Below are 57,671 nucleotides of genomic sequence, written 5' to 3' on the forward strand. Positions count from 1 at the left end.
GCACCCACACGAATTGCTTGATTCAGTTGTTAAAGAGCGGTTGGTTAAGATCTTTCGTCTCAACCGAGGCGCGCATTTAACAGCGCCCCTAAGACAACACCCTTAAAAGCCACTGATTTTATTAATAAAATCAATTACTTAAGCTTCAAGCAACTTCAGGTTGCTCGTTAGCGGGAGGCAAATAGTACAGTATTAAAATATGCTGTCAACCCCCCCCCACCTATAATTCTCCCAGCGAGCTGGCCGTGCACACTGGCACCAGATGTGGGCTGACGGATTTGGCGAATACCCGATGGCCGTGGTGGTCGCCGACGATGCTGAGGCGATGTTGTGCAGGCCGGTTTCGTCTTACTGTCTTCTGCGACTGCAATGCACTCATTGCCGAACGCAGGGCACACAGACGCTGATGGGCGCTGACTGGGTCGCCGTCGCTGTCAGTACAGGCAATTTCATAGAGCGAAGCCCCGAGCAGTCCGGCACGAGCTAACCACGCCTCATTGGCCAGGTAGGGAAGAAGATCCTCTTGAGGGATGTCGATAAGTGTGGACAGTACCCTCAATGTTCGGTTGAAACCGAGCGCGCCGAGTTGGTCTGAGGCATCGTTGAGGCAGGGATCGGTTTGCAACAGTGCGCAGAAAGCCAGTTTGCGCTGCTCGACGGCATCCAACCCGATCAACTGGCCGAGCGCCTGTACATTCGCCTGCAGCCTGTCCGGGTAACCTACTAAGAGGAACGTCAGGTCGAAGGCCAGCGCCGGGCTGAAATCGTCTGCATCGACCAACTCCTGCAGGCCAAGCTCTGCAGCGATTTCATCGTCGTTGAAATGATGTCGTTGAATGAAGTTTCAGTGTCCGCCGAGATCGAGCATCAGCATGAACACCCATTTCAGTGACAGCGCACACGTATCGGAGGAGTGTGGCCATGATGCGCGGAGGGTGGTAGAACTGGCCGAACGACGACGTATGGACAGGAGGCATTTCCTGTACCGAATGTAGCGTCATTCTGGCGCAGGAGCGCGTCATCTTATGTCGCAACCATATGGAAGCAACCTCTAATCCCGTCTAGCGATAGCAGGAGATCCGATCGCTCGTTGCACAGGTAGGTGTTGAGCAGGGCTGTAAGGGCGGGCAAAGAATTCCATTTGAATAAGGTAGGCGCACCACGAGCGCCAAATCGCAGCAGTTTACCGACTCAAATAGAGGAGGGTTTTCTGTCCTAACTTGACGTCAGGGACTTTGGCCAAGTCGCTTAACTTCGACCGAAGCAATTAACTTTGACCACCTACAATGTAGGGTCACAAAATAGACGATTTGGGAGCCCCAGCAAACGCTGGCAGAAAATCATCTTTTTTGTGAAACCGTCGGTTGAGATTCACAAAATAAATGAGAAAAGCCTACTCGCCTCACAGAATAGATGCGTCCGAGTAGAAACGTTCTCACCTTCAGCCTCAACTGTCCAACCGTTCATGCCATTCTGCCTACAACAAAAAAGGTACGTCCGAATACTGCGAGCCCGATACAAGAGTTGAGAGAGGTCGCAGTTGCTGACTACTCGAAACCATACGCTTTCCAGTACGATCAGGCCTGGTTCGACGCCGCGAAGATCAGCGTCATTCTCTTGATAAGGGGATGCACGGGAAGGGAAGTGCAGATTGGCGAGGGCCACACCTTCCAGATTCCAGCACTAAGGTAATGGTGGTGCGCTGCATTTCTGGTCGAATTTGGACTCCAACACCTTTTGTTCTAAGGCATATCGACTGGGTACTTCACCCAGTACACGCTTGAATACCGTTGCGAATGCACTTGAACTGCTATACCCCAACTCTATTGCGACCTGCGTAACTGACTGGCCGTTTCCAAGTCTAACAACAGCCGCGAGCAAGCAGGCTTGTTGTCTCCATTCGATATAGCTGATGCCGGCTTGTAGTCGAAAGTGGCGGGTAAAGGTGCGGCGGCTCATTCCGGTGCGCTGCGCCATGTCGTCGATGCCGATCTCCAGTGAAGGGTGGGCCAAGAAATCGCGGCACACTCGAGCAAGACGAGGTTCAGTCGGTAAGGGCGCACTGAGCGATAGCGCAGGCATCCCGGCAATCTCGTGCAGCAACAAACCCATCAGATAGCCATCGCGTCCATTTTTGTCATAGCGCACGGGTATATCGATGGCCTTCTCCAATAATTGCCGCAGTAGCGGCGATACATCGAAAACCTGGCAATGAGCCGGTAGTCCCAGGCGCTGCGCAGCCTGTTTGCGGATATAGGTGTTGAGCATCGTGACAGGGCCACGCATTTGCATAGCGTGAGGTCGCTGGGACGGTACCCATATGCCGCGCAGGGGCGGAACGACCCAGCTGCCTTCGTCGGTGAATATAGTGATGACGCCGCGTGCGGCATAAGCGAATTGTCCACGCTGATGGATGTGCGACGGGAACAGCTCACCGTCTGCATAGTCGTTTGCGGTCACGACAGCATCGCGCGGTATGTTTTGGTAGGGATCTAGCGCTGTTGTTTGCATGGCCTAATTTTAATGATATTTGGCCCTCGCCAGAAAGCGGGCCATTCCGATTTCTTGCATATTCCCAGAGGTGCAGGGCATTTAAAACTCACTATTTAGGGAAAGACACGCGAACCATGCAGAAAAAACACTTGTTGCTTGCCGTCTTGGTGACGGCCGTTTGGGGATTGAACTTCCCCATTACAAAACTCGGTCTTACCGATATTGACCCCCTGCTGTTGACTGCGATTCGCTTCACGCTAGCCGCCTTACCCTGTGTGTTTTTCGTGAAGCGTCCGCAAGTTGCCTTCCGCTGGCTTGCGGCCTATGGATTGATCTTCGGCGTAGCGATGTGGGCCTTGATTAACCTGGGTATCGCATTGGGTGTGCCGCCCGGTAGTGCCTCGCTGCTGATCCAGTTCAGTGCATTCTTCACGCTCGGTTGGGGTGTGCTGTTGTTCCGTGAGAGCTTATCAATGCCTCAATTGTTCGGCATCGTGCTGGCTGCGATAGGGCTGGTTGGAATCCTGCAGGGCAGTCCCGGTGAGGCCACCATGATCGGTTTTGCATTAGTGATCGTTAGCGCTGTGGCATGGAGCGTTGGCAATGTCGTGATCAAAATATCAAAGGTGCATCAGATTTTCGCCTTCGTGGTGTGGGCCAGCTTGTTTCCACCAATTCCGCTATTTCTAATGACTTGGCTGTTGCATGGCTCGGCTCCATTTATAGCCTTGCCTTCGCATTTGAATGCGGTTACGACATTTTCACTAGCTTTCCAGGCCTACGGCGCGACGCTCTTCTGCTACTGGGGATGGAACCTGCTATTGCGTGAGTACCCTGCATCGCGGGTGGCGCCGCTGTCGCTGCTGATTCCCGTGTTTGGCATCATCAGCTCCATTCTCATACTCGACCAACGCCCCAGCGTCTCAGGCTGGGCCTCCATCGCATTGATTCTTTTTGCGCTTGCCGTTGGTTCAAGGCCAGGACGTCTCTTGCTGGTACGCCATCGTGGCCTCTGACACGCGATACATGCGACGAAGTTGATGTGGTACGACCGCCCATCTTCAAGATTAAAGCCATCCCACTTCCAATCCTCATTGCCACCCTGAGCGCCTTTCTCTGCCTGAACTGGCGCCAGATCGCCGTTGAATCGATGGGGTCGTAGATGTGAACACCAGTGAATGTCTGGCTTCACCCTGACACTACCTGTTCAGCGCAATAAACACCTTGGTGTTGGCGCTGATGAGATTTTGACCCAGGCTGCTGGAATTCATTGCCCCACCCGAATACTCAGCAAACGATGGCCTTGCTCGGTAAGCGTTCCGGGAACACACCTTCCGAAGTCCAGCGTAACAATGGTGTCCGCTTGTTTTTAAGCGGACGTGACTTGCTCGATATCGACATTGCAGCTACCCGAATCCATTTGTGGAAGAAGTTCACCCATCAGGTTCCCGCCAAACAAAATCCCGGCACAACGGCCCTGATATAGGCGCCTTCCTCGGACACTCCCTAAGCGTGTTGGTCCCAGCACCTTGCCTTGCAGAAGGCAAATACCGAATTTCGAGCGCATAAAAAAGGCCAATACAATGAATTGGCCTTTTTTGTCGCTTCCTTGTCAGAGGAGCGTCTGATCAACTATTTGTTAAAACGATCAACAAATTTGTGATCCTACACTGAATCAGAAGTCCAGGTTGGAAACCGCCAAGGCGTTGCTTTCGATGAAGTCACGGCGAGGTTCGACCGCATCACCCATCAGGGTGTTGAAGATCTGATCTGCACCAATGGCGTCTTCGATGGTGACCTTGAGCATACGGCGCGAACTTGGGTCCATAGTGGTTTCCCACAGCTGATCCGGGTTCATCTCGCCCAACCCTTTGTATCGCTGGATGGTGTGGCGCTTGGTACTTTCGGCCATCAGCCACTCAAGGGCTTCCTTGAACTCGGTGACCTGCTTCTTGCGCTCGCCACGCTGGATGTACGCGCCATCGTCCAGCAAGGTGCTTAGTTGGGCCCCCAGGGAAACGACGGTTTTGTAGTCATTGCTGCCGAAGAAGTCGCGGTTGAAGGTGACGTAGTTCGACAGGCCGTGGGAGATCAACTCGACCTCTGGCAGCCAGACGTTACGCTCACGGTCTTCACGCAGGCTGGCCTTGTAGACCAGGCCGGACTTCTCGACGGTGCGCAAACGCACCTCGTACTGAGCCAGCCAATCCTGCATCGCTGCGTGATCGGACAGCTGCTCCAGGCTGACGGCCGGCAGGTAGATGAAGTGCTCGGTCAGTTCCTGTGGGTACAGACGCGAAAGACGCTTGAGGGTCTTCATCACCAGGCGGAAGTCATTCACCAGACGCTCAAGGGCTTCGCCGGAGATACCCGGTGCTTCCTCGTTCAAGTGCAGGCTCGCATCCTCCAGGGCCGACTGCGTCATGTACTCTTCCATGGCGTCGTCGTCTTTGATGTATTGCTCCTGCTTGCCTTTCTTGACCTTGTACAGCGGCGGCTGAGCGATATAGATGTAGCCACGCTCAATCAGCTCCGGCAACTGACGGAAGAAGAAGGTCAGCAGCAAGGTACGGATGTGCGAACCGTCGACGTCAGCATCGGTCATGATGATGATGTTGTGATAGCGCAGCTTTTCGATGTTGTACTCGTCGCGACCGATGCCGCAACCCAGCGCAGTGATCAAGGTGCCCACTTCCTGGGAAGAGATCATCTTGTCGAAACGCGCCTTCTCGACGTTCAGGATCTTGCCCTTGAGGGGCAGAATGGCCTGAGTCTTGCGGTTACGACCTTGCTTGGCGGAGCCGCCAGCAGAGTCACCTTCCACGAGGTACAGCTCAGACAGGGCAGGGTCTTTTTCCTGGCAGTCAGCCAGTTTGCCCGGCAGCCCGGCGATATCCAGCGCACCTTTACGACGGGTCATCTCACGAGCCTTGCGCGCCGCTTCACGGGCACGGGCGGCGTCGATCATCTTGCCGACCACGAGCTTGGCTTCGTTCGGGTTTTCCAGCAGGAAGTCGGAGAAGTACTTGCCCATTTCCTGTTCAACCGCGGTCTTCACTTCGGAAGACACCAGCTTGTCTTTGGTCTGGGAGCTGAACTTCGGATCCGGCACCTTCACCGAAATGATCGCCGTCAGGCCTTCACGGGCATCGTCGCCAGTGGTGGCAACTTTATGCTTCTTCGCGAGGCCTTCGGCTTCAATGTAGGTGTTCAGGTTACGCGTCAGTGCGGAACGGAAACCCACCAGGTGAGTACCGCCATCGCGCTGTGGAATGTTATTGGTGAAGCACAACAGGTTCTCGTTGAAGCTGTCGTTCCACTGCAGGGCGATTTCCACGCCGATGCCGTCTTCACGCTGGATGTTGAAGTGGAACACCTGGTTGACCGGAGTCTTGTTGGTGTTCAGGTATTCAACGAACGCACGCAGACCGCCTTCGTACTTGAACAGTTCTTCCTTGCCGCTACGCTCATCCTTGAGGACGATGCCGACACCGGAGTTGAGGAAGGACAGTTCACGAATCCGCTTGGCCAGGATGTCCCAGCTGAAGTGAATGTTCTTGAAGGTTTCGCTAGAAGCCTTGAAGTGAATCTGGGTACCGGTGGTTTCACTGTCACCGACAATCTTCATCGGCTCCTGCGGAACACCATGAACGTAAGTCTGTTCCCAGATCTTGCCGCTGCGGCGTACGGTCAGGACCAACTGTTCGGACAACGCATTCACAACCGACACACCTACACCGTGCAGACCGCCGGATACCTTGTAGGAGTTGTCATCGAACTTACCGCCGGCGTGCAGAACGGTCATGATGACCTCGGCTGCCGAAACACCTTCTTCTTTGTGCACGTCTACCGGGATGCCACGGCCGTTGTCGCGAACGGTGATGGATTCATCCGGGTGGATGATGATACTGATGTCGTCGCAGTGGCCGGCCAGCGCTTCGTCGATCGAGTTATCGACCACCTCGAACACCATGTGGTGCAGACCGCTGCCATCGTCGGTGTCACCAATGTACATACCGGGACGTTTGCGTACGGCATCCAGGCCTTTCAGCACTTTAATGCTCGTTGAGTCGTACGTATTTTCTTCGCTCAATGCCTTCACTCCCGATGGTCGAGGGTCTGGGTGATACGGCCCTGTTCCACGTGGAACAGAGCGACTGGCGTTTCCGTCTGCCAGCCTTCCCTCAATAATTCGTGATCTACACAGGTGATAAACACCTGGCAGCGTAAGTCTTCCAGCAAGCGGCAAAGCGCGCGGCGGTGCTGCTCGTCCAGCTCGGACGGCAAGTCATCCACCAGATAAATACACTGACCGCGACGGGCCTGGCTGACCAGGTGCCCCTGGGCAATCCGCAATGCACAGACCACCAACTTCTGCTGGCCGCGGGACAATATATCCGCGGCATTATGAGCGCCCAATCTGAGGCGCAAATCAGCGCGTTGTGGTCCGGCCTGGGTATGCCCTATTTGCTGATCCCGCTGAAGGGACCCGGCGAGCACAGCGCTCAACTCACGGTCCTTGTCCCAACCCCGGTAATAGCTGAGCGTTAAGCCCTCGAGCTCAACCAGTTCGCTCAAGGTCTGTTCAAAGACTGGTTTCAAGGCTTTGATGTAAGCGCGGCGGTATTCATCAATTTCAGCGCTGGCCTGGCACAGCTCCCTGTCCCAAACCGCTTGCGAAACGGCGTCAAGTGTACCATGCCGCAGCCAAGAGTTTCTCTGGCGCAGGGCCTTCTGCAAGCGCTGCCAGGTGGACATGAAACGGGGTTCCACGTGGAACACGCCCCAGTCGAGAAACTGTCGACGAATCTTCGGCGCGCCTTCCAGCAAGCGAAAGCTGTCAGGGTTGATCAACTGCAATGGCAGGATTTCCGCGAGCTGAGCTGCGCTACGAGCGTTCTGCCCATCGATGCGGATCTGAAACTCCCCTTGGCGGTCGCGCGAAATGCCCAACGCACTATGCCCACCCTCGGCCAGCTCGACCTGCCCGAACACCGTGCACGCCAATTGCTCATACTGAATGACCGGTAAGAGGCGGGTGCTGCGAAACGAACGGGCAAGCCCCAGCAGGTGTATGGCTTCCAGAACACTGGTTTTGCCGCTGCCGTTGGCGCCGTAAAGAATATTGATTCGGGGGGAGGGGGAGAAGGTCACCGGGTGCAGATTGCGCACCGCGGTGACCGAGACGCGACTTAAGGACATCTAGCTTCTGCTGAGCATGATTACAGACGCATCGGCATGACAACGTAGGCCGAATCGTCGTTGTCGGACTCTTGCACCAGCGCACTGCTGTTGGAGTCGGACAAGATCAGACGAACCTGCTCGGTAGTCATTACGCCCAGCACATCGAGCAAGTAGCTGACGTTAAAGCCGATCTCGAGGGAGCCACCGTTATATTCAACGCCGACTTCTTCTTCCGCCTCTTCCTGTTCCGGGTTGTTAGCCTGGATCTTCAACTGACCATTCGCCAGTTGCAGGCGGATACCGCGGTACTTCTCATTGGACAGAATCGCGGTGCGGCTGAACGCTTCGCGGAGCGCCTGGCGGTCACCGAGTACCAGCTTGTCGCCGCCTTTGGGTAGAACGCGTTCGTAATCCGGGAATTTACCGTCGACCAGTTTCGAGGTGAAGGTGAACTCGCCGGTGGTGGCTCGAATGTGGTGCTGCCCCAAGACAATACTGACGATGCCGTCCGGTTCAGTCAGCAGTCGGGCAAGTTCAAGGATACCTTTACGCGGCACGATGACCTGATGGCGATCCGGCTGACCTATGTCGGCCTGCATCGAGCACATGGCCAGACGGTGACCGTCGGTGGCGACAGCGCGAATGACACCGGCAGAGACTTCCAGCAGCATACCGTTGAGGTAGTAACGAACGTCCTGCTGGGCCATGGCGAAACTGGTGCGCTCGATGAGGCGACGCAATTTGCTTTGCTCCAGGCTGCAGGTCAGCGAACCCGGACCTTCTTCGACCGTCGGGAAATCGTTGGCCGGCAGGGTCGACAGGGTGAAGCGGCTACGACCGGCCTTTACCACCAGCTTCTGCTCGTCGAGCTTGATGTCGATCAGCGCGTCGTTCGGCAGGCTTTTGCAGATATCCATCAGTTTGCGCGCAGGCACGGTGATGGAACCTGGTTCGGCAGGCTCTTCGAGTTGAACACGACCGACCAGCTCGACTTCCAGGTCGGTACCGGTCAGCGACAGTTGCTGGCCTTCGACAACCAGCAGCACGTTGGAGAGCACCGGCAAGGTCTGGCGGCGCTCGACGACGCCTGCGACCAGTTGCAGGGGTTTCAACAGGGCTTCGCGTTGAATGGTGAAATGCATGGTCTAGTCCCTTGCCTTAATAAGCTGCGCTGGTGTTCATCAAGTGGTCAGTGTACGCAGCAGGTTCTTGTAGTCCTCGCGGATGTCCGCGTCGGATTCCTTAAGTTCGTTGATCTTGCGGCAGGCGTGCAAAACCGTCGTGTGATCGCGACCGCCAAACACATCGCCAATTTCCGGCAGGCTGTGGTTGGTCAGTTCCTTGGACAACGCCATGGCGACCTGGCGTGGACGGGCGACCGAACGCGAACGGCGTTTGGACAGCAAGTCGGAGATCTTGATCTTGTAGTACTCGGCGACCGTGCGCTGAATGTTATCCACAGAGACCAGTTTATCTTGCAGCGCCAACAAGTCCTTGAGGGATTCGCGAATCAACTCGATGGTGATGTCGCGGCCCATGAAGTGAGAGTGGGCAATCACGCGTTTGAGTGCGCCTTCCAGTTCCCGGACGTTGGAGCGAATGCGCTGGGCAATGAAGAACGCCGCATCGTGGGGCAGTTCGACTTTGGCCTGGTCGGCCTTCTTCATCAGGATCGCCACACGGGTTTCCAGCTCCGGCGGCTCGACGGCTACCGTCAGGCCCCAGCCGAAGCGGGATTTGAGGCGCTCTTCAAGGCCTTCAATTTCTTTAGGGTAGCGGTCACTGGTGAGAATGACCTGCTGGCCACCTTCAAGCAGAGCGTTGAAGGTGTGGAAAAACTCTTCCTGGGAACGCTCCTTGCGGGCGAAGAACTGAATATCGTCAATCAGCAATGCATCCACCGACCGGTAGAAGCGCTTGAACTCGTTGATCGCGTTCAGTTGCAGGGCCTTGACCATGTCAGCCACGAAGCGCTCGGAATGCAGGTACACAACCTTGGCGTTCGGGTTCTTCTTTAATAGATGGTTACCCACAGCGTGCATCAAGTGGGTTTTACCCAAACCGACACCGCCATAAAGGAAGAGCGGGTTGTAACCATGCTTGGGGTTGTCCGCCACTTGCCAGGCCGCGGCCCGGGCCAGTTGGTTGGACTTGCCCTCAACGAAGTTCTCGAAGGTGAAGGTACGGTTCAGGTAGCTGGTGTGCTTGAGCGCGCCTTCGACCTGCACGGTGCGTTGTTCGGAACGAACCGGTGCCTGCTGGGAGCTGGCGCCCGCCATCGGATCGAAGCTGTCGCGCGAAGGCTCTTCTTCAGTAACTTCGGCGACTTTTTGCGTCGCACGCTTGGTCGGTGCCAATGCCGGCGGTGGTGTGCTGACCGGTGCAGCCGCAGCCTGAGCCTGGGATGCTGCAGCCGCCAGCGGAGCATTCGGCGCGGCACGCGGTGCCGAGCTGCGTTTGCTGCCTATTAATAAGGAAAGCGCTGGCGCCATGCCATTGCCATGCTCGTCCAGCAACTCCAGGACGCGGCCCAGGTATTTTTCGTTGACCCAGTCCAGCACGAAACGATTGGGCGCATAGACACGCAACTCGTCGCCTTCGGCTTCGACCTGTAGTGGACGGATCCAAGTGTTGAATTGTTGGGCAGGCAGCTCATCGCGCAATAGCTCCACGCACTGCTGCCAAAGTTCCACTGACACGGATATCCCCTAAGTTGAAAGCCGGTGAGGCAAAAACAAGCGGCCATTGTAGCGACCAGACGCTGACTTATCCACATGAAGCTTGATCACCGGCCAAGAAGAATCAACGCTTTATACGCAAAAAAGACGACCAATGGTCTGTGCATAAGGTCTGTGGATAACCGGGTCTGAGCTCATTGCACAACTGGGGCGGAAACTCGGTGGATAACCTGCCTGTGGATAAGACGCCCTTTCGCACACAGGTTATCCGACAGTGCAGCACAGGCTGAACACGGTTTTCCACTGTAGTTGTCATTCTCTGTACATCAGGTGTTAAAAGGGCTGAAGCCAGTTATCCACAGATGGCCGTGGCCCTAGCTTTTATAAGCTTTACAGAAAAGCTTTAAATACTTTCCTTCTTTAATTTTATGTTTGGCTAAGGGCGGTCGCTCCGCAAAACGTCCGGAGATCTATTTATAAGGAAACGTTGGTTGGAAATTGACCTAGAGGCTTGCTTTCTCTAGAATCCCCGGTCTCTTAAAACGGGGGCCATTCCGGCCCGTTGTGGACGAACCAGGTAACACGACAATGAAACGTACTTTCCAACCAAGCACTATCAAACGCGCTCGTACCCACGGTTTCCGTGCTCGCATGGCTACCAAGAACGGTCGTGCCGTCCTGTCGCGTCGTCGCGCCAAAGGTCGTGCGCGTCTGGCCGTTTGATAATCCGGCACTGGAGGTGAGTCAGGACTTCAGTCGGGAAAAGCGTCTGCTTACTCCCCGGCATTTCAAGGCAGTCTTTGACTCCCCTACCGGCAAGGTTCCGGGGAAAAATCTCCTGCTCCTTGCGCGCAACAACGATCTTGATCACCCCCGTCTTGGGCTGGTTATCGGGAAAAAGAGCGTAAAGCTCTCCGTCGAGCGCAATCGCCTCAAACGTCTGATGCGCGAATCGTTTCGCCTGCACCAGGATTCACTGGTCGGTTGGGACATTGTTATCGTCGCGCGCAAAGGTTTGGGTGACGTAGAAAACCCCGAATTGATTCAGCATTTCGGAAAGCTCTGGAAACGACTGGCACGCAGCACGCCGGTACCAGCAGTCAAAACCGAAACTGTAGGGGTAGACAGTCCAGATGCGTAAACTGGCACTCGTTCCGATCCAGTTTTATCGCTATGCCATTAGTCCCCTGATGGCCAATCACTGTCGTTTCTACCCCAGTTGTTCCTGCTACGCGTTAGAAGCCATTGAAAATCATGGCCTTCTGCGCGGTGGCTGGCTGACCTTTCGTCGTTTAGGTCGCTGTCATCCGTGGACTCCCGGTGGTTATGACCCGGTTCCACCTATCCCTACCTCCCGTTCTTCTTCGATGGCCGAGTAATCATGGATATCAAACGCACGATCCTGATCGTCGCCCTGGCAATCGTGTCCTACGTTATGGTTCTTAAATGGAACCAGGACTATGGCCAGGCTGCCCTGCCGACTCAGAATGTTGCTTCCAGTACTTCCGCACCGGGCCTCCCGGATACGGCAACTGGCAATAAAGCGTCCGTCAGTGACGACATTCCGCACGCCGCAAACGATACCAGCGCACCTGCCGAAACTCCGGTAGCGGCGAGCACCGACCTCATCCAGATCAAAACGGATGTGCTCGATCTGGCCATCGATCCACAAGGTGGTGATGTCGCCCAACTGAAGTTGCCGCTGTATCCACGTCGCCAGGACCATCCGGAAATTCCATTCCAGTTGTTCGATAACGGCAACGAGCGGACTTATCTGGCTCAGAGTGGCTTGATCGGCAGCAACGGCCCGGACGCAAGTCCTGCCGGTCGTCCGGTTTACTCCTCGGAGAAGAAGATCTATCAACTGGCTGACGGTCAGGACCAATTGGTCGTGGACCTGAAGTTCAGCAAGGATGGCGTCAACTACATCAAGCGTTTCACCCTGAAACGCGGCCTGTATGACGTAACCGTTTCCTACCTGATCGACAACGAGAGCACTCAGCCTTGGTCCGGTGCAATGTTCGCGCAACTGAAGCGTGATGCCAGCTCCGATCCGTCATCCAGCACCGCCACCGGCACTGCGACTTACCTGGGCGCCGCCCTGTGGACAAGTTCCGAGCCGTACAAGAAAGTGTCCATGAAGGACATGGACAAAGGGCAACTCAAAGAAAACGTGACCGGCGGTTGGGTAGCCTGGCTGCAACACTACTTTGTGACTGCCTGGATTCCGGCCAAGGGCGAAAACAACGTCGTCCAGACCCGTAAAGACAGCAAAGGCAACTACATCATTGGTTTCACCGGTCCGTCCTTGACCGTTGCGCCAGGTGCCAAGGCTGAAACCAGCGCTGTTCTGTACGCCGGTCCGAAAAGCCAGGCTGTGCTGAAGCAGTTGTCCCCAGGTCTGGAACTGACCGTTGACTACGGCATCCTGTGGTTCATCGCCCAACCGATCTTCTGGCTGCTGCAACATATCCACGCCATTGTGGGTAACTGGGGCTGGTCGATCATCTTCCTGACCATGCTGATCAAAGGGATTTTCTTCCCGTTGTCGGCCGCCAGCTACAAATCCATGGCGCGTATGCGTGCAGTGGCTCCGAAACTGGCCGCGCTGAAGGAACAACATGGCGACGACCGGCAGAAAATGTCGCAAGCCATGATGGAGCTGTACAAAAAAGAGAAGATCAATCCGCTGGGTGGTTGCTTGCCAATCCTCGTGCAGATGCCGGTTTTCCTTTCCCTGTACTGGGTTCTGCTGGAAAGCGTTGAAATGCGCCAAGCGCCGTTCATGCTGTGGATTACTGACCTGTCGATCAAGGACCCGTTCTTCATTCTGCCGATCATCATGGGTGCAACCATGTTCATCCAGCAGCAGTTGAACCCGACTCCTCCGGATCCGATGCAGGCCAAAGTGATGAAGCTGATGCCAATCATCTTCACCTTCTTCTTCCTGTGGTTCCCGGCTGGTCTGGTGCTGTACTGGGTAGTGAACAACTGCCTGTCCATCGCCCAACAGTGGTACATCACTCGTAAGATCGAAGCAGCTACCAAAGCGGCTGCCTGACTTACACTGTGGATAACCACTCAAGACGCCCCCTAGTGGGGCGTTTTGCTATCTGTCACTTTTGTCTGGATACCGGTTTATGAGCGCTCCTCGTGAAACCATCGCCGCCGTCGCCACCGCCCAAGGTCGCGGAGGCGTTGGCATTGTCCGCATTTCCGGGCCGTTGGCCAACGCTGCAGCCAAGGCCTTCAGTGGTCGTGAGCTCAAGCCAAGATTTGCTCATTACGGGCCGTTCCTCGGCGCCAATGACGAGGTGCTGGATCAAGGCATCGCGCTGTATTTCCCAGGACCCAACTCGTTCACTGGCGAAGATGTCCTGGAACTGCAGGGACATGGCGGTCCTATTGTTCTGGATATGCTGCTCAAGCGCTGCCTGGAGATGGGCTGTCGCCTCGCGCGGCCGGGTGAATTCAGTGAGCGCGCTTTCCTGAACGACAAACTCGACCTGGCCCAGGCCGAAGCCATTGCTGACTTGATCGAAGCCAGTTCGGCTCAGGCGGCGCGAAATGCTCTGCGTTCCCTGCAGGGTGCGTTTTCGGCACGTGTACATAACCTCACCGAACAACTGATCGGCTTGCGGATTTATGTCGAAGCCGCGATCGACTTCCCGGAAGAGGAAATCGACTTCCTAGCCGATGGCCACGTGCTAAGCATGCTCGACAAAGTTCGTGACGAGTTATCCACCGTGATGCGCGAAGCCGGGCAGGGCGCATTGTTGCGTGACGGCATGACGGTCGTGATTGCCGGTCGACCGAATGCCGGCAAATCCAGCCTGCTCAATGCCCTAGCGGGTCGTGAAGCGGCAATCGTCACCGAAATTGCCGGCACTACTCGTGATGTCCTGCGCGAACATATCCACATCGATGGCATGCCCCTGCATGTAGTCGATACCGCGGGACTGCGTGACACCGACGATCATGTGGAAAAGATTGGGGTAGAGCGGGCATTGAAAGCCATTGGCGAGGCTGATCGCGTGCTTCTGGTCGTCGATGCAACGGCCCCGGAGGCTATTGATCCCTTTGCATTGTGGCCGGAATTCCTCGAGACCCGCCCCGATCCGGCCAAGGTCACGCTGATCCGCAACAAGGCTGATCTCACGGGTGAAACGATCGCCCTGGATATCAGTGACGATGGCCATGTCACCATCAGTTTGAGCGCCAAGTCCGCCGGCGCAGGACTGGAGCTGCTGCGTGATCACCTCAAAGCCTGCATGGGTTACGAACAGACTTCGGAAAGCAGCTTCAGCGCACGCCGGCGACATCTCGAAGCATTGCGACATGCCAGTGCTTCCCTCGAGCACGGTCGCGCTCAACTGACATTGGCGGGCGCTGGGGAATTGCTCGCCGAAGATTTGCGCCTGGCTCAGCAATTTTTGGGCGAAATCACTGGCGCCTTCAGCTCCGATGACTTGTTGGGCCGGATCTTCTCCAGCTTCTGCATCGGTAAATAGCCACCTCGTTGTCCACAGACAGGCCATTCGTGCCTGTCTGTTCCCTCTCTTTTTCACACCAGCCTGCTATGCCGAGCGGAATTCTTTCTGCTCAGGCGGATTTTCTGCGCCCTGGATTCCTTCAATCCGCAGTTTTCTGTGGATTAAGCCCTGTGAATAACCGCCGCTAAGGGCAGTTGATAACAGGGCCTCAAAACTGAAGATAACCGCCTCTGTGGATAACCATCACTTTAATCCACAGGCTTACACCGGTTATCCAAGGGCCTCCTTGGCACATGACCACAGGGTTTTGAATCTTTGTACACATTGAAAATAAAGGCCTGTATCAATCTATCCACAGAAAGGTCGGTCAGTAGAAATAAACATAAAAACAAAGATTTAATAAATTTCTCTCTTTTTAATTTCTATAACTCCGACTTCTCCACAGCTGGTTAAATTTTGTGCAAAGGGTTCTTTAGGAAGGACGAAGTCCCTATACTTGTCGACCAGGTCCGAAAACCTGAGCTCAAACTATTCCTGAATTACCTACTTAAGCAGGCACGAGGTGCGTGGTGGATTTCCCTTCCCGTTTTGAAGTGATCGTCATCGGCGGCGGTCATGCCGGTACCGAGGCAGCACTGGCCTCAGCACGCATGGGGGTCAAAACCCTGTTGCTGACGCATAACGTGGAAACCCTCGGTGCCATGAGCTGCAACCCCGCTATTGGCGGTATTGGCAAAAGTCACCTGGTCAAGGAAATCGACGCCCTCGGCGGCGCGATGGCCATGGCTACCGATAAAGGCGGCATCCAGTTTCGCGTGTTGAACAGCCGCAAAGGCCCGGCGGTGCGCGCAACCCGCGCTCAGGCGGATCGGGTTCTGTACAAGGCGGCAGTGCGCGAAATCCTGGAAAACCAGCCGAACCTGTGGATATTTCAACAGGCTGCGGACGATCTGATCGTCGAGCAGGAGCAAGTGCGCGGTGTTGTCACGCAAATGGGTCTGCGTTTCCTCGCCGATTCCGTGGTGTTGACCACCGGTACCTTCCTCGGTGGACTTATCCACATAGGGTTGCAAAATTTTTCCGGCGGTCGAGCCGGTGATCCGCCGTCGATCGCCCTGGCTCAACGCCTGCGTGAGTTGCCGCTGCGTGTCGGTCGCCTGAAAACCGGAACGCCGCCGCGTATCGACGCCAGGTCTGTGGATTTCTCGGTGATGACCGAGCAGGCCGGCGATACGCCGATTCCAGTGATGTCGTTCATGGGCTCCAAAGAGCAGCACCCACAACAGGTCAGTTGCTGGATTACCCACACCAACGCGCGCACCCACGAAATCATCGCTGCGAACCTCGACCGTTCGCCCATGTATTCCGCTGCGGGTGAAATCGAAGGCATCGGCCCGCGTTACTGCCCGTCGATCGAAGACAAGATCCATCGTTTTGCCGACAAGCAAAGCCATCAGGTCTTCATCGAACCGGAAGGCTTGACCACCAACGAGCTGTACCCGAACGGGATATCCACATCCTTGCCGTTCGATGTGCAGTTGCAGATCGTGCAATCGATCCGTGGGATGGAAAACGCGCATATCGTGCGTCCGGGCTACGCCATCGAGTACGACTACTTCGATCCGCGGGACCTGAAATACAGCCTGGAGACCAAGGTGATCGGCGGTCTGTTCTTTGCTGGACAGATCAATGGCACCACCGGTTACGAAGAGGCCGGCGCCCAGGGCTTGCTGGCCGGAACCAACGCAGCACTGCGTGCGCAAGGAAAAGATGCCTGGTGCCCGCGTCGCGATGAGGCCTACATCGGTGTGCTGGTCGATGACCTGATTACTCTCGGTACTCAAGAACCGTATCGGATGTTCACTTCTCGTGCCGAATACCGTTTGATCCTGCGCGAAGACAACGCCGACCTGCGCTTGACCGAAAAAGGTCGCGAACTGGGTCTGGTGGATGACGAGCGCTGGGCGGCCTTCTGTAAAAAACGCGAAAGCATCGAACTGGAAGAGCAGCGCCTGAAAAGCACCTGGGTACGTCCGGGTACCGAGCAAGGTGATGCGATTGCGGAAAAATTCGGCACTCCGCTGACCCACGAATACAACTTGCTGAACCTCTTGAGCCGTCCGGAAATCGACTACGCCGGTCTGATCGCCGTGACCGGTGGGGGTGCAGAAGATCCACAGGTCGCCGAACAGGTCGAAATCAAGACCAAGTACGCCGGTTACATTGATCGCCAACAGGATGAAATCGCTCGTCTGCGGGCCAGTGAAGACACCAAATTGCCTGTGGATATCGATTACACGAACATTTCCGGTCTCTCCAAAGAAATCCAGAGCAAGCTCGGCGCGACCCGCCCTGAAACCTTGGGTCAGGCCTCGCGTATTCCGGGCGTCACGCCGGCAGCCATTTCGCTGTTGATGATTCATTTGAAAAAACGCGGCGCGGGCCGTCAGTTGGAGCAAAGCGCTTGAGTTCGTTGGTCACCTCGCAACATGCAGAAGAGTTATCCACAGGTGCTCGCCAGCTTGGTGTCGCTCTGACTGAAACCCAGCACGCGCAGCTGCTGGGATATCTGGCCCTGTTGATCAAATGGAACAAGGCTTACAACCTGACCGCCGTGCGCGATCCGGACGAAATGGTGTCCCGGCACTTGCTCGATAGTCTGAGCGTGATGTCGTTCATCGAAAACGGTCGCTGGCTCGATGTGGGCAGTGGCGGCGGTATGCCGGGCATTCCATTGGCGATCCTGTTTCCAGAGTCCCAAGTGACCTGCCTGGACAGCAATGGCAAGAAAACCCGCTTCCTGACCCAGGTCAAACTCGAGCTCAAACTGGATAACCTGCAAGTTATCCACAGTCGTGTCGAAGCCTTCCAGCCTGCACAGCCATTCAACGGGATCATTTCCCGGGCGTTCAGCAGCATGGAGAACTTCGCAAACTGGACTCGCCACCTCGGCGACACCGAAACACGTTGGCTGGCAATGAAGGGCGTTCATCCCGCCGATGAGCTGGTAGCATTGCCGGCAGACTTCCACCTCGATAGCGAACACGCCCTGGCCGTACCCGGTTGCCAAGGCCAACGCCATCTGCTGATACTGCGCCGCACGGCATGATTGGGAACACAAGCAAGAATGGCTAAGGTATTCGCGATAGCGAACCAAAAGGGTGGTGTGGGCAAGACCACCACCTGCATCAACCTCGCAGCATCTCTGGTCGCGACAAAGCGCCGGGTATTGCTGATCGATCTCGATCCACAGGGCAACGCCACCATGGGAAGCGGTGTGGATAAACACGGTCTGGAAAACTCGGTCTACGACCTGTTGATTGGTGAATGCGACCTGGCCCAGGCCATGCATTTCTCCGAACACGGTGGTTACCAGTTGTTGCCGGCCAACCGCGACCTGACCGCCGCCGAAGTGGTTCTGCTGGAAATGCAGATGAAGGAAAGCCGCCTGCGCAGTGCGTTGGCGCCGATCCGCGAAAACTACGATTACATCTTGATCGACTGCCCGCCGTCGCTGTCGATGCTGACGCTGAACGCACTTGTCGCGGCCGATGGGGTCATTATCCCCATGCAGTGCGAGTACTTCGCGCTGGAAGGGTTGAGCGACCTTGTGGATAACATCAAGCGTATCGCCGAGTTGCTGAACCCCGATCTCAAGGTCGAAGGACTGCTGCGCACGATGTACGACCCGCGCCTGAGCCTGATGAACGATGTATCGGCACAGCTCAAGGAACACTTCGGTGATCAGCTTTACGAGACCGTCATTCCACGCAATATCCGTCTGGCCGAAGCCCCAAGCTACGGCATGCCGGCGCTGGCGTATGACAAATCATCGCGTGGCGCCGTTGCCTACCTGGCTCTGGCGGGCGAAATGGTTCGTCGTCAACGCAAAAACTCACGCATCGCCGCTGCCCAGCCAACTTAAGGAATCCCCATGGCCGTCAAGAAACGAGGTCTCGGACGTGGACTGGATGCACTGCTGAGTGGTCCGACTGTCAGCGCGCTGGAAGAACAAGCGATACAAGCCGATCAACGCGAGCTGCAACATCTGCCGCTGGATCTGCTCCAGCGTGGCAAGTATCAGCCTCGCCGCGACATGGATGCACAGGCGCTCGAAGAGCTGGCGCAGTCGATCAAGGCCCAGGGCGTCATGCAACCGATCGTGGTGCGCCCGATCGGGGGGGGGCGCTTCGAAATCATCGCCGGTGAACGCCGTTGGCGAGCCAGCCAGCAGGCCGGTCAGGAAACGATCCCGGCAATGGTCCGCGATGTACCGGACGAAACCGCGATCGCCATTGCGCTGATCGAGAACATCCAGCGCGAAGACCTCAATCCGATCGAGGAAGCGGTAGCCCTGCAGCGTTTGCAGCAGGAATTCCAGCTGACCCAGCAACAAGTGGCCGAAGCTGTGGGCAAATCCCGAGTGACGGTGGCCAATTTGTTGCGCCTGATTTCTTTGCCGGAAGTCATCAAGACGATGTTGTCTCACGGTGATCTGGAAATGGGGCATGCACGCGCTTTGCTCGGTTTGCCGGACAATCAACAGGTTGAAGGGGCGCGACATGTTGTCGCACGCGGGCTGACTGTGCGCCAAACTGAGGCACTGGTTCGCCAGTGGTTGAGTGGTAAACCGGAGCCTGTTGAACCGGTAAAACCGGACCCGGATATCGCTCGTCTGGAGCAGCGTCTGGCCGAGCGCCTAGGCTCTGCGGTGCAGATTCGCCACGGTAAGAAGGGGAAAGGGCAGTTGGTAATTGGCTACAACTCCCTGGATGAGCTACAAGGTGTACTCGCTCATATTCGCTGAAACATTTCCTCATGTAGCGCGCAGTCGGAAATCACTACCTGATAGTTGAATAGGTGCTGAACCGCCCCTATACTCTGCGCGCATTTTGTCGGCACAAATTATGCCAAGTTGTTGCATTTCGGCAGCCGACCATTGGAGAGCAATAGTGATGGAAACCCGCACGCCAAACCGCTTGCCGTTCCATCGATTGGCAGTTTTTCCGGTGTTAATGGCTCAATTTGTCATTTTGCTCATTGCTGCTTTGGCGCTCTGGCAATGGTATGGAGTCGTTGCCGGGTACTCGGGACTTTGCGGAGGCCTGATAGCCTTGCTGCCCAATGTTTATTTCGCTCACAGGGCATTTCGGTTTTCCGGCGCCCGAGCAGCTCAAGCCATCGTCCGGTCTTTTTATGCCGGCGAGGCGGGCAAACTGATTTTGACGGCAGTGCTCTTTGCATTGACGTTTGCAGGTGTGAAGCCATTGGCGCCGCTAGCTGTATTCGGCGTCTTCGTGTTGACCCAACTGGTCAGCTGGTTCGCGCCCCTGCTGATGAGAACAAGACTTTCGAGACCTTAGGGCGTTTGAGGCAACCATGGCAGAAACAACCGCTTCGGGCTATATCCAGCACCACTTGCAGAACCTGACTTTCGGTCAGCACCCTACCGGCGGCTGGGGCTTTGCCCACACCGCAGCAGAAGCCAAGGAAATGGGCTTCTGGGCTTTCCACGTCGATACTCTCGGCTGGTCGGTCGCACTGGGTCTGATTTTCGTTCTTCTTTTCCGCATGGCGGCCAAGAAGGCGACTTCCGGTCAGCCAGGGGCTTTGCAAAACTTCGTTGAAGTATTGGTCGAATTCGTCGATGGCAGCGTGAAAGACAGCTTCCATGGCCGTAGCCCGGTGATTGCGCCGCTGGCACTGACCATCTTCGTCTGGGTGTTTCTGATGAACGCCGTCGACCTGGTACCGGTCGACTGGATTCCTCAGTTGGCCATCCTGATCTCCGGCGACCACCACATCCCGTTCCGCGCCGTGTCGACCACCGACCCGAACGCAACTCTGGGTATGGCGTTCTCGGTTTTCGCACTGATCATTTTCTATAGCATCAAGGTCAAGGGCCTCGGCGGCTTCATCGGCGAGCTGACCCTGCACCCGTTCGGCAGCAAGAACATCTTCGTTCAGGCCCTGCTGATCCCGGTGAACTTCCTGCTGGAGTTCGTGACCCTGATCGCAAAACCGATCTCCCTGGCTCTGCGTCTGTTCGGCAACATGTACGCCGGCGAGCTGGTCTTCATTCTGATCGCCGTGATGTTCGGCAGCGGTCTGCTCTGGCTCAGTGGCCTGGGCGTAGTTCTGCAGTGGGCGTGGGCCGTGTTCCACATTCTGATCATCACCCTGCAGGCGTTCATCTTCATGATGCTGACCATCGTTTACCTGTCGATGGCGCACGAAGAAAACCATTAAGACCAGTCTCGACTAGTCTGATGTCCCTCCCGGTCAAACGGGAGGGTGCTCCTCACGGGGCATCTGAAACGATTTGTTTTACCGCTTTAATCTAAAAAACCTAAACCATACGACGTAAAAGTCGGGAGGAAAGATGGAAACTGTAGTTGGTCTAACCGCTATCGCTGTTGCACTGTTGATCGGCCTGGGCGCACTGGGTACCGCAATTGGTTTCGGCCTGCTGGGCGGCAAGTTCCTGGAAGGCGCAGCGCGTCAGCCAGAAATGGTTCCAATGCTGCAAGTTAAAATGTTCATCGTTGCCGGTCTGCTCGACGCCGTAACCATGATCGGTGTTGGTATCGCTCTGTTCTTCACCTTTGCGAACCCGTTCGTTGGTCAGATCGCTGGCTAATTACTCGGATCTTCCGAGTAATTTGGTGTGATGGACAACGTAACTGCGAGGTGTTGGCGTGAACATTAATGCGACCCTGATTGGCCAGTCCGTTGCGTTCCTGATTTTTGTACTGTTCTGCATGAAGTTCGTATGGCCTCCGGTCATCACGGCACTGCACGAACGTCAAAAGAAGATCGCGGATGGACTGGACGCTGCCAGCCGAGCAGCTCGCGACCTGGAGTTGGCCCAAGAGAAAGCGGGTCAACAACTGCGCGAAGCGAAAGCTCAGGCAGCTGAAATCATCGAGCAAGCCAAGAAGCGCGGTACTCAGATCGTCGACGAAGCCCGTGAACAGGCTCGCGTCGAAGCTGACCGTGTGAAGGCTCAGGCTCAGGCCGAGATCGAACAGGAGCTGAATAGCGTCAAAGACGCGCTGCGCGCCCAAGTGGGTAGCCTGGCCGTTGGCGGTGCCGCGAAGATCCTGGGTGCCACAATCGATCAAAACGCGCACGCAGAGCTGGTTAACCAACTGGCTGCTGAAATCTAAGCGAGGGCGATCATGGCAGAACTGACCACGTTGGCCCGACCTTACGCTAAGGCGGCCTTCGAGCACGCTCAGGCCCACCAGCAACTGGCCAATTGGTCAGCCATGCTCGGCCTGGCAGCAGCGGTGTCGCAAAACGACACCATGCAGCGCGTGCTCAAGGCCCCGCGACTGACGAGCGCAGAAAAGGCCGCCACGTTCATTGACGTGTGCGGCGACAAGTTCGATGCCAAGGCACAGAATTTCATCCACGTCGTTGCCGAAAACGACCGTCTCCTGCTTCTGCCGGAGATCGCCAACCTGTTCGACCTGTACAAGGCCGAGCAGGAGAAATCGGTAGACGTAGAAGTGACCAGTGCTTTTGCATTGAACCAAGAACAGCAAGACAAACTCGCCAAGGTTCTCAGTGCACGACTCAACCGGGAAGTGCGCCTGCAAGTCGAGGAAGATTCATCCCTTATTGGGGGTGTTGTCATCCGCGCCGGCGACCTGGTTATCGATGGCTCGATTCGCGGCAAAATCGCGAAACTGGCCGAAGCATTGAAATCTTGAGTTTGAAGGGGCAGCAGAGCAATGCAGCAACTCAATCCTTCCGAAATAAGTGAAATTATCAAGGGCCGCATCGACAAGCTCGATGTGACCTCCCAAGCCCGTAACGAAGGCACTGTCGTCAGCGTATCTGACGGCATCGTGCGGATTCACGGTCTGGCCGACGTCATGTACGGCGAGATGATCGAGTTTCCGGGCGGCGTCTTCGGTATGGCACTCAACCTGGAGCAGGACTCCGTAGGTGCCGTTGTATTGGGCGCATACCAGTCTCTGGCTGAAGGCATGAGCGCCAAGTGCACCGGCCGCATCCTGGAAGTTCCGGTTGGTAAGGAACTGCTGGGTCGCGTTGTCGACGCACTGGGTAACCCAGTTGACGGCAAAGGTCCGCTGAACAACACCGAGACCGATGCGGTCGAGAAAGTTGCTCCAGGCGTGATCTGGCGTAAGTCGGTAGACCAGCCTGTACAGACTGGCTACAAGGCTGTCGATGCCATGATCCCTGTCGGCCGTGGCCAGCGTGAGCTGATCATCGGTGACCGTCAGATCGGTAAAACCGCTCTGGCGATCGACGCGATCATCAACCAGAAAGACAGCGGCATTTTCTGCGTCTACGTAGCGATCGGTCAGAAACAATCGACCATTGCCAACGTGGTTCGCAAGCTGGAAGAAAACGGTGCACTGGCTAACACCATCATCGTTGCTGCCAGTGCTTCCGAATCGGCTGCACTGCAGTTCCTGGCACCGTACTCCGGTTGCACCATGGGCGAATACTTCCGCGACCGCGGTGAAGACGCGCTGATCGTTTATGACGATCTGTCCAAGCAAGCAGTGGCTTACCGCCAGATTTCCCTGCTGCTGCGCCGTCCACCAGGCCGTGAAGCTTACCCAGGCGACGTGTTCTATCTCCACTCCCGTCTGCTGGAGCGCGCATCCCGCGTTTCGGAAGAGTACGTAGAGAAGTTCACCAACGGCGCAGTGACCGGCAAAACCGGTTCCCTGACCGCACTGCCGATCATCGAAACCCAGGCTGGCGACGTTTCCGCGTTCGTTCCGACCAACGTGATTTCCATCACCGACGGTCAGATCTTCCTGGAATCGGCCATGTTCAACTCCGGGATCCGTCCTGCAGTGAACGCCGGTGTTTCGGTATCCCGTGTGGGTGGTGCCGCTCAGACCAAGATCATCAAGAAGCTGTCCGGTGGTATCCGTACCGCTCTGGCTCAGTACCGTGAACTGGCGGCATTCGCCCAGTTCGCGTCTGACCTGGACGAAGCGACCCGTAAGCAACTTGAGCATGGTCAGCGCGTTACCGAGCTGATGAAGCAGAAGCAATACGCGCCAATGTCGATCGCCGACATGTCGCTGTCGCTGTATGCCGCTGAGCGTGGGTTCCTGACTGACGTCGAAATCGCCAAGATCGGCAGCTTTGAACAAGCGCTGATTGCTTACTTCAACCGCGATCACGCCGATTTGATGGCGAAGATCAACGTGAAGGGTGACTTCAATGACGAAATCGATGGCGGCCTGAAAGCCGGTATCGAGAAGTTCAAGGCCACCCAAACCTGGTAAGCCGCAGCGGGAGCCGCAAGGCTCCCGCTTGCTAACCTGATAGGTGTTACATGGCAGGCGCAAAAGAGATTCGCAGTAAGATTGCGAGCATCAAAAGCACGCAAAAGATTACCAGCGCCATGGAAAAAGTGGCGGTCAGCAAAATGCGCAAGGCACAAATGCGCATGGCTGCTAGCCGTCCTTATGCGGAGCGCATCCGCCAGGTTATTGGTCATCTGGCCAACGCTAACCCGGAATATCGCCACCCGTTCATGATCGACCGTGAAGTAAAGCGCGTCGGTTATGTCGTAGTGAGCAGTGACCGTGGTCTGTGTGGTGGCTTGAACACCAACCTGTTCAAGGCTTTGGTCAAGGACATGGCGGTAAACCGCGAAAACGGCGTCGAGATCGATCTGTGTGTAGTTGGTAGCAAGGGTGCGGCTTTCTTCCGTAACTTCGGCGGTAACGTCGTTGCAGCTATCAGCCACCTGGGTGAAGAGCCGTCGATCAATGATCTGATCGGCAGCGTCAAGGTGATGCTGGATGCCTACCTGGACGGCCGTATTGACCGCCTGTCCGTGGTATCCAACAAGTTCATCAACACCATGACACAACAGCCTACCGTGGAGCAGTTGGTTCCGCTGGTGGCAACCCCGGATCAAGAACTCAAGCATCACTGGGACTATCTCTACGAACCGGATGCCAAGGAGCTGCTCGACGGCTTGATGGTCCGTTACGTGGAGTCGCAGGTCTACCAGGCGGTGGTCGAGAACAACGCGGCTGAACAAGCTGCGCGGATGATCGCGATGAAGAACGCTACCGACAACGCCGGTGATTTGATCAGCGATTTGCAGCTGGTCTATAACAAGGCGCGTCAGGCTGCGATCACCCAAGAGATCTCGGAAATCGTCGGCGGCGCTGCCGCGGTTTAACGGTTCAAATATTCAGAGGATCCAGCTATGAGTAGCGGACGTATCGTTCAAATCATCGGCGCCGTTATCGACGTGGAATTTCCACGCGACAGCGTACCGAGCATCTACAACGCGCTGACAGTTCAAAGCGCGGCCGCAACCACTCTGGAAGTTCAGCAACAGCTGGGCGACGGCGTGGTTCGTACCATCGCGATGGGCTCCACCGAGGGCTTGAAGCGTGGTCTGGACGTCGTCGACTCCGGCGCAGCCATCTCCGTACCAGTCGGTAAAGCGACCCTGGGCCGGATCATGGACGTTCTGGGCAACCCGATCGACGAAGCAGGTCCAATCGACACCGAAGAGCGCTGGGGCATTCACCGTCCTGCGCCAACCTTCGCAGAACAAGCCGGTGGCAACGAGCTGCTGGAAACCGGCATCAAGGTTATCGACCTGGTTTGCCCGTTTGCCAAGGGCGGTAAAGTTGGTCTGTTCGGTGGTGCCGGTGTAGGCAAAACCGTAAACATGATGGAACTGATCCGTAACATCGCCATCGAGCACAGCGGTTATTCCGTGTTCGCCGGTGTGGGTGAGCGTACTCGTGAGGGTAACGACTTCTACCACGAGATGAAGGACTCCAACGTTCTGGACAAAGTGGCACTGGTTTACGGTCAAATGAACGAGCCGCCGGGAAACCGTCTGCGCGTAGCACTGACCGGCCTGACCATGGCCGAGAAGTTCCGTGACGAAGGTAACGACGTTCTGCTGTTCGTCGACAACATCTATCGTTACACCCTGGCCGGTACTGAAGTATCCGCACTGCTGGGCCGTATGCCTTCCGCAGTAGGTTACCAGCCGACCCTGGCTGAAGAGATGGGCGTACTGCAAGAGCGCATCACTTCGACCAAGCAAGGTTCGATTACTTCGATCCAGGCCGTATACGTACCAGCGGACGACTTGACTGACCCGTCGCCAGCGACCACCTTCGCCCACTTGGACGCCACCGTCGTTCTGTCCCGTGACATCGCTTCCCTGGGTATCTACCCAGCGGTAGACCCACTGGACTCGACTTCGCGTCAGCTGGATCCGAACGTGATCGGCAACGACCACTACGATACCGCTCGCGGTGTTCAGTACGTGCTGCAGCGCTACAAAGAACTGAAGGACATCATTGCGATCCTGGGTATGGACGAGCTGTCGGAAGCCGACAAGCAGTTGGTAAACCGTGCTCGTAAGATCCAGCGTTTCTTGTCGCAGCCGTTCTTCGTGGCTGAAGTCTTCACCGGTGCTTCGGGTAAATACGTTTCCCTGAAAGACACCATTGCTGGCTTCAAAGGCATCCTCAACGGTGACTACGACCACCTGCCAGAACAAGCGTTCTACATGGTTGGCGGCATCGAAGAAGCGATCGAGAAAGCCAAGAAACTGTAATCCCAGCGCCCGGCAACGGGCGCTAATTTAGGTTGAGGCAATCATGGCTATGACAGTCCATTGCGATATCGTCAGCGCGGAAGGGGAAATCTTTTCCGGCCTGGTCGAGATGGTGATTGCGCACGGTGCACTGGGTGATCTTGGTATCGCTCTGGGTCACGCGCCGCTGATCACTAATCTGAAGCCAGGTCCGATCCGCTTGGTCAAGCAGAACGGGGAAGAGGAGGTGTATTACATCTCCGGTGGCTTCCTCGAGGTTCAGCCGAACATGGTCAAGGTTCTTGCCGACACCGTGCAACGTGCTGCCGACCTGGACGAAGCCTCCGCTCAGGAAGCCGTAAAGGCTGCCGAGAAGGCCTTGCATGAGCGGGGCGCGGAATTCGACTACGGTTCTGCTGCCGCACGTCTGGCCGAGGCTGCAGCTCAGCTGCGCACCGTCCAGCAGATCCGCAAGAAGTTCGGCCACTAAGGCCTCGCTTGTTGTGTGATTGATAAAAAAGGGTAGCCTCGGCTACCCTTTTTTCTTTTCTGATGTTCACCATTATGGTCGCAGCCGCTGACCACCCAGGATTGGTAGCCAGTCATGTCTCTTGAAATCGTTATTCTCGCCGCCGGTCAAGGCACGCGTATGCGCTCGGCGTTGCCCAAAGTTCTGCACCCGATCGCCGGCAACTCGATGCTCGGCCATGTTATCCACAGCGCCCGGCAACTTGATCCACAACGCATTCACGTGGTGATTGGCCATGGAGCCGACGCAGTGCGTGAGCGTCTGGCTGCGGATGACCTGAATTTCGTTCTTCAGGACAAACAACTCGGCACAGGCCATGCGGTGGCCCAAGCGGTCCCTTTTATCAAATCCGACACCGTGCTGATTCTTTACGGTGATGTGCCATTGATTGAAGTGGAAACCCTGCAACGACTGCTCCAGAAGGTTGGGCCGCAGCAACTGGGCCTGCTCACCGTGAACCTGGACGATCCGACCGGTTATGGCCGCATCGTGCGTGATGCGGCGGGTAACGTTACCGCTATCGTTGAGCAGAAGGACGCCACTGAAGCCCAGCGCGCAATCACTGAGGGCAATACGGGCATTCTGGCCCTTCCCTTCGAAAGCCTGGGTGGCTGGATGAGCCGACTGTCCAACAACAATGCCCAAGGCGAGTATTACCTCACGGACGTCATCGCCATGGCAGTGAGCGACGGATTGGTGGTGGCGACCGAGCAACCTCAGGATGCTATGGAAGTGCAGGGCGCGAATGACCGCAAACAGCTGGCTGAACTTGAGCGTCATTATCAGCTGCGTGCCGGTCGTCGTTTGATGGCCCAGGGTGTGACGCTGCGAGACCCTGCTCGTTTCGACGTCCGAGGAGAAGTCAGCGTCGGCCGTGACGTGTTGATCGATATCAACGTGATTCTCGAAGGCAATGTCGTCATCGAAGACGACGTGGTGATTGGTCCTAACTGCGTGATCAAGGACAGCACCTTGCGCAAAGGCGTGGTGATCAAGGCCAACAGCCATATCGAAGGCGCGATTCTGGGTGAAGGCAGCGATGCAGGTCCATTCGCACGGTTGCGCCCAGGTACGGTGCTGGAAGCTCGGGCGCATGTGGGTAACTTTGTTGAACTGAAAAACGCCCACTTGGGCGAAGGCGCCAAGGCCGGACACCTGACTTACCTGGGGGATGCCGAGGTCGGTGCGCGTACCAATATTGGCGCCGGCACCATCACCTGTAATTACGATGGCGCCAACAAATGGAAAACCGTGTTGGGCGAAGATGTGTTCATCGGTTCCAACAATTCGCTGGTCGCGCCTGTGGATATCTCTTCCGGTGCAACCACTGCGGCCGGTTCGACCATTACGCAGAATGTGGATAACGCACAGTTGGCCGTGGGCCGTGCGCGCCAGAAGAATATCGATGGCTGGAAGCGGCCCGAGAAAATCAAGAAGAGCTAAGTTATCCACAGATCGCTGAAATCTAAGGATCGCAGCCTGCTTCAGCGCCTACAGGGCAATATTAATATTCTGTAGATGTTGAAGCAGACTGCGATCCTTTGTGTTTTATCCACAGATAAATTTTCTTTGCACAGCTTGACGAAGTTTCGCCGATAGGTTTTGATTGGTTACGTTATCTTTCGAAACGAAACTTACTGAATTATGTCGAAGCGCAATACACCTCAGCGTCGCCACAACATCCTTGCCTTACTCAATGAGCAAGGCGAAGTCAGTGTGGATGAGTTGGCCAAGCGCTTCGAAACCTCCGAAGTTACGATTCGCAAGGATCTGGCAGCCCTTGAAAGCAACGGTCTGCTGCTTCGCCGTTATGGTGGTGCGATCACCATGCCCCAGGAGCTGGTGGCCGATATCGGTCAGCCGGTCTCCAAATACAAACAGGCCATTGCCCGTGCTGCGGTGACACGAATCCGCGAACATGCGCGGATCATCATCGACAGCGGCAGCACTACCGCTGCGATGATCCCGGAACTCGGTCAACAACCGGGCCTGGTGGTGATGACCAACTCACTGAATGTGGCCAATGCCTTGAGCGAACTCGAGCATGAGCCAGTGCTGTTGATGACCGGTGGGACCTGGGATCCGCATTCCGAGTCCTTTCAGGGTCAGGTTGCCGAGCAGGTATTGCGCTCTTACGACTTCGATCAGCTGTTCATCGGAGCTGATGGCATCGATCTGGTCCGCGGTACAACCACCTTCAATGAATTACTTGGACTGAGCCGGGTCATGGCTGAAGTCGCCCGAGAAGTGGTTGTCATGGTGGAGGCCGACAAAATCGGTCGCAGAATTCCCAATCTGGAACTGCCCTGGAGCAGTGTTCATACCCTTATTACCGATGATCGCCTGCCGCTTGAGGCACGGGATCAGATTCAGGCGCGCGGCATCACGTTGATCTGCGCCGCTATCAGTCAGGAGAAATAGCATGTGTGGAATTGTCGGCGCAGTCGCAGAACGTAATATCACCGCCATCCTGGTCGAAGGCCTGAAGCGTCTGGAATACCGTGGGTACGACAGTGCCGGCGTGGCGGTCTACACCAACGACGCGAAACTCGAACGCCTGCGTCGTCCGGGTAAAGTCAGCGAGTTGGAACTGGCGTTGGCTGAAGCACCATTGATGGGGCGCCTGGGTATTGCCCATACCCGTTGGGCGACACACGGTGCGCCGTGCGAGCGCAACGCGCATCCGCATTTTTCCGGTGACCTGGCGGTGGTGCACAACGGCATCATCGAAAACCACGAAGCCCTGCGTGAACAACTCAAATCCCTGGGTTACGTGTTTACGTCGGACACCGATACCGAGGTGATCGCGCACCTGCTGGACCACAAACTCAAGGACCTGCACGACCTGACCGTCGCGCTCAAGGCAACGGTCAAAGAGCTGCACGGTGCCTACGGCCTGGCAGTGATCAGCGCTCGCCAGCCAGATCGCCTGGTCGCTGCCCGTAGCGGGAGTCCGCTGGTGATCGGCCTGGGTTTGGGTGAAAACTTCCTGGCGTCCGACCAGTTGGCACTGCGCCAGGTCACTGACCGCTTCATGTACCTGGAAGAAGGCGACATCGCCGAAATTCGTCGCGACAGCGTGCAGATCTGGGACGTTGACGGCAAGGCTGTCGAGCGCGAAGCCGTGCAGTACCGTGATGGCGCAGAAGCGGCCGATAAAGGCGAGTTCCGTCATTTCATGCTCAAGGAAATCCACGAGCAACCGTCCGTTGTACAGCGCACCCTGGAGGGGCGTTTGAGTCAGACTCAAGTCCTGGTGCAGGCATTCGGTCCACAAGCGGCCGAGTTGTTCGCCAAAGTTCGCAACGTACAGATTGTCGCTTGTGGCACCAGTTATCACGCTGGCATGGTCGCTCGTTACTGGCTTGAAGAGCTGGCCGGTATTCCGTGCCAAGTCGAAGTGGCCAGTGAGTTCCGCTACCGCAAAGTAGTGGTGCAGCCGGACACGCTATTCGTAACCATCTCCCAATCCGGCGAAACCGCCGACACTCTGGCCGCGCTGCGCAACGCCAAGGAGTTGGGGTTCCTCGCCAGCCTGGCAATCTGCAACGTCGGCATCAGCTCGCTGGTGCGTGAATCCGATATGACCTTGCTGACCCAGGCCGGTCGCGAAATCGGCGTGGCCTCGACCAAAGCCTTCACCACGCAATTGGTCGGCTTGCTGCTGCTGACTTTGTCTCTGGGGCAGGTTCGCGGCACGTTGAGCAAAGGCGTAGAAGCAACGCTGGTCGAAGAGTTGCGTCGCTTGCCAACCCGTCTCGGTGAAGCGCTGGCCATGGACAGCACCGTGGAGAAAATCGCTGAGTTGTTCGCCGAGAAAAATCACACCCTGTTTCTCGGGCGTGGTGCGCAATTCCCGGTAGCGATGGAAGGGGCGCTCAAGCTCAAGGAGATTTCCTACATTCACGCCGAAGCCTATCCGGCTGGCGAGTTGAAGCATGGTCCGTTGGCGCTTGTGGATAACGACATGCCAGTCGTGACCGTGGCACCGAATAACGAGCTGCTGGAAAAGCTGAAGTCCAACCTTCAGGAAGTCCGCGCCCGTGGTGGCGAGCTAATCGTCTTCGCGGATGAAAAGGCAGGCATGACCAACGGTGAAGGAACGCACGTCGTACACATGCCACACATCCACGACATCCTGTCGCCGATCCTCTACACCATTCCGCTGCAGCTGCTGTCGTACTACGTGGCCGTGCTGAAAGGCACCGACGTTGACCAGCCACGCAACCTAGCCAAGTCGGTGACTGTGGAATAAGTTATCCACAACTGTTCGAGTCCTTTGGCTTCTAACAATAAAGATTGACACAAAACAATAAAGGTTGACACGACACAACATAGATTGACACAAAGCCTAAACCCCCGTATTTACGGGGGTTTCCATTTTTGGGCTAAGCCATCGGTCTAGATTCTTCGCTTCGTTTCGCTCCGGGAGTAGGCTAAAAAAGCGCTATGCCATCGGCAAATGGTGAACGATTTTTTCCTATAACTATTTTTTCAGGGCGAGGAAGAGGCGGTCCCGGCGGACGAAGGAGGTAGCATTGCGCGGTCGTAGGTTTTCGTCAGAGTTAGACATTCAGCGGCACATTACGAATGGATTCGGTAGCGGAGCTGGTGCCAGTTATCTGCCGTGGCTGCGCGTTCAAGATGTGCCTTCGAGAGGACGCTCCCACAAGATCCAAGGTGTGAAGATCGATCGCCTCCATCACCTCTTTTCTGACCTAGAACGCGCCTATTTTTTGGTATGTGAATTTTCGGAAGATGTTGTGGATATACGCGAGCAGTATCCATTGTTGCCGCGTGAAAGTGCTCAAGCAATCGCTAGCTCTATCGGAGTGAGATACCCCAGGTATCCGAAGACAGTACTTCCTTACGTTATGACCACGGATTTTGTATTAACAATCAAAAAGTCCGATGGAAGCTTTAAATCCGTAGCCCGCACAATCAAATACCGCAGCGACCTCGAAGGCAAACAAGCCAGGAGAACGCTGGAAAAACTTGAGGTCGAAAAGCGTTTCTGGACTGGTCAACACGTTGATTGGGCCATTGTCACTGAAGAAATGTTTAGTCCCGACTTGATCAAGAATTTAGGCTTGCTAAGGAAATTCGCTCAGCTGCCGCGCGCCTTGGCAGAGCCCTCATTACATTCAGATTTTCTGGAGCATTTAGCTAGCTGCCGTCCGTACCCATGGAGTACTGCTGAAAGTCTGCGAAAGATTTCCGCACGTTTATTTATTTCCTATCAAGATTCTCGGGCTTTATATCATCACCTGATATGGGCCAAGTCGATCAAGGTAGATTTGGTTGATACTCCCATTCAAATGACTGCACCACTACCAACCTTTGAAATCATCGAAAACCCCGTAAAAATTTCACTGGCGGCGGAGGGTTTATCATGAAAGTCCAAGTCAATGATTATTTCGAACCGGTCACTGAGTTTTCGGTCGTGCCGGGCATCGTTAGGGTCTTGTATCTCAATGAGCGATACGATGCGGTGGTTTTGATTCAATTAACGGACCCGCCCCGCCAACCGATTGGTTTGGGCTTGGAAGAGCTTCGCGGCTCCGTCATAGCAGGCGATACGAAACCAGCCAAGATTGTTACACCTGAGTTTCTCTTAGTACTAGAGGATGACCTGGATGAGAAAAAGAAGCGGGAAAGGGATGAAAAGTGGAACATCATCGCGCCCCTGATCGACTCAGATTACCCAGGTCAGATATTTGCTCCCGGTGAGATGGGGCGAATGGTGGGTGCTAGAGCTGTTGAGCTTGGCATGCAGCGCAAGAGTATCTATCGACTTCTGTACCGTTACTGGATCAATGGCCAGGTTCGAAATGCGTTCTTGAAAAACTACGCGGGCGTCGGAGTTCCTGTGCGCAAGTATGATCCTGCAAAACCTCCGGGCAGGAAACCACGATACCAAGGCATTGCTGTTTCGCCGACCAAGCTAATTGATGCCGTGGATAAGCGCTGTATCCGTGTCGGTTACTCGTTATTCGTGGGAGATAAGACTTCTACGATAACCAGCGCCTATGTCGAGATGCTCAGGAGGTTCTACACAGCGAAAGACCTGTCGAAAAATCCAGAATCGGGTGGTCGCCTCCTACCCGATTCGGAAATTCCTTCCTTCAGGCAGTTTGATTATTGGGGAAAGCAATATTTCGACGAAGTTGAAACTGAACGCGGTCGTAAGGGAATGCGAAAGTGGCTAAAAGATTGCCGCCCCCTTTCTGGAACCGTGCGTGACTGGCTTCGCGGTCCCTGCCATCAGTTTGAGATCGATGCCACCATTGCTGACATTTATCTCGTGAACGGCTACTCCAGACGGATGCTCATTGGACGGCCGGTGGTGTACGTCGTCATCGATAGCTTTTCCGGCATGATCGTCGGTCTCTACATCGGGTTGGAGGGGCCGAGCTGGAACGGAGCCAGGCAAGCGCTGTTCAACGCTTTCACTTCGAAGGTTCAGTTCTGCGCTACCAACGGGGTCACAATCGATCCCGAGGAATGGGCCTGTCATCACCTCCCACATCACATCTACGCCGATCGAGGCGAGATGTTGGGGAAAGCAGCTGAAGGTCTTGCCACTGGACTGAAAATCGAGCTGGGAATCGCTCCGCCTTACCGGCCGGACTGGAAGTCGATGGTGGAGAGCCGGTTCGGTATCCTGAACGATCTGACGGGCATCAGGTGGCTTCCAGGTGGCGTAGCGGCCAGGGAGAAGGAGCGTGGCGAGCGAGATTACCGACTCGACGCGACGCTGAGCATGAAAGAGTTCACTAAGATCATCATCCAGTGCGTCCTTCACTATAACCGCTTCAACCGGCAGCCCGACAGGCTCACTCAAGAGATGATGAGCGACGGTGTCGATCCGACGCCGGTAGGTATTTGGACTTGGGCGATGGAAAATGGCCACGTCGAACCAAATAATCATCCCGACGAACTGGTCTATCTCCATTTGCTTCCGCGCGAGCAAGCAACGGTGCAAAAGGGTGGTGTGTTATTCCGAGGGATGCACTATGTCTGTGATGCAGCGATCGAGAACAACTGGTTTGCGAAAGCCCGTAGCCGTGGGGTTTGGTCTATAGAGTGTTGGTATGACCCAAATTCCTCAGCACATATTTGGATCCGGGGAGACAACAAACAGTTCATCCGTTGCGATTTGCGTAAGTCTGACAGCAAGTATGCTGATTATCGATCCGATGAAATTTTCGACCTGCTCGAAGCTTACCGCCAGGCTCCACCAGCTCATAAACGCGCTGAGTTGGAGAGTCGGATTTCGCTTCTAGAGGAGGTTAATCAAATCGTCAGTGGTGCGATGGCTGAGCGAAAGGAAGAGCCTGCCCCTGCGACCAAGGCCGAGATGATTGGGAATATTCGTGAGAACCGCGCTGTTGAACGCCTCAAGGAACGGGAGACCGCCCATGTGCCAGAGGGTGTGAGGATTGACCCACCTACGCAGAAGGCAGAGACCGCCCCAGAGCGCTCCGAGAACTTTGCCGGCCCTCGCAGCGCTCAGGTCATCGATATGCTCAAACGACTCCGCCCAGGACAAAACTAATGAAAGGCGCCCAAGTTTTCGCAAGCTACACCAAGCAGGCGATCGTGGATTACGCGGGCAATCCGCTCATCGAAGCGCTGCCACCTATCTTCTCAGAAGAGGTAGCAGTCCAACTGATTTCGAATTTTCCCCGTCCTGTTGATTCAGAGGAGCTCACCCTTGACCGTTCGACTCGGATCCATTGTATCGACCGGTTGAGGACGGTGGTTCAGCCTCTGATGGTCCACATGGATCTGGAGTCCGTATTTTCCTTGCTGATCCGACGAGGGTACGTCGGACGTAACCCGACTTCTCCAGACACTGTCAGACATCTACACTCGCTTTCGGGTGCACAGCGCTACCACGATGGATTCAAGTCCACTGCCGAAACGTTCAGTCTGGTTGGCCTTAGTGGCATTGGGAAGTCCACCGCCCTCGAAGCCATTTTGAGTCTCTACCCTCAAACGATCCGACATGAGCGTTATGAAGGAAAGCAGTTCGTTCATACCCAGATCACCTGGCTCAAGCTTGACTGCCCCCGAGATGGGTCGCTGGCAGGCTTCTGTCAGCAATTCTTCTATGCGGTTGGGCGAGCGTTGGGTGATGAGGATTACTACAAGCGGTATCGGGCTCGGAACATCAATGACTCGTTGCAACAAATGGAGCAGGTTGCGAGTACATTTTTCATCGGAGCTCTGCTGATCGACGAACTTCAGAACCTGCACCTGGCGAAAACTGGGGGCAAGGACAACATGCTGAATTTCTTCCTCCATCTTGTGAACAACATCGGCATTCCCGTGGTGTTTATCGGGACAAATTCCATGATCAGCCTATTTTCGGACGTCATGCGTAACGCACGACGTTGCTGCGGCGTCGGGGTTCTAGAATTTAAACGCTTTGAGAAGGACGATGACGAATGGCGAATGCTCGTTGAAAACCTCTGGAGCTATCAGTGGTACCAGCAGCCGGTCGAACTGACCGAAGAGGTGTTTGATGCGCTGTATGAGCATACACAAGGCGTCACCGACTTTTTGGTGAAGCTTTTGGTGCTCAGTCAGAGGTATGCGATCCAGAGTGGTTCGGAATGCGTTACCGCCGAGACAATCGCGTTGGTGAGCAACACCAAGATGCAGATATTGAAGCCAGCTTTGTCCGCCCTGCGAAGCCGAGATCCTAAACGGATGCGGCAGTTCGACGATTTGCTTCCGATTGAAGACCAACTAAGCGACATGATGGCGTTCGATGGTTTGGCTCGGCCGGAGCGACTGGCATTGCTGCGCAGTGTCATCAGTCGCAGCGACAATAGTGCCCCAAAGCCGAATGCGGCGCCCGTTAACGCAGTCAAATCGCAGCCGCCTGCGGCGGTGGCGGTTGAGACGTCAGAGGCACAGGCGTTAAGTGAAAGTGAAAACTCCATTGAGGCGTTAAAGAGCGCCGGTTGGATAAACAGCGATCTGTTTGAGTTCTCTCCGTTGTATCGGAAGGGGTGAATAAAAGGTGACGAAATGGGGCTCAAATTCCATTTCTTTCCGGCCGTATTCCCCGATGAGACGCTTCACAGCGTCCTTTCAAGATACGCCCGCCTCTGTGGCCTACGTAGCTGCGGAGCAGTTTTCGATGGAGCGCAGTCCGCAAACTTCTTCTCGCAGAACGTGGCTTTTCCATGTCGACTAGCTGAGCTTGCCGAGGCGCTGCCGAGTGGCACGGGTCTATCGTTAGCGGAAGTGATAAAGCGCCATACGCTGCTGCCCTACTACGAGCCTTTTTTGACCCAGCAACAGGTGGACGACGCCAATACCTTGATGGCGGGAAACGGCGAGGGGTTGATGCTAAGGTTGGGGTTGATTGCGAGTCGACTCGAGTTCGCTTCGAGAGTGCGATTTTGCTTCGACTGTATCGACCAGGACATGGCCTGTGTGGGAGTTGCGTACTGGCACCGTGTGCATCAGCTTCCAGGCGTTTTGATCTGTCCCCACCATGGAACCCTGCTGAGGTTCCTTGATTACCGCTGGTTGAGCCGAAATTCTCGACGGATGCACTTACCGGATGAGGAAGACGTTCAGTCCCACTCCATTTCGTTGAACATTCCTCAAGATCTACAACAAGCACTGCACGAAATAGCGCAGCGTTCACTGTGGGTGCTTGAGACTGATGTTCCTCCACTATGTCCACATGCTATTCGTTCAGTGCTTTTGGATAGTGCTATCGCCCTGGAGCTGGCTTCCTGCTCTGGTCGGCTGCATTTAGGCAGATTGGCGCGGCACATGTCTGCGTTCTTTAAGGCTTTCCCCTCCTCAGGGGAGTACTCGATATTGAGCAAATCGTCTGCGGATATACCGGCGGCCTGGGTTATGAAGCTTTTGCGTAAGCCGAGGTCCACACATCATCCGCTGAAATTCATCCTGCTGGCCTGCGCGCTGAAGGTCGACATGGAAACGTTCCTGCGGCAGAACGGGCCTATTACCGAGTCGCTTAACCGAACAGCCAATACCGAGACTCCTAGTCGACGCGCTGGCAACGAACCTCAACCTCATCGCTCACGCACCAATGAGTATATGAGTGAGGCATCTGAAGCGATCTGGATGCGGGCACTCTCAGGGGCTGATGCGAAGACCATAGCGTCAGAAACGGGGAACTCGGTTACGTGCGTTTACCGAACGATACGCGCGATTCCGGATGGACCAGGCCGATGGAAAGAGGCGAGGCTTTCAAAACAGCTGGGTGATAGGAGGAATCGATTTGGGGGTGATTACAGGGCTCGCCTAGCTCATGAGTGTCGAGATTATGTGTGGCTTCATCGAAATGATCGGGAATGGCTGTCCCAGCTTACACAAGAGCCAGGTAAAGCCCATCGACCGTGTGGTCAGCAGATCGAAAGATTCAAAGATCTCGACCTTAAACTCGCCAACGAAGTTGTTCACTGCGCTGAAAGGTTACGAACGCTCCCAGGTAAACCTGTCCTTATCTCAAGGACAAAAATAGGCAGAGAGCTTCATGTGTTATCTAGGTTTGAAAAGCAGCTCAATAAACTGCCGTACTGTGCAGCTGCCCTGGCAGCCGAATGCGAAACCCTGGATGCATTCCATAGGAGGCGTTTGAGCTGGGCCGAGCGTAAGCTAAAACTGGACGGCAAACCAATTACTCAATCATCGATATATCGAACAGCGTGTATCAGAAAACCGCGCACAGGAGGACGGCATTCTGATTCTCGTATGGATATTGCTCTGTAACGCCGTCGCCAGAAGCCCCGTCAATGAGCAACGCGTAGATTCGCTGTGTGAGTTTTTGGCGAAGCAATACACGGAGGGTATTTATATGTGTTCGGTATTATATTGTGACACCGAATAAAAACGGCTGATTTTTTAAAGTAGTGGTTGGTGGCTGTTCGCTACTGTGTTGCGTTCATAAAAATCCTTGCCTGGGTACAGGGTGATATGTGATAAAAGTACTTCCTTCACAGGATTCGCGTCCTACCAGAACCCACGCTAGAAAGTCGGCTACTCATGTCCAGTATTCTTTTTTTCCCAATATCGATGCCAGACGAGACACTATTATCTCGTATTACGAGGTACCATTTTTTGTCCGGAAACAAAACCGAGGCAGAAACGTTTCGTGATCTTTTTGGCGTTGCCCCATTTCAACTTTCGATTATACCAAAGCAATTAGGGAGCCTTGCGTCTCGATTACCTGGAGTTAAAGAAAGCAATTTTAATGAATTGCTTGAAATTAATACTTATTTTCCTGCATACAAGCCTTTTATAGGGTTATCAAAAGACCCTTCTAAGGATCTGGACAGAGTTTTGTCTGATGTTGCTCGAGTGCCGAGGTGGGAGGGCACTAAGAATAGCAGAGCCAAGATTTGCTTAGCCTGTGTGCAGGCCGACCTCATAGAGTCAGGTTACGCATATTGGCACCGAGCTCATCATTTACCGGGCGTTACAGCCTGCTGGCGGCACGGTGAAGAACTTCTTCAATCTTGCCCTAATTGTTCTCACCCTTTCTATCGTAAGAACAGATTGTTACCTATTTTGACCGACGATTGTGTTTGTGGGTGGAACGCTGTTAAACCTGCGAACCGTTTACTAGCCTCAAATGAGGAGCGAGAGTATGCAGTTTTTGTAAATGATATTCTGCAACGCAATCTGCCATCGGTGGATTATAAGGTTTTGGCTGCCTGTTATCGGCGTCAAGCAAAGAAGCAAGGGTTTAATTATGGAGATCAAATTGGTACTGCTAAATTATTCAGCAGTATTCGTGATAGGTTCGGCGATGAAATTATTTCTAAAATTGACCTAGCGTACGCAGCTGGGATCAGACGTCAATGGATTAGACTATCGACAACAAGAGGTCAAATCGACATGCCATTGGCGCGGCACCTTCTAATATCGCTCCATCTTTTTGGTAGTGCAGAAAAATTCGAGAAATGCTTGGCAGAAGAGTCTCTACTTACTAGTTCGGAAAAACCGATGGCCCGTCTTAAAGAGAGAGCTTTGCCAGAAAGTAAAAAAAAGGCTTATCGAGAAAAAATTTCAATACTACTTGAAGTTAAGCCAGGTATTGGCATGGACTATCTTTGGGTCAATGCTTATCAAGCAACACGTTGGCTCAACGAAAACGATAAGGACTGGTTATTGAGTGAAATTACAAAGGATGTAAAACAGAAGAATAGTGTTGAGTCGGTGGTGAGCGATGAGGACGAAAAATACGCAAAAATTCTTAAAGAAGGCGTGGAGAATTTGTACCGAGTCACCCAAAAGCAGGTTCGAGTAAATATCAGTAACATGCTTGCACTTTTGCCGCGAAAAGTAAGTAGGGAGCGTGCGACTCGTAAGTCGTTTCCGTTGGTGTCAGAACAACTTGAGCTTCATCTAGAATCTCTTTGGCATTTCCGGTTACGGAGATTGATATGGACGATGTCGGAGATCGCGAGGCTTAAGTTACCCCCAAACAGCTCCACCTTAAAATTATTGACTACAGTACCTCATGTGGCGTGTCAGGCGTTGATAAATCACTTCGAGTGGGATTTAGACAACATGGTTAAGGAAGGTATTGATGGTGAAGTTATGCTTAGAAATACTGGCGTCTCGCGGCAATGGGAAGGGCCACCAGGTTATGATATTCCCATGGGTGGCAATGCATACATGGAGATGATCGCGTCCAATTCAAAGCTCTAGCAGATTTTTATGGAACGACACAGCAATGTTCTGGATCCGATGATCTCTGAGGCGTAATGCTGGGCAGTGGATGTCACTGTTTATACTGACCCAGCGGCACAGCGACGTGGCATTGGACGTGCACTCTATCAGCGGCTTGAGCAGGTAAGGGTTCTATGCCGCGTACGCCGATATCGCCTACTCAATGCCGCAGACATCGGTATTCATGAGCCCCCGGCTTCCTCCCATTGGCACCTATCCCAAAGAGGGATTCAAGCATGGGCAATGGCATGACGTCGGTTACTGGCGCAAGCCACTCCAGGTGGCAACACCACCGATCGAAATTGTGGTTTTCAGTGAGGCGAGGGATACGTAGAGCTGTCGGTCTTGAGAACGTGAGCCCGCGATCAGAGGTATCGCGGGGTGAATCAGACCATAGCGACGGGGCTAAGCATCAGCTTTCGAGGAGATGAGTCAAATTTTGCGTACTGTTCATCGGCGTTAATTCCAGGCGCATTACGGGCAGCTATGCTGACTGGGGTGATTGATTATTCGACTCGATTGTCGAAGAGGGTCGGAGGGACGAATGAATCTTGAGGGCCTAGCCGAACTGCTTTCCGGTGGCGAAAAACTACCTGGATGTGAGCTAGCTCATTCAGACGCCTTGGCTCTGGTCGGATTTTACTTCCCTGGACGCGCCTATTGCCTGGTCGCTGACTGGACAGTGGTTGATATAGCGGTCTCCCCCCGTCAGTTAAAGGCCGTTGCTAGAAGAGGAGTCACTCCTACTTTGGTCAACGCTTTATGTGTTATCCACGATAGCAAAGGACGTTTCCCTCGCGGTCATTGGGTAAGAACCTCATTGGGTGTTTCCTTCACCCATGATTGCCTGTTCGAGACTAAAAACACCGTTTATGTGTTGATGGGACCCGGTCGAAGGGTACGAACAGACCTGGACGTCGCGCAGAGCCTGTACTGAAAATTCACTGGTGCGCAATGTCATCGACGTTCCGCGGTGTAAGTTTCGTCCGTCTCAGCCATCCCTATATTTTTCCGGTGTTTACGAAGACATAGCGCTGGACAGCAACCGTGTCGAACAGTACATGCATGTAGGCAGCACGTAGGTTTGCCCTTGCCCATGATCGTGGTCATGTTGTGTGCGGGATTAACCATCCTTGAGCAACCAGGCTAGGCGATGTTCACTAGCAGTCCCACAATTCCAATGGGATGGCTTGGTCGTAGTGAATCGCAGAGGGGGATATCAACCGCTCAATCGATTGATAGAAATCACTGTGTGGGGCATACCATGCCACGACAAGAAACGGCAGACTTCATTCCGTGCTTGACCCTGTAGTAGGTACAGGCTGTTGAATGGTGGAATTATCCTCTGCGGTAGAAACACCATGAACCAGGAAAACAAGCTCAAGCCGGTCCTCCGTCTTCACGTACAGAAGAAAGAAGAGTGTTGCGGATCTGACCATCAGCATGGGTCTGTTAAGGCTGCTGAACCTAAGCATCATAAAGAACATGGTCACGACCACGACCACGACCACGACCACGACCACGACCACAAGCATGAGCATGCCCACGATCATGCCGATGCGTGTTGTGCTCATGGCACGCAAGCTACCGAAGGTGTTGCGATTATCAAGAGTAGTCCCGCTCCGGAAGGGACCAACAGGGTTCGATACCGCATCGACAAAATGGATTGCCCCACAGAGGAGCGCCTGATCCGTAACCGGCTGGAACCCATGTCCGGAATTGTCCGACTCGACTTCAATCTCTTGAATCGTGAGTTGACCGTGCATCACCGCTTAGATGATCCGCAGGCAATCGTCACCGCATTAGTCGCGTTGGACATGGGGCCGAGCTTGCTTGAGGCCGGTGCCGCGCCATCGGCGGTTCCCCCTGCCCTGAGCGCAAAATTGAAAGGATTACTGGCCATTAGCGGCCTGGCTGCTATCGCCGCTGAGGTCATCGCGTGGACAACTGGGCAGGAAGGCTCCTGGCCGGTGATGGTGCTTGCCGCTCTGTCCATTCTTAGCGCTGGCCTGCCTACCCTCAAAAAGGGTTGGATTGCGATTAAGAACTTCACGCTGAACATCTATTTTCTGATGTCGCTGGCTGTCGTCGGTGCTCTCGTCATAGGTAAATGGCCTGAAGCTGCGATGGTGGTTTTTCTCTTCGCTATTGCTGAAGCTATCGAAGCACTTTCTCTGGAGCGCGCGCGTAACGCGATCAAGTCGCTAACTGCGTTAGCGCCAGAAACCGCTGAAGTCATGATCGATGGCGGTTGGAAAGACCAGCCGGTGGCAAGTGTGTTACTCGGTAGTCGTATTCGGGTTCGCACAGGTTCACGAGTACCCTTGGATGCTAGCGTCGAGTCTGGTCGTGCGGCCCTTGATCAGGCTCCAATTACCGGCGAAAGCCTGCCGGTTGATAAGCAGGTCGGTGATCCTCTTTACGCAGGCAGTATCGTTACTGATGGTGTGGTTGAAGCGACTGTGACGGCCGTAGCAGGAGAAAGCACTCTTGCTCGTATCGCGTCGGCGATACAAGACGCGCAATCTCAACGAGCACCTACTCAGCGCTTTGTGGATCAGTTTGCACGCTATTACACCCCGGCTGTAGTGGTACTTGCCCTCTTGGTTGCTGTATTGGGCCCTGTTCTGATCGGTGGGACCTGGGGCAATTGGCTCTATCAGGCGCTGGTCTTATTAGTCATTGCTTGCCCTTGTGCCTTGGTGGTTTCAACGCCAATTACCGTCGTCAGTGGTCTGGCTGCGGCTGCCAAACATGGCATCTTGATTAAAGGCGGCGCATACCTTGAAAGTGGCCGACTTCTGAAGGTTGTCGCACTCGATAAGACCGGCACCTTGACCCAAGGCAAACCAATACTGACTGATACCGAGCCGTTTGGTGATCTGCCCATCGGGATGGCCTTGAAGATTGCTGCGAGTCTCGATGACCACAGCACACACCCAGTGGCAAAGGCCCTGGTCAGCGGATGGAAACTACAGCAGCCAGACGCCTCGACTCTGCCGGTCGAGGACTTTGGTGTACTCAACGGGCGTGGCGTCAAAGGCACTATTGACGGTCAATCATGGCACTTGGGTAACCACCGCTTGGTAGAGGAGCTGGGTGTATGTTCGCCGGCGCTTGAGGCCCGATTGTCGTTGCTGGAAAACGCAGGAAAAACAGTAATCGTGCTCTGCGCCACCAGCGGCCCAGTGGCGATTTTTGCTGTGGCGGACACAATAAGACCTGAAAGTATTGCAGCCGTAACTGCTCTGAAAGCGTTGAATGTCGTACCGGTGATGCTCACGGGTGACAACCCTGCAACAGCCAAATCCATTGCCGCGCAGCTCGGCATTCAGGATGCGCGCGGAAACCTGATGCCGGAGGATAAACAAGCCGCCGTCGCTGAACTCAAACGCCGTTTTGGTTCTGTTGGCATGGTGGGTGACGGCGTAAATGATGCTCCAGCATTGGCACAAGCCGATATTGGTTTTGCAATGGGGGCCGCAGGGACTGCCACAGCGCTTGAAACGGCTGATGTAGCCATCATGGATGACGACCCGCGCAAGATTGCTGATTTTATTAGCCTGAGTCGTCGATGTGCCACTGTTTTGAAGCAAAACATCGGACTGGCGCTGGGCATCAAAGTTGTTTTTTTGACGCTTGCGTTGTCTGGCCACGCTACGTTGTGGATGGCTGTTTTCGCCGATATGGGGGCGAGCTTGCTCGTCGTATTTAACGGCCTGCGGTTATTGCGTCGGTGATACGAAAGCTGCGACTTCTTCTTCAATTACATGTCCACACAAGGAAATCAAATCATGCAATGTCCGATCTGCAAAGATACTGCCCTCGTAATGACTGAGCGCCAAAGCATCGAAATTGATTATTGTCCTCAATGCCGTGGTGTTTGGCTCGACCGAGGCGAACTCGACAAGATCATCGAGCGCAGCCAACAGCAGGAGGCCGTCAGGTTTCTTCCACAGAACCTAACTTCACCTGTGCAAAGTTCTCCTCCCGCAGAACAGCCTGGTTACAACCAACATGGGAATGGCCATGGTCATGGAGATCAACGAGAAAGTCACGGTGGCGGCTGGAGAGACGGTGGCCATCAAAGCGGTCATCAGAGTGGCCATCAAAGTCAGGGTGGGCATCAGGGGCAACAGCCGTATCGCAAAAAATCGTTTTTGCAGGAGATGTTCGATTAAGGCTGCGCTTTCGCGCTTTTGATTGAGATTTCCCTCAAACCACCATCAATCCTGAAGTGGGATATCGCTTAAGGGAACGGTTTGGGGTAGTCACAGGTCCTTATGTTCTGCAACAGACCGTAGCAACGTACTACCAGGATGGTGGGGGTTTCTCGAGTCACTATTAGGAGAATAAGATTATGGGCTCTGGACACAGTCACGGCCAAGTGCGCGCAGGCCATGAGAAGATGTTGTGGATCGCTCTCGCCCTAACGACGAGCTTTATGGTGGCGGAGGTCATCGGGGCCTTTGTCACCGGCAGTCTGGCCTTACTATCCGACGCGGCTCACATGTTGACGGATGTGGCCGCTTTAGCGATATCCTTGGTTGCTATTCATATAGCCAAGCGCTCTGCGGATAAAAAACGGACCTTTGGTTACGCAAGATTCGAAATACTTGCAGCCACATTCAATGCGGTTTTGTTATTTTTAGTCGCAATATATATCGTGTATGAAGCGTATCTGCGACTTAAGGCCCCTGCAGAAATTCAGTCAACGGGCATGTTGGTTATCGCGGTGATTGGGCTCATCGTCAACCTCATTTCAATGCGCCTGCTAAGTGCTGCCAGTGGTGAAAGCCTCAATGTTAAAGGTGCCTATTTAGAGGTTTGGAGCGACATGGTGGGGTCTATAGGCGTCATCATCGCAGCCCTGTTGATACGCTTCACTGGTTGGAACTGGGTAGATTCCCTTGTCGCTGCCGGTATTGGGTTCTGGGTGCTGCCTAGAACGTGGTCCTTACTTAAGGAAAGCTTGAACATATTGCTTCAAGGAGTTCCAGATGGCATCGATATACAGAAGGTGGAGGCGAAGCTTTATGGGATCGATGGCGTCAAAAATGTGCACGACTTGCATGTTTGGGCTTTGACCAGTGGAAAAAGTGTAATGAGCGTCCATCTTATTGCTGACTCCAACTCTCGTAGCGAGCAAGATATTTTGTCCGAAGTAACTTCGCTTATGAGTGAAGAGTTTCAGATCAGTCATACGACTGTCCAAATGGAAGGTTCGGACTTTCATAGCAAACTAGCTGACGACCATGAGGGTATGGTCCACTAACTGAGTTGCATTTATTTTAACCGGGCGCAAGTTTTTACATCGCGGATACCGATCAATAGGGTTGATTAAAATGATCAGAAATATTTTAAGTTGTTCTGGGCTGGCAATGCTTTTGGCTTTTGTAGCACAGCCGGCTTTTTCAACACCTGCTAATCCAGAAAAGGTATTCGGGTGGATTGAAGAAGGAATACTTTTACCGGAAAATATTGCCGTGAAAGTAAAATTAGATACAGGGGCTCTTACCTCTTCGATGGATGCGAAAGACTTGGAACGATTCCGAAAAAATGGAGAGGAATGGGTTCGTTTCAACGTTAAAGTCAAAGATACCAAAACTAAGAAGGTGAGTAACGCACTCTTCGAGCGACGCGTCGAAAGAAATGTAAAGGTTAGAGGCGCCGGCGGAGCTGAACGTCGTCCAGTAGTCATGATGACGATGTGCATAGGTGATAAAATTTATGAGGAAGAGTTTTCACTGAAGGATCGAGGCGACATGAATTATCCCGTCTTGCTTGGTCGCCGAACTTTGGGGGCGTTGGGGGCGGTCGATGTCTCGCGCACCTTCACTGACGAACCCAACTGTAATTAGAACTAACATCCTACCTTTTATCTATACGTGCAGGGTGATTATACGTAAACGGCTGGCGATCCCCCTTGCGTAATTACGCCGATTACCACCGGTGGGATCGCCGTTCCTAATCTCACTTGCTCATTGTTGGTCAGTCAGTTAGCGATAACGCTCATATTTCTTCCGCTGGTTTTGGCGACATAGAGTGCCTTATCCGAGGCGTCAATCAAGTCGTCGGGTGATTCCTGGGATGTAGGATTGCAGGCGCTAACGCCAAGGCTGACCGTGACGGTGCCTTCAGTGCTTTCGTTATGCTCGATTCCTGCTTGCTGAACGGCACGGCGGATTTTCTCTGCAACCAGAAATGCCCCCACATAGTCAGTGCCCGGCAACACCACGGCAAACTCCTCGCCGCCATAGCGCGCAGCGAGATCCCCGGGGCGTTTGATGTTCTCTCTTATGATCGCGCCGATGGTGCGTAAACACTCATCCCCGGCCAAATGACCGTATTGATCATTGAAGCGCTTGAAGTGATCGACATCGATCATCAGTAAGGCAAGGTTCCCTTGGCTGCGCTTGGCACGCCCCATTTCCGCCTGAATGAAAAGGTCGAACTGACGCCGATTCGCCAGCCCTGTCAGCGCATCCTCCAGTGCCAGCAACTCGAGCGTTCGATTGGCCTCGATCAAGTTGTCTTGAGCGCCCAACAATTCGTTTTGAATATGATTCTGCTGCCTCATCAGCCTGATAAGCCGATAGCCAAGCACGCCCAGAATGCCCAGCAGCAATGAAACTATTGCCGCGCTTAGCCACGACTCCTGTCGCCAGCTCGCCAGGACTTCATCCTTGTTGAGCGCTGCAAATATGATGAGCGGATACTCATCGACTCGCCGAAACCCCACCACGCGTTCCACACCATCCACATAGGATTTAACGGTTGCGGTGCCAGAACTCCCCTTGGGCAGGAGTTGTGTGAAGAGCGGGCCATTGGCAACGCTGGTGCCTACTTTAGCTTCGCTGAAGGGGCGGCGAACGACGATTTTGGCGTCGGCCGATATCAGGTTGATAACGCCGTCACCGCCGATATCGATGCTGTTGTACAGCCGAAGAAAATGATCGAGGTAGAGGGTCGCCACCACCACGCCAGCAAAACTGCCATCGGGATGATTGATCCTGCGCGACACCGGGATGACCCACTCGCCCGTGGTGCGACTTTTTATCGAAGGGCCGATATGCGGACTGCGTTCAGGATGCTCTCGATGAAAGATAAAATATTCGCGGTCGGAGTTGTTGGTGGTTGATGGGGTGACCATGCTTGAACTCGCTACCCATTCACCTTTTTCGTCATGGATGAACAGGCCATGCAACTGAGCCAACTCGTTGCGCTGAGCAATGAGCAAGCGCTGTAATCGGGGTAACTGGTCGTGGCCCATGCCATCGATTTCGAGGCGGTCTACCAGGCTGAACAAGACGGTGTCGGCTTGCTTGATCGACGCCTGCGCTTGCGATGACAGGGTCTGCGCAAGGTTCGACATCGCGATTTTTTGGTCATGCAAACGATACTGGCGAGAGTTCCAGACGTCCCACATCACCACAGCTACCAAGGACAGACACACCACCCCCAGAAAAAAGATTGCGGATCGAACCTTGAGTCTGGCCTCGAGCTTTTCAACTCCTCGAGATTCGACGTCCTTTATTTTAGCGATAGGCTCTTCTAGCCACTCTTGCTGCATGACGCTCCCTAACACCTGATGAAATGGCGACACATCCCCTTAGCCATTTTTAAATAGTTACTTCGCCCATTTGTTGCATTTACAACTATGCATCATCAAAGTTGAGATAGGTGGCTTTTACATGTCCTGGATGAGGAATCTGATTTGCGACCTAACACCTTGCCTGCTCGCTAGCTCGCGATTCTTGACGCTCGAAGGAATGCTAAGGCTCCTGATAGTGGTCAGATCAGCCTGGTGGGTGCCTATGCTACGCGCAAGTGCAGAGTTACCGGCATCAATGACAGTCGGCTAATCACGCAAGGTGGAATCCCCAAAACGCTTTGAGCGCCAGTTAAAGCTGGCGGAGGATAGTCGATGAAAGTTCGATACTGGTAAGAAATGGCGAATCAACCGGACCCCGAGTCATGCATGTTGCACCGTGAGATGCAGGGTGAAGCGTTGACAGGGGTAACCGATGGGCCAGCCATTGAGCCGCGTAATCAGGAGTTCGGGATGCCGATGCTGTTAAGCGAAGCAGAAGGCAACACGGAGCATGGCGTTATACGCCAGTCATGCTCTGATCCCGCGCGGTCGGAGACCCTGTGCACGTCGGGAAGTCCTCCGCACAGAAACTGGGAGATCTCAGCTGCGTCCAGTGCGCAAGCACCGGGCGGAGCAGGAAAGGCCAAAAGCCGTACCCCTGCTGTTCACGTCGCTGAGAAGTCGGATACGTCCGTAGTACCTGAGAAGCCATCGAACAAAGGGCCTGGCCCTGCGGAGATAGTGGAGGAAAGGGACGTAGCCAAGGGAAACACCAACAGGCCTCCCGCGCCCCGGACAATGAGCCGGATCAGCTGCGCGTCGATGGGACTTGACGGTGTAGGTGAAGCAGCCCGAAGGAACAAGGGCATGCAGTTCACGGCATTGCTGCACCACATCACACCGCAGTTATTGGCGCAGAGTTTCTATGCCCTGCGCCGCGATTATGGGTGTGTGTCGTAACACGCGCGAATGACCGGCTGATGTGATAGGGGCTGTTTTTTTCTTTGGTTGGTGTCACCAGCTGGTTTGTCCATGGATGTTTGGAAAACCGAGCTTGAAGGTCGTGATCTTGCCCGGGGAGCTATTAACTTCTGCGACGCCCTGATGCAAACTCATGATCGATTTCACAATGGCTAAACCAAGCCCGGTACTTCCTTCAGCGCGCGAATGATGAGTGTCAACTCGATAAAAGCGATCGAATAAGTGCGGTAGGTGTTGAGGTTCAATACCTGCGCCTGGGTTGGCTACATGTAGCGAGACGTCTGTGGCATGGACTTCGATGGTGATTGTGATGGCTTGGCCTACTGGGCAATGGCGGATTGCGTTGGACATCAGGTTGGAAATTGCCCGCTGAATCATCAACCGATCACCAATGGTCGACCCCCTGCCAGTAACGCTCACGCTGATCTGTTTATCTTCCGCCGACAGTGAAAACAGATTGATGACCTTCAAGGCTTCATCCTCAAGCGCAATGGTCTCAAACGGGACCAGCGCAGCGGGATGACTGACTTGTGCCAGGAAAAGCATGTCCGAGACAATCCGGGCCACGCGCCCAAGCTCTTCGGTGGAGGACTCCAACACCGCTTTGTACTCTTCGGCCGGCCTCTCCCGGGACAACGTCACCTGGGCTTTGCCCATCAGGTTGGAAATGGGCGCTCGTAGTTCGTGGGCCAAGTCATCGGAGAACTGCGACAACTGCTGAACATCGCTGTCGAGTCGGTGCAGCATGAAGTTGATGCCATGGGCCAGTTCGCTGAGCTCCTGCGGCATCTTGACCACCGAGAGTCGATGGCTGAGGTCCTGAGCAGAGATCATGGCGGCCACCTTGCGAAACTCCCGCAGCGGCGCGAGCCCCCGTTTTACCACTGCCCAGGTACTGAGGCCGATAAGTAGCAGCAGCAACGGCAAGGCCATGATCGTCGAGCTTAGATATGTGCTGAGCAGCGCTTCATCGTTGGCGCAATCAAGCGACAGCAATACGGCGACATTCGTACCGTTCGGCAAGCGGATCAGTCTGGATGCAGTCAGGAAGTGCCGGCCCTGATCATCGGTGCTTCGGGAGTACGACACCTTGTCGGTGGCAGACCCTGCCGCCTTCAACTCCACCCTGGGGTCCGTCAAGCCAAAGCCTGACTTCAAGAGCGGCGTCCTCATATTTATCAGGTCATAAATGGTAAGGTTGAGGTGGTCATGCCCCATCACCTGATCCAGCAATACGTGCGGTTTAATGTTGATGTCGACAGGTTTTTCATACAGCGAAAGACTGTGCTCGATTTGCCGCATTTTCTCGCTCAGGTTGTCTTTTGACAGTTTATCTAACTCATGCGTTAGCGCGAGGAACGCAAGAACCGCCAGAAATAACACCAACAATGCACCCATGATACTCACCGCCAAACCCAGCCGCATTGACAGGCTTGCCGACTTCATTCCCGGGCCTCCAGTACATAGCCAACGCCGCGCAGGGTATGGATTAGCTTCTTGTCAAAAGGATCATCAATCTTGGCCCTCAGGCGGCGGATTGAAACCTCGACCACATTGGTGTCGCAGTCGAAGTTCATGTCCCAGACCAATGAAATGATCTGAGTGCGGGAAAGCACCTCACCCGACTGGCGCATCAAAAGGTGCAGCAGAGCAAACTCCTTGGTCGTCAGGTCGATGCGCTGCTCGCCCCGGAAGGCCCGATGGCGGCCCTGGTCGAGTTCCAGGTCGGCGACTTTCAAGACCTCCGGGACGGAAACGTGTTCGCTGCGACGCATTAAAGTTCGTACCCGGGCCAACAGTTCCGGAAATTCGAATGGCTTGACCAGATAGTCATCGGCACCCAGGTCGAGGCCGCGGATCTTGTCCGCCAGGCGCCCGCGAGCGGTCAGCATCATGACCCGGGTGTTACTGCTTTGGCGCAGGCGCTCAAGTACACCCCAGCCATCAAGTTGTGGTAGATCGACGTCAAGTATTACCAAATCGTAGGTCTGTTGACGCGCAAGGTGAAGTCCATCCGTACCATTCGCCGCCCGGTCTACTATATAGCCGCTTTCAGTCAAACCCTGATGCAGGTATTCGGCAGTTTTAAGCTCATCCTCAACTACAAGCATTCGCATGGTAGTGCTGCCCTATGTAATATGAATTGAATAATAAAATTTCGAAGTTTATTTAAGTGCTCGACTAAGAAATGATGTAGAACTATTCGATCATAAAAATCTCAAAACCGCGCATTGCTCAAGTGGTCAGTATCAAGCCTGAAGCTGCTACAGGGTCAACAGGAGGAGGGCGTTTTACGACAAAGTATTTGCGACTATATGTCGCAGGCATGTTAATTCGCGACTCTCGTACATTTATTTCAGCCTGAAGCCAAGCTCCGCTCGGCTGATATCTATGGGGAATTGTTTCGAAGTGTTACGGCGCAGATAGTCAATTTAATGCTGCACGCATTTTTTGGGGAGGCTGGCAGGATGTACCAAGGGGAGATGATCTCGCTTTGCGATTTGTAAGTACCCGCGCTATCTATGCTCTATGGATTTTCGGACTCGCGGTCTTAGAGTATTGTTTGTCGTGGTTTTAGTTACAGCTTTACTAAAATCACTCCCCTGAAATTTGGGCTTTTAGGTTGCTTTGTGCATTATATTTTGGAAATGTAAGTCGAAAGGCTGTCGGATGGCCCGGCATACTCTGGACATCTGCCGTTCCCTGATGGAGGCTCATGATGGATCGGACAATGGCCAACCCTAATCCAGTACCACCTTCCGCTCGTGAGCGACTGTTATCCACACGATAGAAACGATCGAAAATATGGAGCAAGTGCTGGTGATCAATTCCTACCCCTGGATTACTTATTGATAGGGAGACTTTTTCAGTTTGCGTTTCAATCACTATAGCAATGGACTGCCCTGCAGGGCAGTGACGAATAGCATTTGATAAAAGATTGGAAATTGCTCGCTGAATCATGAGTCGGTCACCTAGAACTTTGCCCCAACCGCTGACAGTTATAACAACGCTCTTTTCCTCAGCCGATAGAGAAAAAAGATCGATGACTTTTAGCGCCTCGTCCTCTAGTAAAATACCTTCAAACGGTACGAGTGCGGCCGGATGACTAACTTGGGCTAAGAACAGCATGTCTGAAACAATTCTGGTAACTCGTCCTAGTTCCTCTGTGCATGACTCTAGAACAGCCTTGTACTCTTTTGCCGGGCGTTCTCGAGAAAGAGTTACCTGAGCTTTCCCCATAAGGTTCGTAATCGGTGACCGCAACTCATGCGCCAAATCATCAGAAAATTGCGATAGTTGTTGAATTCCGCCGTCAAGACGGTGCAGCATGAAGTTTATACCGTGAGCAAGCTCACTGAGCTCTTGGGGCATATTGACAACGGAGAGTCGATGACTTAAATCCTGGGCCGACACCATGGCCGCCACTTTACGGAATTCCCGGAGGGGGGATAAGCCGCGCTGCACAATCGCCCAGGCGCTGATACCAATCAGAATTAGCAGCAGTGGAACCGCTACGATGGTCGAACTCAGGTAGGCGCTCAATAGCGTTTCATCATTCGAGCGATCAACAGACAGTAAGACCGATACGAACTCACCATCCTTTAATTTCATGAGTTTAGAGGCGGTGAGGATGTGGATACCGGACTCTTCGGCTGGGGAATAGTACGATAGCTTATTACTGGCGGCTGTTCCGGCTTGATTTGTAGATAATTCAGGTATATCCGCGCCAAAACTCAGGAGAGGTTCACTCACATTATCATCATCAAAGATAGTCAGGTTAAGGTTGTCATGCCCCAGTACTTGATCTAATAGCACGTGTGGTTTTAAACGCATGTCACGGGTACTGATATCCATCAGCAGACTGTGCTCAATCTGACTCATTTTCTTTTCTAAGCTGTTTTTTGCACGTGAATCAAGCTCGTGAGTAAGCGCTAAAAAAGCTAGTATCGCTAAAAGCACTACTAGTACTGCTCCCATTATGCTAACTGTCAACCCCAGTCGCATCGATAGGCTGACCGGTTTCATTTTCGCGCCTCCAGTACATAGCCTACGCCGCGGAGGGTATGGATTAATTTTGTTTCAAATGGATCATCTATTTTAGCCCTCAATCTTCGTATCGAAACTTCTACAACATTGGTGTCGCAGTCAAAGTTCATATCCCAAACTAAAGAAATTATTTGAGTGCGGGATAACACCTCTCCTGATTGACGCATCAACAAATGGAGCAGCGCGAACTCCTTTGTCGTCAAATCTATGCGTTGTTTTCCGCGGAATGCTCGATGTCTGCCTTGATCAAGTTCAAGATCAGCGACTTTTAACACCTCTGGAACTGGAATATGTTCGCTGCGGCGCATTAACGTCCGTACTCTTGCAAGCAACTCAGGGAATTCAAATGGCTTGACCAGATAATCATCGGCTCCCAGATCCAATCCTTTGATTTTGTCTGCCAGACGCCCTCGTGCAGTCAGCATCATTACCCGAGTACTACTAGTCTGCCGAATATTTTCAAGAACGTCCCATCCATCAATCTCAGGAAGATTTACGTCTAGTATTACCAGATCATAAGCTTGCTGACGTGCTAGATGAAGTCCATCAGCCCCGGTCGATGCGCAGTCTACAATATAACCACTTTCGGTCAGGCCTTGATGTAAGTACTCAGCAGTTTTTAGCTCGTCCTCTATCACAAGGATTCGCATAGAATTTCACCCTCTGGTAAATGTATCGAAATGGTTGAATGTTCGTAGAACTTGATTCAAGGGTTTTATTAATCTGTATAAACGTTTCGACTCTGGCTATATCTTTAATTTGCTTGGCAATATGGTCTTCTAAAGCTTTGCAAGGTCCGTCATGTTTCCTTGCCCTCCTAAAGTACTAGGTCTGGATCCCTTTTTTTGTTTCGGGTTGTTGCTTGGTGCGAGCACCTATTGAGTTCATCCTAATGCATTAATTGAAGTTTTTCCGCTGGATAACGTATTTGTAATTTTTCAGTCACCTTGTTGATAGGTGCGGAGAATTACATTTGCCTCATGGGAAATTCTTTTTGTTTTAAAGGTTTTAAGGAATGATGGAATTACTTAGGTGTAGAAAGTTTGTTGCTCACCCAATCACGCATAAAACCATGCTAAGAGCAGGTCTAATTTCGATCCTCGCACTTTTGACTAGTCCTTTGTTTGCGGCGACCGCTCAAATGCTCACAGTGGATCAGGCGCTTGAAACTGCTTTTGCCAATAACCCTGATCTGGCGGCCGCTCAATGGGAGACTGGTATTGCTCAGGGAGAGCGACAGCAGGCAGGGTTGATCCCTAACCCTGAGGTTTCCTGGGAGGCTGAAGATACTCGGCGAAACTCACGCACTACGACGGTGATGATCAACCAGCCGATCGAGCTTGGCGGTAAGCGCGGGGCTAGGATCGAGGTGGCCAGTCGAGCTCAGGACGCGGCCGGGATTGAATTGGAACGCAAACGCAATGTTCTGCGTGCCGATGTCATTCAGGCGTTTTATAGCTCCTCAACGGCTCAGCAAAGGCTGCTGTTATCACGTCAATCACTTGAACTCGCCGAGCGCGGTTTGCGTGTAGCTCAAGGTCGCATCAAGAGCGGTAAATCCTCACCCGTTGAAGGTACACGCGCAGAGGTTCAGCTATCAGAGGTGCGCCTGGAACTGAGGCGGGCTGAGCGGGATGAGGCCAGTGCCTACCAGCGACTCGCTCAGGTCATGGGCGCGCCTTTGCCTGCATTCGTATCTGTGGGTGATCCAAGCCGGTCGATGCCAACCGTGCCGGATTCGTCACTGCTGCTTAATCGCATAGGTGAAACCGCGGAGCTGCGATTGGCAAAACTGCAAATAGATCAGCGGGAAGCCTCCCTTGGCCTGGAGAAGGCTCAGCGAATTCCAGACCTCACCGTGAGTATCGGGAGCCAATACGACGAGCGTGAGCGCGAGCGGGTGAATGTCGTGGGGTTGTCTATGCCCATCCCATTGTTTAACCGTAATCAGGGCAACGTACTGGCCGCCGCCCGCCGTACCGATCAAGCCCGTGACCTTCGTAACGCCAGTGAGTTACGACTGCGCACAGAAATCCAGACCACCCTTGATCAGTGGATGACGGCTAACACTGAAGTCGCGTCGTTCAATCAAACCATCCTGCCTGCCGCGCAAAGTGCCGTCGACACCGCTACCCGAGGTTTCGAAATGGGCAAGTTTAACTTCCTCGACGTGCTCGATGCTCAGCGCACTTTGATCAGCGCCCGAACGCAATACATCCAGGCCATCGCCGAGGCGACAGACGCCTGGGTGCGCATCGAGCGAATTTTCGGTGATGTCGCCCTTCTCACTCGAACCCCGTGAATTTCATATAACGCTTTTTTTACCGCTGCTCAGCATCGCAATACCACGGTAATCCGTGACTGCCGACTGGGCTGCGCAGGGAGTCTCCATGGATAAAAAACTAATCCTCGTCACTGTACTGACCTTGACGGTGGGTATAGGCATCGGCTCATTGTGGATGAGCAGCCCATCGCTGCCCTCAGCCGAAGCTCAGGCTCAGGAGGGCAAAGGCCATGACGATCACAGCGATGAAACTACGGGCGGAAAGTCGGCTGAGGGCGACCACGCGGAAGGCGAAGCGGAAGAGGGTCACTTGACACTGAGCCAGGAGCAGATCAGTTCAGCCGGCATCCAGTTGGTCGAAGCCAAGGCGCAGAGCATTAGCCTTTCATTGCCCTTTCCTGGAGAAATCCGTTTTGATGAAGACCGCACTGCGCATGTGGTGCCCCGCGTACCCGGTGTCGTTGAGTCGGTCCATGTCAATCTTGGTCAGCCGGTGAAAAAAGGCCAGTTGCTGGCCGTGATCGCCAGCCAACAAATTTCTGATCAACGTAGTGAACAAGCCGCGGCGCAACGTCGTCTTGAGTTGGCCCGTACTACCTACGAGCGTGAGCGACAGTTATGGCAGGACAAAATCTCTGCCGAACAGGATTTCCTGCAAGCCCGCCAGGCTTTGCAAGAAGCCGAAATTGCCCTCAGCAATGCTCGACAAAAAATCAGCGTACTCAGTGGCAGCTCGGTGGCCAGCGGGGGTAACCGATATGAATTGCGTGCGCCGTTCGACGGCGTAGTGGTTGAGAAACACTTGGGCCTCGGTGAGGTTGTCAGCGAAACCACTAATGCCTTCACCCTTTCCGACTTGTCGCGTGTATGGGTGACCTTTGGTGTCTCACCAAAGGATTTGAACAAGGTACTGGTGGGCAAGTCGGTCACGGTCAGTGCGCCGGAACTGAATGCCGAAGTCACTGGAACCGTGGCCTATGTCGGCAGTTTGTTGGGTGAGCAAACCCGTACTGCCACGGTCCGCGTGACCTTGGCCAATCCACAAGGTGCATGGCGTCCCGGGCTATTCGTGACCGTGCAGGTTGACACTGATACTCGGCAAACAAAAGTTGCTGTACCCGAAGCGGCTATCCAGACCGTCGAGGACAAGCAAACTGTTTTCGTTCGAACGGACGACGGGTTTAAGGCTCAGCCAGTGGAGACAGGCGGCCGTTCGGCGGGTCTGGTCGAGATCACGGAGGGCCTGGAACCCGGTGTTCAAGTCGCCGCTGCCGGCAGTTTCATTCTGAAATCAGAACTGGGTAAAGCCTCGGCTGAACACGCCCACTGATCCGCCACTTCCACGAGAAGGTTCTCATGTTCGAACGCCTGATCCAATTTGCCATCGAGCAGCGCATCATCGTGCTGCTCGCGGTTCTCCTCATGGCCGGCCTCGGTATAGCCAGCTACCAGAAGCTGCCGATCGATGCTGTTCCCGATATCACCAATGTCCAAGTGCAAATCAACACGGGTGCCGCAGGTTTTTCACCACTGGAGACCGAGCAGCGCATCACGTTTCCCATCGAAACTGCAATGGCTGGTTTGCCGGCTCTAGAACAAACTCGCTCGCTGTCACGCTCGGGGTTGTCGCAAGTCACAGTGATCTTCAAGGAAGGCACTGACCTGTTCTTCGCCCGGCAATTGGTCAACGAACGGTTGCAGGTCGCCAAGGAGCAACTGCCCGAGGGCGTGGAAGCCGTCATGGGGCCGATCTCAACCGGCCTGGGTGAAATTTTCCTGTGGACGGTCGAGGCTGAAGAAGGTGCAGTCAAGGAGGACGGCAGTCCCTATACGCCGACCGACCTGAGGGTGATCCAAGACTGGATCATCAAACCTCAGTTGCGCAATGTTCCCGGGGTCGCAGAAATCAATACCATTGGCGGGTTCGCCAAGGAGTACCAGATTGCGCCCGATCCAAAACGCTTGGCGGCTTACAAGCTTACGCTGACTGACCTTGTTACAGCGCTGGAGCGCAACAATGCCAACGTAGGTGCCGGATACATCGAACACAGTGGCGAACAGTTACTAATTCGCGCACCCGGCCAAGTAGCGACCACCGACGATATCGCCAATATCGTCATGGCCAACGTCGACGGCACGCCCATCCGCGTCAAGAACGTCGCAACCGTGGACATCGGCCGTGAGTTGCGGACGGGGGCCGCGACCGAAAACGGTCGTGAAGTGGTGCTCGGCACAGTGTTCATGCTGATCGGTGAGAACAGCCGCACCGTAGCCCAGGCAGTTGCCAGCAAGCTTGAGCAAATCAATCGCTCACTGCCAAAAGGGGTGGTGGCAGTCACCGTCTATGACCGTACTAATTTGGTGGACAAGGCGATCGCCACCGTTAAGAAGAACTTGATTGAAGGTGCGATCCTGGTAATCGCGATTCTGTTCCTGTTCCTCGGCAACATTCGCGCCGCGCTGATCACTGCCATGGTGATCCCGCTCGCGATGCTATTCACATTCACCGGGATGTTCACTAACAAGGTCAGCGCGAACCTGATGAGCCTCGGAGCTCTGGACTTCGGCATCATCGTTGATGGCGCGGTGGTGATTGTCGAAAACGCCATCCGACGTCTAGCCCATGCGCAGCAACACCACGGACGCATCCTCACCCGCTCCGAACGCTTTCACGAAGTGTTCGCGGCGGCCAAGGAAGCACGCCGACCGTTGATTTTCGGCCAGCTGATCATCATGGTCGTGTACCTGCCGATTTTTGCCCTCACCGGCGTCGAAGGAAAAATGTTTCACCCAATGGCGTTTACCGTAGTGATCGCCTTGCTCGGCGCGATGCTGTTGTCGGTGACCTTTGTCCCGGCGGCGATTGCGATGTTCGTCACCGGCAAGGTCAAGGAAGAAGAGAACATCATCATGCGTGGCGCCCGTCGGGTGTATGCCCCGGCGCTAGAATGGGTCATGGGCCATCGATCACTGGCATTCGCCATAGCACTAGGCATTATCGCGGTGTGCGGTGTGGTCGCTAGTCGAATGGGCAGCGAGTTTGTGCCGAGTCTCAGTGAAGGGGATTTCGCGTTG

The 57,671-nt window shown here is 54.3% G+C and carries 47 protein-coding genes (1 of these 47 running past the window's edge); 36 read left to right on the forward strand and 11 right to left on the reverse strand.

Going from position 1 to position 57,671, the window contains the following annotated elements; all coding sequences use genetic code 11:
* Positions 1 to 220: 220 nt before the first annotated feature.
* Positions 221 to 781 (reverse strand): hypothetical protein, encoded by a 561-nt coding sequence (locus AC1Q6D_RS30205; protein ID WP_103405976.1) that lies wholly within the window; start codon positions 779 to 781, stop codon positions 221 to 223.
* 902 nt (positions 782 to 1,683) lie between these two features.
* Positions 1,684 to 2,511: an AraC family transcriptional regulator gene (locus AC1Q6D_RS30210; RefSeq protein ID WP_103405974.1), complete on the reverse strand. Its 828-nt coding sequence runs from the start codon at positions 2,509 to 2,511 to the stop codon at positions 1,684 to 1,686.
* A gap of 116 nt (positions 2,512 to 2,627) precedes the next feature.
* Between AC1Q6D_RS30210 and AC1Q6D_RS30215 the strand changes: the two genes are divergently transcribed.
* Positions 2,628 to 3,509, forward strand: coding sequence for an EamA family transporter (locus AC1Q6D_RS30215; RefSeq protein WP_103405973.1), 882 nt, complete (start codon positions 2,628 to 2,630; stop codon positions 3,507 to 3,509).
* A 659-nt stretch (positions 3,510 to 4,168) separates the two neighbouring features.
* On the opposite strand, the gene gyrB is transcribed toward AC1Q6D_RS30215, so the two are convergent.
* The 4 genes from gyrB to dnaA are packed head-to-tail and all read right to left on the reverse strand — an operon-like array spanning position 4,169 to position 10,376.
* Positions 4,169 to 6,586, reverse strand: coding sequence for a DNA topoisomerase (ATP-hydrolyzing) subunit B (gene gyrB / locus AC1Q6D_RS30220; RefSeq protein WP_103405971.1), 2,418 nt, complete (start codon positions 6,584 to 6,586; stop codon positions 4,169 to 4,171).
* A gap of 5 nt (positions 6,587 to 6,591) precedes the next feature.
* A complete protein-coding gene (gene recF / locus AC1Q6D_RS30225) occupies positions 6,592 to 7,695 on the reverse strand; it encodes a DNA replication/repair protein RecF (protein ID WP_103405970.1) in 1,104 nt (367 codons plus the stop codon).
* 20 nt (positions 7,696 to 7,715) lie between these two features.
* A complete protein-coding gene (gene dnaN / locus AC1Q6D_RS30230; RefSeq protein ID WP_047535626.1) occupies positions 7,716 to 8,819 on the reverse strand; it encodes a DNA polymerase III subunit beta in 1,104 nt (367 codons plus the stop codon).
* 39 nt (positions 8,820 to 8,858) lie between these two features.
* Positions 8,859 to 10,376: a chromosomal replication initiator protein DnaA gene (gene dnaA, locus AC1Q6D_RS30235; protein WP_047535625.1), complete on the reverse strand. Its 1,518-nt coding sequence runs from the start codon at positions 10,374 to 10,376 to the stop codon at positions 8,859 to 8,861.
* 567 nt (positions 10,377 to 10,943) lie between these two features.
* Between dnaA and rpmH the strand changes: the two genes are divergently transcribed.
* From rpmH to rloA3, 32 genes are all read left to right on the forward strand, one after another.
* Positions 10,944 to 11,078, forward strand: coding sequence for a 50S ribosomal protein L34 (gene rpmH / locus AC1Q6D_RS30240; protein ID WP_003213577.1), 135 nt, complete (start codon positions 10,944 to 10,946; stop codon positions 11,076 to 11,078).
* A gap of 16 nt (positions 11,079 to 11,094) precedes the next feature.
* Positions 11,095 to 11,496 carry a ribonuclease P protein component gene (gene rnpA, locus AC1Q6D_RS30245; protein ID WP_027926203.1) on the forward strand — a complete coding sequence of 134 codons (402 nt, stop codon included), beginning with the start codon at positions 11,095 to 11,097 and terminating at the stop codon, positions 11,494 to 11,496.
* Complete coding sequence (gene yidD, locus AC1Q6D_RS30250) at positions 11,489 to 11,734, forward strand: membrane protein insertion efficiency factor YidD (RefSeq protein WP_081997972.1); 246 nt, start codon at positions 11,489 to 11,491, stop codon at positions 11,732 to 11,734. Before rnpA ends, yidD begins: the two co-directional genes overlap by 8 nt.
* Before the next feature lie 2 nt (positions 11,735 to 11,736).
* Positions 11,737 to 13,416: a membrane protein insertase YidC gene (yidC, locus tag AC1Q6D_RS30255; protein ID WP_090466256.1), complete on the forward strand. Its 1,680-nt coding sequence runs from the start codon at positions 11,737 to 11,739 to the stop codon at positions 13,414 to 13,416.
* Positions 13,417 to 13,495: 79 nt separating this feature from the next.
* The gene (gene mnmE, locus AC1Q6D_RS30260; RefSeq protein WP_103405969.1) at positions 13,496 to 14,866 is read left to right on the forward strand and encodes a tRNA uridine-5-carboxymethylaminomethyl(34) synthesis GTPase MnmE; all 1,371 of its coding nucleotides are present in this window, start codon (positions 13,496 to 13,498) and stop codon (positions 14,864 to 14,866) included.
* Between the two features lie 551 nt (positions 14,867 to 15,417).
* Positions 15,418 to 17,316 (forward strand): tRNA uridine-5-carboxymethylaminomethyl(34) synthesis enzyme MnmG, encoded by a 1,899-nt coding sequence (gene mnmG / locus AC1Q6D_RS30265; protein WP_103405968.1) that lies wholly within the window; start codon positions 15,418 to 15,420, stop codon positions 17,314 to 17,316.
* The gene (gene rsmG / locus AC1Q6D_RS30270) at positions 17,313 to 17,957 is read left to right on the forward strand and encodes a 16S rRNA (guanine(527)-N(7))-methyltransferase RsmG (protein WP_103405967.1); all 645 of its coding nucleotides are present in this window, start codon (positions 17,313 to 17,315) and stop codon (positions 17,955 to 17,957) included. Before mnmG ends, rsmG begins: the two co-directional genes overlap by 4 nt.
* An 18-nt stretch (positions 17,958 to 17,975) precedes the next feature.
* Positions 17,976 to 18,773 carry a ParA family protein gene (locus AC1Q6D_RS30275; protein ID WP_047535615.1) on the forward strand — a complete coding sequence of 266 codons (798 nt, stop codon included), beginning with the start codon at positions 17,976 to 17,978 and terminating at the stop codon, positions 18,771 to 18,773.
* A 9-nt stretch (positions 18,774 to 18,782) separates the two neighbouring features.
* The gene (locus AC1Q6D_RS30280) at positions 18,783 to 19,655 is read left to right on the forward strand and encodes a ParB/RepB/Spo0J family partition protein (protein ID WP_047535612.1); all 873 of its coding nucleotides are present in this window, start codon (positions 18,783 to 18,785) and stop codon (positions 19,653 to 19,655) included.
* 148 nt (positions 19,656 to 19,803) lie between these two features.
* Positions 19,804 to 20,211 (forward strand): F0F1 ATP synthase subunit I, encoded by a 408-nt coding sequence (locus tag AC1Q6D_RS30285; RefSeq protein WP_047535609.1) that lies wholly within the window; start codon positions 19,804 to 19,806, stop codon positions 20,209 to 20,211.
* 16 nt (positions 20,212 to 20,227) lie between these two features.
* A complete protein-coding gene (gene atpB / locus AC1Q6D_RS30290; protein ID WP_007969902.1) occupies positions 20,228 to 21,097 on the forward strand; it encodes a F0F1 ATP synthase subunit A in 870 nt (289 codons plus the stop codon).
* A 133-nt stretch (positions 21,098 to 21,230) separates the two neighbouring features.
* Entirely contained in the window at positions 21,231 to 21,488 is a 258-nt protein-coding gene (atpE, locus tag AC1Q6D_RS30295; RefSeq protein ID WP_003097235.1) for a F0F1 ATP synthase subunit C, read from the forward strand.
* 58 nt (positions 21,489 to 21,546) lie between these two features.
* A complete protein-coding gene (locus tag AC1Q6D_RS30300; RefSeq protein WP_047535495.1) occupies positions 21,547 to 22,017 on the forward strand; it encodes a F0F1 ATP synthase subunit B in 471 nt (156 codons plus the stop codon).
* A gap of 12 nt (positions 22,018 to 22,029) precedes the next feature.
* Positions 22,030 to 22,566, forward strand: coding sequence for a F0F1 ATP synthase subunit delta (locus AC1Q6D_RS30305; protein ID WP_047535492.1), 537 nt, complete (start codon positions 22,030 to 22,032; stop codon positions 22,564 to 22,566).
* 21 nt (positions 22,567 to 22,587) lie between these two features.
* Positions 22,588 to 24,132, forward strand: coding sequence for a F0F1 ATP synthase subunit alpha (atpA, locus tag AC1Q6D_RS30310; RefSeq protein ID WP_047535490.1), 1,545 nt, complete (start codon positions 22,588 to 22,590; stop codon positions 24,130 to 24,132).
* A gap of 50 nt (positions 24,133 to 24,182) precedes the next feature.
* Complete coding sequence (gene atpG, locus AC1Q6D_RS30315) at positions 24,183 to 25,043, forward strand: F0F1 ATP synthase subunit gamma (protein ID WP_047535487.1); 861 nt, start codon at positions 24,183 to 24,185, stop codon at positions 25,041 to 25,043.
* Positions 25,044 to 25,070: 27 nt separating this feature from the next.
* Positions 25,071 to 26,450 carry a F0F1 ATP synthase subunit beta gene (gene atpD, locus AC1Q6D_RS30320; RefSeq protein WP_103405966.1) on the forward strand — a complete coding sequence of 460 codons (1,380 nt, stop codon included), beginning with the start codon at positions 25,071 to 25,073 and terminating at the stop codon, positions 26,448 to 26,450.
* A 43-nt stretch (positions 26,451 to 26,493) separates the two neighbouring features.
* The gene (locus tag AC1Q6D_RS30325; RefSeq protein WP_047535482.1) at positions 26,494 to 26,919 is read left to right on the forward strand and encodes a F0F1 ATP synthase subunit epsilon; all 426 of its coding nucleotides are present in this window, start codon (positions 26,494 to 26,496) and stop codon (positions 26,917 to 26,919) included.
* Positions 26,920 to 27,033: 114 nt separating this feature from the next.
* Positions 27,034 to 28,401 (forward strand): bifunctional UDP-N-acetylglucosamine diphosphorylase/glucosamine-1-phosphate N-acetyltransferase GlmU, encoded by a 1,368-nt coding sequence (glmU, locus tag AC1Q6D_RS30330; protein WP_103405965.1) that lies wholly within the window; start codon positions 27,034 to 27,036, stop codon positions 28,399 to 28,401.
* Between the two features lie 198 nt (positions 28,402 to 28,599).
* Positions 28,600 to 29,379, forward strand: a complete 780-nt coding sequence (locus AC1Q6D_RS30335) for a DeoR/GlpR family DNA-binding transcription regulator (protein ID WP_178083156.1) — start codon at positions 28,600 to 28,602, stop codon at positions 29,377 to 29,379.
* Position 29,380: 1 nt separating this feature from the next.
* Positions 29,381 to 31,213: a glutamine--fructose-6-phosphate transaminase (isomerizing) gene (gene glmS / locus AC1Q6D_RS30340; protein WP_103405963.1), complete on the forward strand. Its 1,833-nt coding sequence runs from the start codon at positions 29,381 to 29,383 to the stop codon at positions 31,211 to 31,213.
* Between the two features lie 283 nt (positions 31,214 to 31,496).
* Entirely contained in the window at positions 31,497 to 32,354 is an 858-nt protein-coding gene (locus AC1Q6D_RS30345) for a TnsA endonuclease N-terminal domain-containing protein (protein WP_047535473.1), read from the forward strand.
* Positions 32,351 to 34,516 carry a TnsB C-terminal domain-containing protein gene (locus AC1Q6D_RS30350; protein WP_047535472.1) on the forward strand — a complete coding sequence of 722 codons (2,166 nt, stop codon included), beginning with the start codon at positions 32,351 to 32,353 and terminating at the stop codon, positions 34,514 to 34,516. Before AC1Q6D_RS30345 ends, AC1Q6D_RS30350 begins: the two co-directional genes overlap by 4 nt.
* Positions 34,516 to 35,985: an ATP-binding protein gene (locus AC1Q6D_RS30355; protein WP_047535471.1), complete on the forward strand. Its 1,470-nt coding sequence runs from the start codon at positions 34,516 to 34,518 to the stop codon at positions 35,983 to 35,985. Before AC1Q6D_RS30350 ends, AC1Q6D_RS30355 begins: the two co-directional genes overlap by 1 nt.
* Positions 35,986 to 36,000: 15 nt before the next feature.
* Positions 36,001 to 37,725 (forward strand): TnsD family Tn7-like transposition protein, encoded by a 1,725-nt coding sequence (locus AC1Q6D_RS30360; protein WP_047535469.1) that lies wholly within the window; start codon positions 36,001 to 36,003, stop codon positions 37,723 to 37,725.
* A 273-nt stretch (positions 37,726 to 37,998) separates the two neighbouring features.
* On the forward strand, positions 37,999 to 39,669 hold the full coding sequence (locus tag AC1Q6D_RS30365; protein WP_103405962.1) for a TniQ family protein: 1,671 nt from the start codon (positions 37,999 to 38,001) through the stop codon (positions 39,667 to 39,669).
* A 66-nt stretch (positions 39,670 to 39,735) separates the two neighbouring features.
* Positions 39,736 to 39,942: a GNAT family N-acetyltransferase gene (locus tag AC1Q6D_RS30370; protein WP_371919934.1), complete on the forward strand. Its 207-nt coding sequence runs from the start codon at positions 39,736 to 39,738 to the stop codon at positions 39,940 to 39,942.
* Between the two features lie 292 nt (positions 39,943 to 40,234).
* Entirely contained in the window at positions 40,235 to 40,627 is a 393-nt protein-coding gene (locus AC1Q6D_RS30375) for a DUF6957 family protein (protein WP_146041517.1), read from the forward strand.
* 424 nt (positions 40,628 to 41,051) lie between these two features.
* A complete protein-coding gene (locus AC1Q6D_RS30380; RefSeq protein WP_371919933.1) occupies positions 41,052 to 43,430 on the forward strand; it encodes a heavy metal translocating P-type ATPase in 2,379 nt (792 codons plus the stop codon).
* Positions 43,431 to 43,484: 54 nt separating this feature from the next.
* Complete coding sequence (locus AC1Q6D_RS30385) at positions 43,485 to 43,871, forward strand: TFIIB-type zinc ribbon-containing protein (protein ID WP_081997970.1); 387 nt, start codon at positions 43,485 to 43,487, stop codon at positions 43,869 to 43,871.
* A 179-nt stretch (positions 43,872 to 44,050) separates the two neighbouring features.
* Complete coding sequence (locus AC1Q6D_RS30390; RefSeq protein ID WP_047535460.1) at positions 44,051 to 44,965, forward strand: cation diffusion facilitator family transporter; 915 nt, start codon at positions 44,051 to 44,053, stop codon at positions 44,963 to 44,965.
* A 70-nt stretch (positions 44,966 to 45,035) separates the two neighbouring features.
* The gene (gene rloA3, locus AC1Q6D_RS30395; RefSeq protein WP_167362945.1) at positions 45,036 to 45,551 is read left to right on the forward strand and encodes a retropepsin-like aspartic peptidase RloA3; all 516 of its coding nucleotides are present in this window, start codon (positions 45,036 to 45,038) and stop codon (positions 45,549 to 45,551) included.
* A gap of 134 nt (positions 45,552 to 45,685) precedes the next feature.
* On the opposite strand, the gene AC1Q6D_RS30400 is transcribed toward rloA3, so the two are convergent.
* The 5 genes from AC1Q6D_RS30400 to AC1Q6D_RS30420 form a co-directional block, all read right to left on the reverse strand.
* Positions 45,686 to 47,263 carry a sensor domain-containing diguanylate cyclase gene (locus tag AC1Q6D_RS30400; protein WP_047535456.1) on the reverse strand — a complete coding sequence of 526 codons (1,578 nt, stop codon included), beginning with the start codon at positions 47,261 to 47,263 and terminating at the stop codon, positions 45,686 to 45,688.
* A gap of 1,035 nt (positions 47,264 to 48,298) precedes the next feature.
* Positions 48,299 to 49,711 carry a heavy metal sensor histidine kinase gene (locus AC1Q6D_RS30405; RefSeq protein ID WP_047535452.1) on the reverse strand — a complete coding sequence of 471 codons (1,413 nt, stop codon included), beginning with the start codon at positions 49,709 to 49,711 and terminating at the stop codon, positions 48,299 to 48,301.
* A complete protein-coding gene (locus AC1Q6D_RS30410; protein ID WP_047535449.1) occupies positions 49,708 to 50,382 on the reverse strand; it encodes a heavy metal response regulator transcription factor in 675 nt (224 codons plus the stop codon). Before AC1Q6D_RS30410 ends, AC1Q6D_RS30405 begins: the two co-directional genes overlap by 4 nt.
* 478 nt (positions 50,383 to 50,860) lie before the next feature.
* Entirely contained in the window at positions 50,861 to 52,291 is a 1,431-nt protein-coding gene (locus tag AC1Q6D_RS30415; RefSeq protein WP_047535446.1) for a heavy metal sensor histidine kinase, read from the reverse strand.
* Positions 52,288 to 52,962 carry a heavy metal response regulator transcription factor gene (locus AC1Q6D_RS30420; RefSeq protein WP_045061360.1) on the reverse strand — a complete coding sequence of 225 codons (675 nt, stop codon included), beginning with the start codon at positions 52,960 to 52,962 and terminating at the stop codon, positions 52,288 to 52,290. Before AC1Q6D_RS30420 ends, AC1Q6D_RS30415 begins: the two co-directional genes overlap by 4 nt.
* Before the next feature lie 365 nt (positions 52,963 to 53,327).
* Between AC1Q6D_RS30420 and AC1Q6D_RS30425 the strand changes: the two genes are divergently transcribed.
* The 3 genes from AC1Q6D_RS30425 to AC1Q6D_RS30435 form a co-directional block, all read left to right on the forward strand.
* Entirely contained in the window at positions 53,328 to 54,614 is a 1,287-nt protein-coding gene (locus AC1Q6D_RS30425; RefSeq protein ID WP_146041516.1) for a TolC family protein, read from the forward strand.
* 88 nt (positions 54,615 to 54,702) lie between these two features.
* Positions 54,703 to 55,926 (forward strand): efflux RND transporter periplasmic adaptor subunit, encoded by a 1,224-nt coding sequence (locus tag AC1Q6D_RS30430; RefSeq protein ID WP_047535443.1) that lies wholly within the window; start codon positions 54,703 to 54,705, stop codon positions 55,924 to 55,926.
* 26 nt (positions 55,927 to 55,952) lie between these two features.
* Positions 55,953 to 57,671, forward strand: partial view of a CusA/CzcA family heavy metal efflux RND transporter gene (locus AC1Q6D_RS30435; RefSeq protein ID WP_047535441.1) — the 5' portion only. The gene runs 1,449 nt beyond the window's last position; the window shows 1,719 of its 3,168 coding nt (coding positions 1–1,719); its start codon is at positions 55,953 to 55,955; its stop codon lies beyond the right edge, outside the window.

It is taken from the genome of Pseudomonas sp. MT92, assembly GCF_058792515.1.

What these genes read in the sequence shown, in the direction of transcription:
- AC1Q6D_RS30210 (WP_103405974.1), bottom strand. Translation starts at nt 2,511, where the DNA reads ATGCAAACAACAGCGCTAGATCCCTACCAAAACATACCGCGCGATGCT.
- AC1Q6D_RS30215 (WP_103405973.1), top strand. Translation starts at nt 2,628, where the DNA reads ATGCAGAAAAAACACTTGTTGCTTGCCGTCTTGGTGACGGCCGTTTGG.
- recF (WP_103405970.1), bottom strand. Translation starts at nt 7,695, where the DNA reads ATGTCCTTAAGTCGCGTCTCGGTCACCGCGGTGCGCAATCTGCACCCG.
- dnaN (WP_047535626.1), bottom strand. Translation starts at nt 8,819, where the DNA reads ATGCATTTCACCATTCAACGCGAAGCCCTGTTGAAACCCCTGCAACTG.
- rpmH (WP_003213577.1), top strand. Translation starts at nt 10,944, where the DNA reads ATGAAACGTACTTTCCAACCAAGCACTATCAAACGCGCTCGTACCCAC.
- yidD (WP_081997972.1), top strand. Translation starts at nt 11,489, where the DNA reads ATGCGTAAACTGGCACTCGTTCCGATCCAGTTTTATCGCTATGCCATT.
- yidC (WP_090466256.1), top strand. Translation starts at nt 11,737, where the DNA reads ATGGATATCAAACGCACGATCCTGATCGTCGCCCTGGCAATCGTGTCC.
- mnmE (WP_103405969.1), top strand. Translation starts at nt 13,496, where the DNA reads ATGAGCGCTCCTCGTGAAACCATCGCCGCCGTCGCCACCGCCCAAGGT.
- AC1Q6D_RS30275 (WP_047535615.1), top strand. Translation starts at nt 17,976, where the DNA reads ATGGCTAAGGTATTCGCGATAGCGAACCAAAAGGGTGGTGTGGGCAAG.
- AC1Q6D_RS30280 (WP_047535612.1), top strand. Translation starts at nt 18,783, where the DNA reads ATGGCCGTCAAGAAACGAGGTCTCGGACGTGGACTGGATGCACTGCTG.
- AC1Q6D_RS30285 (WP_047535609.1), top strand. Translation starts at nt 19,804, where the DNA reads ATGGAAACCCGCACGCCAAACCGCTTGCCGTTCCATCGATTGGCAGTT.
- atpB (WP_007969902.1), top strand. Translation starts at nt 20,228, where the DNA reads ATGGCAGAAACAACCGCTTCGGGCTATATCCAGCACCACTTGCAGAAC.
- atpE (WP_003097235.1), top strand. Translation starts at nt 21,231, where the DNA reads ATGGAAACTGTAGTTGGTCTAACCGCTATCGCTGTTGCACTGTTGATC.
- AC1Q6D_RS30305 (WP_047535492.1), top strand. Translation starts at nt 22,030, where the DNA reads ATGGCAGAACTGACCACGTTGGCCCGACCTTACGCTAAGGCGGCCTTC.
- atpA (WP_047535490.1), top strand. Translation starts at nt 22,588, where the DNA reads ATGCAGCAACTCAATCCTTCCGAAATAAGTGAAATTATCAAGGGCCGC.
- atpG (WP_047535487.1), top strand. Translation starts at nt 24,183, where the DNA reads ATGGCAGGCGCAAAAGAGATTCGCAGTAAGATTGCGAGCATCAAAAGC.
- atpD (WP_103405966.1), top strand. Translation starts at nt 25,071, where the DNA reads ATGAGTAGCGGACGTATCGTTCAAATCATCGGCGCCGTTATCGACGTG.
- AC1Q6D_RS30325 (WP_047535482.1), top strand. Translation starts at nt 26,494, where the DNA reads ATGGCTATGACAGTCCATTGCGATATCGTCAGCGCGGAAGGGGAAATC.
- glmU (WP_103405965.1), top strand. Translation starts at nt 27,034, where the DNA reads ATGTCTCTTGAAATCGTTATTCTCGCCGCCGGTCAAGGCACGCGTATG.
- glmS (WP_103405963.1), top strand. Translation starts at nt 29,381, where the DNA reads ATGTGTGGAATTGTCGGCGCAGTCGCAGAACGTAATATCACCGCCATC.
- AC1Q6D_RS30350 (WP_047535472.1), top strand. Translation starts at nt 32,351, where the DNA reads ATGAAAGTCCAAGTCAATGATTATTTCGAACCGGTCACTGAGTTTTCG.
- AC1Q6D_RS30355 (WP_047535471.1), top strand. Translation starts at nt 34,516, where the DNA reads ATGAAAGGCGCCCAAGTTTTCGCAAGCTACACCAAGCAGGCGATCGTG.
- AC1Q6D_RS30360 (WP_047535469.1), top strand. Translation starts at nt 36,001, where the DNA reads ATGGGGCTCAAATTCCATTTCTTTCCGGCCGTATTCCCCGATGAGACG.
- AC1Q6D_RS30365 (WP_103405962.1), top strand. Translation starts at nt 37,999, where the DNA reads ATGTCCAGTATTCTTTTTTTCCCAATATCGATGCCAGACGAGACACTA.
- AC1Q6D_RS30375 (WP_146041517.1), top strand. Translation starts at nt 40,235, where the DNA reads ATGAATCTTGAGGGCCTAGCCGAACTGCTTTCCGGTGGCGAAAAACTA.
- AC1Q6D_RS30380 (WP_371919933.1), top strand. Translation starts at nt 41,052, where the DNA reads ATGAACCAGGAAAACAAGCTCAAGCCGGTCCTCCGTCTTCACGTACAG.
- AC1Q6D_RS30385 (WP_081997970.1), top strand. Translation starts at nt 43,485, where the DNA reads ATGCAATGTCCGATCTGCAAAGATACTGCCCTCGTAATGACTGAGCGC.
- AC1Q6D_RS30390 (WP_047535460.1), top strand. Translation starts at nt 44,051, where the DNA reads ATGGGCTCTGGACACAGTCACGGCCAAGTGCGCGCAGGCCATGAGAAG.
- rloA3 (WP_167362945.1), top strand. Translation starts at nt 45,036, where the DNA reads ATGATCAGAAATATTTTAAGTTGTTCTGGGCTGGCAATGCTTTTGGCT.
- AC1Q6D_RS30400 (WP_047535456.1), bottom strand. Translation starts at nt 47,263, where the DNA reads ATGCAGCAAGAGTGGCTAGAAGAGCCTATCGCTAAAATAAAGGACGTC.
- AC1Q6D_RS30405 (WP_047535452.1), bottom strand. Translation starts at nt 49,711, where the DNA reads ATGAAGTCGGCAAGCCTGTCAATGCGGCTGGGTTTGGCGGTGAGTATC.
- AC1Q6D_RS30410 (WP_047535449.1), bottom strand. Translation starts at nt 50,382, where the DNA reads ATGCGAATGCTTGTAGTTGAGGATGAGCTTAAAACTGCCGAATACCTG.
- AC1Q6D_RS30415 (WP_047535446.1), bottom strand. Translation starts at nt 52,291, where the DNA reads ATGAAACCGGTCAGCCTATCGATGCGACTGGGGTTGACAGTTAGCATA.
- AC1Q6D_RS30420 (WP_045061360.1), bottom strand. Translation starts at nt 52,962, where the DNA reads ATGCGAATCCTTGTGATAGAGGACGAGCTAAAAACTGCTGAGTACTTA.
- AC1Q6D_RS30425 (WP_146041516.1), top strand. Translation starts at nt 53,328, where the DNA reads ATGATGGAATTACTTAGGTGTAGAAAGTTTGTTGCTCACCCAATCACG.
- AC1Q6D_RS30430 (WP_047535443.1), top strand. Translation starts at nt 54,703, where the DNA reads ATGGATAAAAAACTAATCCTCGTCACTGTACTGACCTTGACGGTGGGT.